The 42,572-nt window shown below is 45.2% G+C and carries 36 protein-coding genes and 1 pseudogene; 4 read left to right on the forward strand and 33 right to left on the reverse strand.

The window, feature by feature from the left end; genetic code table 11:
* Nucleotides 1-83: 83 nt before the first annotated feature.
* The 6 genes from AB5Z12_RS04965 to rfbD form a co-directional block, all read right to left on the reverse strand.
* Nucleotides 84-1,364, reverse strand: a complete 1,281-nt coding sequence (locus AB5Z12_RS04965; RefSeq protein ID WP_243271290.1) for a DUF362 domain-containing protein — start codon at nt 1,362-1,364, stop codon at nt 84-86.
* 7 nt (nt 1,365-1,371) lie between these two features.
* On the reverse strand, nt 1,372-2,040 hold the full coding sequence (locus AB5Z12_RS04970; protein WP_173735171.1) for an ABC-2 transporter permease: 669 nt from the start codon (nt 2,038-2,040) through the stop codon (nt 1,372-1,374).
* Entirely contained in the window at nt 2,037-2,885 is an 849-nt protein-coding gene (locus AB5Z12_RS04975; RefSeq protein ID WP_368356967.1) for an ATP-binding cassette domain-containing protein, read from the reverse strand. The genes AB5Z12_RS04970 and AB5Z12_RS04975 overlap by 4 nt, the downstream gene beginning before the upstream one ends.
* 5 nt (nt 2,886-2,890) lie before the next feature.
* On the reverse strand, nt 2,891-3,262 hold the full coding sequence (locus AB5Z12_RS04980) for a GntR family transcriptional regulator (RefSeq protein ID WP_117853413.1): 372 nt from the start codon (nt 3,260-3,262) through the stop codon (nt 2,891-2,893).
* A 352-nt stretch (nt 3,263-3,614) separates the two neighbouring features.
* Nucleotides 3,615-4,910: a dicarboxylate/amino acid:cation symporter gene (locus AB5Z12_RS04985; protein ID WP_173735172.1), complete on the reverse strand. Its 1,296-nt coding sequence runs from the start codon at nt 4,908-4,910 to the stop codon at nt 3,615-3,617.
* A 1-nt stretch (nt 4,911) separates the two neighbouring features.
* Nucleotides 4,912-5,760 (reverse strand): dTDP-4-dehydrorhamnose reductase, encoded by an 849-nt coding sequence (gene rfbD, locus AB5Z12_RS04990; protein ID WP_173735173.1) that lies wholly within the window; start codon nt 5,758-5,760, stop codon nt 4,912-4,914.
* A gap of 185 nt (nt 5,761-5,945) precedes the next feature.
* Between rfbD and AB5Z12_RS04995 the strand changes: the two genes are divergently transcribed.
* Nucleotides 5,946-7,715 carry a PQQ-binding-like beta-propeller repeat protein gene (locus AB5Z12_RS04995; RefSeq protein ID WP_195588810.1) on the forward strand — a complete coding sequence of 590 codons (1,770 nt, stop codon included), beginning with the start codon at nt 5,946-5,948 and terminating at the stop codon, nt 7,713-7,715.
* A 160-nt stretch (nt 7,716-7,875) separates the two neighbouring features.
* Here AB5Z12_RS04995 and rsmH read toward each other — a convergent pair whose 3' ends face one another.
* The 10 genes from rsmH to AB5Z12_RS05045 all read right to left on the reverse strand — a co-directional run bounded on the left by rsmH (nt 7,876) and on the right by AB5Z12_RS05045 (nt 16,279).
* Nucleotides 7,876-8,973 (reverse strand): 16S rRNA (cytosine(1402)-N(4))-methyltransferase RsmH, encoded by a 1,098-nt coding sequence (rsmH, locus tag AB5Z12_RS05000; RefSeq protein ID WP_195379381.1) that lies wholly within the window; start codon nt 8,971-8,973, stop codon nt 7,876-7,878.
* Nucleotides 8,974-9,134: 161 nt separating this feature from the next.
* Nucleotides 9,135-9,758, reverse strand: a complete 624-nt coding sequence (udk, locus tag AB5Z12_RS05005; protein ID WP_173716872.1) for a uridine kinase — start codon at nt 9,756-9,758, stop codon at nt 9,135-9,137.
* 9 nt (nt 9,759-9,767) lie between these two features.
* Complete coding sequence (locus tag AB5Z12_RS05010) at nt 9,768-10,688, reverse strand: carbohydrate kinase family protein (RefSeq protein ID WP_173719029.1); 921 nt, start codon at nt 10,686-10,688, stop codon at nt 9,768-9,770.
* A 76-nt stretch (nt 10,689-10,764) separates the two neighbouring features.
* The gene (locus AB5Z12_RS05015; protein WP_173770319.1) at nt 10,765-11,586 is read right to left on the reverse strand and encodes a purine-nucleoside phosphorylase; all 822 of its coding nucleotides are present in this window, start codon (nt 11,584-11,586) and stop codon (nt 10,765-10,767) included.
* A gap of 119 nt (nt 11,587-11,705) precedes the next feature.
* On the reverse strand, nt 11,706-12,434 hold the full coding sequence (locus AB5Z12_RS05020) for a Crp/Fnr family transcriptional regulator (RefSeq protein WP_173719031.1): 729 nt from the start codon (nt 12,432-12,434) through the stop codon (nt 11,706-11,708).
* Between the two features lie 116 nt (nt 12,435-12,550).
* Nucleotides 12,551-13,741, reverse strand: coding sequence for a phosphopentomutase (locus AB5Z12_RS05025; protein ID WP_173735178.1), 1,191 nt, complete (start codon nt 13,739-13,741; stop codon nt 12,551-12,553).
* Nucleotides 13,742-13,766: 25 nt separating this feature from the next.
* Nucleotides 13,767-14,747, reverse strand: a complete 981-nt coding sequence (gene add, locus AB5Z12_RS05030; protein WP_173716877.1) for an adenosine deaminase — start codon at nt 14,745-14,747, stop codon at nt 13,767-13,769.
* A gap of 117 nt (nt 14,748-14,864) precedes the next feature.
* On the reverse strand, nt 14,865-15,284 hold the full coding sequence (locus AB5Z12_RS05035; RefSeq protein ID WP_173716878.1) for a cytidine deaminase: 420 nt from the start codon (nt 15,282-15,284) through the stop codon (nt 14,865-14,867).
* A gap of 133 nt (nt 15,285-15,417) precedes the next feature.
* Nucleotides 15,418-16,083, reverse strand: a complete 666-nt coding sequence (gene deoC, locus AB5Z12_RS05040; protein WP_173719034.1) for a deoxyribose-phosphate aldolase — start codon at nt 16,081-16,083, stop codon at nt 15,418-15,420.
* Nucleotides 16,084-16,192: 109 nt separating this feature from the next.
* Nucleotides 16,193-16,279 (reverse strand): DUF6783 domain-containing protein, encoded by an 87-nt coding sequence (locus AB5Z12_RS05045; RefSeq protein ID WP_306797096.1) that lies wholly within the window; start codon nt 16,277-16,279, stop codon nt 16,193-16,195.
* On the opposite strand from AB5Z12_RS05045, the gene AB5Z12_RS05050 reads away from it, so the two are divergent.
* Complete coding sequence (locus AB5Z12_RS05050; protein WP_334284868.1) at nt 16,256-16,330, forward strand: DUF6783 domain-containing protein; 75 nt, start codon at nt 16,256-16,258, stop codon at nt 16,328-16,330. The two genes, AB5Z12_RS05045 and AB5Z12_RS05050, sit on opposite strands and share 24 nt — an antisense overlap.
* Here the strand turns inward: AB5Z12_RS05050 and udp are convergent.
* The 10 genes from udp to AB5Z12_RS05100 all read right to left on the reverse strand — a co-directional run bounded on the left by udp (nt 16,327) and on the right by AB5Z12_RS05100 (nt 29,677).
* A complete protein-coding gene (gene udp / locus AB5Z12_RS05055) occupies nt 16,327-17,106 on the reverse strand; it encodes a uridine phosphorylase (protein WP_118578624.1) in 780 nt (259 codons plus the stop codon). The two genes, AB5Z12_RS05050 and udp, sit on opposite strands and share 4 nt — an antisense overlap.
* Nucleotides 17,107-17,110: 4 nt before the next feature.
* Nucleotides 17,111-18,052: an ABC transporter permease gene (locus AB5Z12_RS05060; RefSeq protein ID WP_173719035.1), complete on the reverse strand. Its 942-nt coding sequence runs from the start codon at nt 18,050-18,052 to the stop codon at nt 17,111-17,113.
* Nucleotides 18,052-19,182, reverse strand: coding sequence for an ABC transporter permease (locus AB5Z12_RS05065; protein WP_173735179.1), 1,131 nt, complete (start codon nt 19,180-19,182; stop codon nt 18,052-18,054). The genes AB5Z12_RS05060 and AB5Z12_RS05065 overlap by 1 nt, the downstream gene beginning before the upstream one ends.
* Entirely contained in the window at nt 19,175-20,716 is a 1,542-nt protein-coding gene (locus tag AB5Z12_RS05070) for an ABC transporter ATP-binding protein (RefSeq protein WP_148462316.1), read from the reverse strand. Before AB5Z12_RS05070 ends, AB5Z12_RS05065 begins: the two co-directional genes overlap by 8 nt.
* Before the next feature lie 272 nt (nt 20,717-20,988).
* Nucleotides 20,989-22,155 carry a BMP family protein gene (locus AB5Z12_RS05075; RefSeq protein WP_173735180.1) on the reverse strand — a complete coding sequence of 389 codons (1,167 nt, stop codon included), beginning with the start codon at nt 22,153-22,155 and terminating at the stop codon, nt 20,989-20,991.
* Between the two features lie 217 nt (nt 22,156-22,372).
* On the reverse strand, nt 22,373-23,713 hold the full coding sequence (locus AB5Z12_RS05080) for an MATE family efflux transporter (protein WP_173716882.1): 1,341 nt from the start codon (nt 23,711-23,713) through the stop codon (nt 22,373-22,375).
* 253 nt (nt 23,714-23,966) lie between these two features.
* Complete coding sequence (locus AB5Z12_RS05085) at nt 23,967-24,509, reverse strand: GNAT family N-acetyltransferase (protein WP_148462320.1); 543 nt, start codon at nt 24,507-24,509, stop codon at nt 23,967-23,969.
* A 141-nt stretch (nt 24,510-24,650) separates the two neighbouring features.
* Entirely contained in the window at nt 24,651-25,160 is a 510-nt protein-coding gene (locus tag AB5Z12_RS05090) for a Uma2 family endonuclease (RefSeq protein ID WP_148462322.1), read from the reverse strand.
* Nucleotides 25,161-25,623: 463 nt separating this feature from the next.
* Entirely contained in the window at nt 25,624-28,254 is a 2,631-nt protein-coding gene (gene ppdK / locus AB5Z12_RS05095; RefSeq protein ID WP_173771075.1) for a pyruvate, phosphate dikinase, read from the reverse strand.
* 166 nt (nt 28,255-28,420) lie between these two features.
* Nucleotides 28,421-29,677: a 6-phosphofructokinase gene (locus AB5Z12_RS05100; protein WP_148462325.1), complete on the reverse strand. Its 1,257-nt coding sequence runs from the start codon at nt 29,675-29,677 to the stop codon at nt 28,421-28,423.
* 302 nt (nt 29,678-29,979) lie between these two features.
* Here AB5Z12_RS05100 and AB5Z12_RS05105 point away from each other — a divergent pair, with 302 nt between their 5' ends.
* Nucleotides 29,980-30,858: an aldose 1-epimerase family protein gene (locus tag AB5Z12_RS05105; RefSeq protein WP_173716884.1), complete on the forward strand. Its 879-nt coding sequence runs from the start codon at nt 29,980-29,982 to the stop codon at nt 30,856-30,858.
* Between the two features lie 28 nt (nt 30,859-30,886).
* Nucleotides 30,887-30,969 (forward strand): annotated as a pseudogene (locus tag AB5Z12_RS05110) (DUF6783 domain-containing protein); the annotation flags it as partial.
* Between the two features lie 112 nt (nt 30,970-31,081).
* Here AB5Z12_RS05110 and AB5Z12_RS05115 read toward each other — a convergent pair.
* From AB5Z12_RS05115 to AB5Z12_RS05145, 7 genes are all read right to left on the reverse strand, one after another.
* Entirely contained in the window at nt 31,082-31,177 is a 96-nt protein-coding gene (locus tag AB5Z12_RS05115) for a DUF6783 domain-containing protein (protein ID WP_368366372.1), read from the reverse strand.
* Complete coding sequence (locus tag AB5Z12_RS05120; RefSeq protein WP_173769365.1) at nt 31,158-32,201, reverse strand: acyltransferase; 1,044 nt, start codon at nt 32,199-32,201, stop codon at nt 31,158-31,160. The genes AB5Z12_RS05115 and AB5Z12_RS05120 overlap by 20 nt, the downstream gene beginning before the upstream one ends.
* Before the next feature lie 180 nt (nt 32,202-32,381).
* A complete protein-coding gene (locus tag AB5Z12_RS05125; RefSeq protein WP_173735377.1) occupies nt 32,382-33,776 on the reverse strand; it encodes a glycine--tRNA ligase in 1,395 nt (464 codons plus the stop codon).
* A 209-nt stretch (nt 33,777-33,985) separates the two neighbouring features.
* A complete protein-coding gene (gene recO / locus AB5Z12_RS05130) occupies nt 33,986-34,753 on the reverse strand; it encodes a DNA repair protein RecO (RefSeq protein WP_173771076.1) in 768 nt (255 codons plus the stop codon).
* A 2-nt stretch (nt 34,754-34,755) separates the two neighbouring features.
* Complete coding sequence (era, locus tag AB5Z12_RS05135; protein ID WP_118578648.1) at nt 34,756-35,664, reverse strand: GTPase Era; 909 nt, start codon at nt 35,662-35,664, stop codon at nt 34,756-34,758.
* A 31-nt stretch (nt 35,665-35,695) separates the two neighbouring features.
* Nucleotides 35,696-38,620 (reverse strand): insulinase family protein, encoded by a 2,925-nt coding sequence (locus AB5Z12_RS05140; RefSeq protein WP_173771077.1) that lies wholly within the window; start codon nt 38,618-38,620, stop codon nt 35,696-35,698.
* A 273-nt stretch (nt 38,621-38,893) separates the two neighbouring features.
* Nucleotides 38,894-42,572 (reverse strand): SpaA isopeptide-forming pilin-related protein (locus AB5Z12_RS05145; protein WP_368356965.1); only part of this gene is annotated, 3,679 nt, incomplete at its 5' end.

The following is a 42,572-nucleotide window of genomic DNA, read 5'->3' on the forward strand; positions in this document are numbered from 1 at the left end:
GCAGTTAGCAGTTAGTTCGCTGGAGCGTTGCGCCGGCGAGTGAGCAATCACCATTGTCCGAATGCGTCCGCCTTGAATAACTTTCAACCAATTAAATAATTTTTCAGAAACTCATAAATCTCATCTTCAGTTGGCGGACATCCTTCCAGGTGGTGGGTGAAGTGGCGGGTGCAGTGGCCGATTCCCAGGATGCCTTTCTGGTTTCGGTAGCCTTGACCGATGGAGATTCGGGTGGTCAGGTTTGAAAGGAGGCCTTCTTGCTTCAGGCGGTCAAGGGCAGGGATCAGGTTGCCGTAGCAGGCGCTGCAGGATTCTACTTCTTCTACAGCGTCGGCAAGCTCTACCACTTTCCGTGACTTGGGAATGGGAGCGCCGGGGTTACCATCGAGGGCACGGATTTCTGCCTGGCGGATGTCGGCGCAGCCAACACCAAGGGTGGCAGCCTTTGTGATGTAGGGAACCTCTTCTACCTGGTAGTACATCATGTCGCAGACATAGGCATCCATAAGAACCGGATCCACAGCTGCCAGAACGCGGTTCATCTCTACGGGGTTGCCGCCATCCTCGAAATCCAGGTCTCCGCAAATATTGTCTACCACGATGAAATCCTGGTGGATAGCAAGTCCCAGGTGGGCAATGGGGTCATGAAGACCTAATGCGTGGAAACGGCGCTTCTCAGAATTAGGGAGAAGACCTTTCATGTTCTTCAATGCACAGGTGATTTTGGTCTGACAGTGACCTTTTAGTACCGGAACATTAATAAGGAAGTCCAGGTCAAGGGCACTTTTGCAGATGTTTAAGGTCATATCGCCACATTGTACAGGCACACCCTTTTCTTTTTGCATGTCAAGGAACGGAACGTTATATTTTTCACAGAGGGACTTGAAACCACAGACTTCGTAGGATTCGGAGGTCTTATCTCCTACCCAGGAACCTTCCATGATCACCAGATTGGAAAAACCTTTTTCCTGAAGATATTCTACGATTCCGGCGACTACCTCCGGGTGAGTGGTGCCGCCCCAGTAGGCTTCCATGGGGGCGACCAGGTTTGGCTTGATGCCGATCCGCATATTGTACAAACCAAATTCTGAATTCTGTTTTTCCACAGAATCCGAAGAATAAAAACAGTCCACTTCTGCTTCAGAGTTGTCAATAAGACTGCTCTTTGTTTCAAACTTTGCTTCTGTTATAATCTTCTCACTATTCTGCTGTAAACCTGCCCCGGAATTTTCTGAAAGCACCTTCAATCCGCATTTCTCAAACTTCTTCTCTATCTCCCCTGCCAGATCACACGCCTCCAGCAGTTCTTTCGTCATCTCCTTATATTCAGTTCCGCATTTTATAAAAATCTGATTCTTCTTCATTTCCGGATCAGTACTCCTTTTTCTCCATAATCTTTATGGATATTGTACAGGAAATCAGAAGCATTAGCAACATAAGAACAAACAGCATCGCCAGACAGACTGGGATTCCAAGGTTCCAAATGCGTAGGCCCAGATTTTTCAGACCGGAAAAATCCACATTCATTTTCTGGCATAGTTCTACGCCAATCCATCCTACAGCCATGATGCCAAATACAAGAACAAGCAGCACCAGCCTTCCTGTAGAGCTTCCATATTTCAACTGTACCGGAAACACAACCGCATTTGCGAAAACAGCAAGAAAAAGACCGGCAGCTGCAGAAGCGATCAGTTCTTCCCAGGACACCTTACGATATCCGGAAGCATTTACGCCAATTGCAATTGCAACAGCAACAGCCCACAATACCGTGACCATCCCTGCACCCAGCAGATACTTCTCCTTCACGTATTCTTTCCTGCTGATAGGAAAAGTAAAAATATAAGGCATACCATTATCCATATCATCAGTTGCTATGGTATTCAGTGCCATAACAGCAGCCAGAACAGACACATAACTGATTAGAAAAGAAGGACCTGCGGAAGTACTAAGGAAACAGAAAATGGCTATAATATATACGCCAATGAACGTTTTCATGTTTCCCCTCATAATTTCCATGTCTTTTACAAACATACCTTTCATAATACTTCCTCCTTGATCATCATGGTAATAACCTTGTCCACAGACCCACGTTCTATTGCAAGCTGCGGGTAGTTCTCCACATAAAATGCACGCTCATCTGTGAGACAGCTGTAGCCGTATTGCTCCTTCTTCACCTTGAGAATATGCTGCTTATCAAGCAATTCATATTGCTTCTCGTCAGCCTTGATAAGACCATATTCATCCAGCAGCACATCTGTATTCTCATGAAGCACGATCAGTCCCTTATCAATCATATAGATATCATCACACAGGCTCTCCAGATCTGAGGAAATGTGGGAGCTGATCAGAATACTTCTGCCTTCTGTCTCCATATATTCCCGAAGGAGTTCCAGAATGCTGTCCCTGGCAATCACGTCCAGACCGGCTGTAGGCTCATCCAGAACAAGAAGCCTGGCATCAAAGCTGGTGGCTGTCAGCACTTTTAACTTTGTTTTCATTCCTGTGGAAAACTCTTTCAGTTTCTTATCCATGGGGATGGAAAACTGGCTGCACCGCTTCTCAAACATCTCCCGGTCAAATTTCTCATAAGTCTCTGTCAGAATATGCACAATCTGTTTCACGGTCAGACAATTGGAAAAACCGCTGTCAGAAAGTGTCGCGCCTATATCCGCTTTCTCTTTTTGGGAAATCTGCTCCATATCCTTATTAAACAGACGAATCTCTCCTGCATCAGGATGAACCAGCCCCAGAATAACCTTAAAGGTAGTAGACTTCCCTGCTCCATTGGCTCCGATCAGACCGGTGATCTGTCCTTCTTCTATTTCCATACTTACATCCAGGGAAAATCCAGGATAATTCTTCTGCAAATTCTTCAAACTCAGCAGCATATCTACTCCTCCATAATAAGCTCAAACAGTTCCCGGATCTCTTCCTCAGACAATCCGCTGATCCGCGCTTTCCGGATCACTTCCTCCAGTTCTGTCTCAATTTCCCGCTTCCGCTCTTCCATAAGAAGTCCCTGGTTATTCTTAGCGATAAAGCTTCCTTTCCCATGCACCGTAACCACGAACCCCTCTTCCTCCAGAAAGTCATACGCCTTCTTCACCGTAAGAGCACTAATCTTCAGCTCCTTCGCCAAAGTTCTCACAGAGGGAAGCATTTCCTCTTCCTTTAACGTCCCGTCAATGATCATCGCCTTGATCTGATCTGTGATCTGCTCATAAATTGGCTGCATCGACGAGTGATTAATTATGATCTTCATGTGACTCCTCCTTATGCAAACAGTATATAACAGTATTATACTGTTGTCAAGTGTTATACGCTGTTTATTTCCACTTAATTCATAGTTACTTTGAACAATCAGCCTGGGAGGGGCAGTGTGTTGCGGACAGTTAGTCAAAAAACGGGATTTTATGAGTATAGCGCAGGTTCCATAAACACTGTCTGAGCCCAGCATGGGCGAGTTTGTTTATGGAACCTGCAATCGACGACGGAGTAAAATCCCGTTTTTTGACGTTGTCCGCAACACACTGCCCCTCCCAGGCGTCCGCCTTCGCCACACAAAAAAAGACGTGCATACCTGAGTCTAAACTCACATACACACGCCAATATTTTTATTCAGCTTTATTAAACACTTCTTTATCCACAGCCCCATTCTGGCAAGCCACAATGGTCGTACAAACAGCATCACCGGTAATATTAACCGCTGTTCTTGCCATATCCAGAATACGGTCAATACCCATGATAATACCGATTGCCTCAACTGGAAGACCAACAGAATTAAATACCATAGTCAAAGTAACAAGTCCAACACTTGGAATACCTGCGGTACCAATGGAAGCCAGTGTGGCTGTTCCGATTACTGTAATATAATCCATAGGAGTCAGCTGGATTCCAAAAGCCTGGGCAGCGAACATAACCGCAACTCCCTGCATAATGGAAGTACCATCCATGTTGATAGTCGCACCAAGAGGTATGGTAAAAGAAGAAATCTTCTTGGAAACACCCATCTTCTTGTGCAGCGTATCAATAGAAAGCGGAATAGTCGCATTGGAGGTTGCAGTGGAAAAGGCAAAGGCCATAACCGGGAAAAACTTTCGGATAAACTTCACCGGATTCAGGCCCGTGAACAGCTTCAGCAAAATCTGGTATATACCAAAACACTGGATTGCCAGAGCGATCAGAACTGCGATCATATATTTTGCCAGAGGCACAAATGCGCTGAAACCAATGGTTGCAAAGGTTCTTGCGATCAGACTGAATACACCAATAGGAGCCAGACTCATAACCATCATGGTCATTTCCATCATAATATCATTAAACTGGCTGATAAAGTTGGAAACGGTCTCCGCACGCTCCCCAAGCTTTGCCAGGATCACACCAATGATCAAAGCAAACACTATGATCTGAAGCATTTCCCCACTTGCCAGGGACTTGATGGGGTTATCCGGAATGATATTGAGAATAGTCTGAACCAGAGAGGTAGACTCCATAGTCTCAATATCGGAAGCATTTATCTGGATCTTACTCATATCAAGACCAATTCCCGGTCTCAAAAGAGTTCCGATTCCAAGGGCAACTGCAACTGCCACCGCTGTTGTGACCAGATAAAATGCAAGTGTTTTTCCACCTACATTTCCCAGCTTCTTAGTATCACCGATAGCCATACTTCCACATACCAGTGAGCAGAAAACAAGAGGTACTACCAGCATTTTCATAAGACGGATAAAGCCCTGTCCCAAAACGTACAGCACTCCTTCAACAATCACATCATTCTTCACACTGCTATCCGGCACCAGGTAATGGAGAACCATTCCTGTGATTGCTCCGGCGATCAGCGCAATAAAGATCATACTGGTTAAGCTGATCTTCTTTTTCTCTTTTACATTCTTTTCTTTCTTCGCGCTCATCTTAGCCCTCCCGTTTTTCTTTCATAAATTCTTCCAGAGAATCCTTCCAGCCAGGCATCTCATATACATCGATAATGCGAAGGATAAAATTGTCCAGAACTGCATATGCAGGTCTGGCAGAAGAAAGATCAGACTGCGAGGTAGGTACCGGATTCAGCTGCTCCTCTTTGCCTGCAAGGCGAAGTATCTCCTTTGCAAATTCATAACGATTGCAAACACCCTGACAGGTTGCATGATAGGTTCCGTACTCATTGGTGCGGATCAGATGCAGGATAATTCTTGCCAGATCTTTGGCACTTGTGGGGGAACCATACTGATCCTCAGCTACAGCAAGAGCTCTGCCCTGATCTGCGGCCTCCAGAACACGGTTTACAAAGTTATTTCCCTTTCCGAAGACCCAGTTGCTTCGGATGATAAAGTGCTTGTGGGTAAACTCCTTCACATAATTCTCCCCGGCGCACTTGGATTTTCCGTAAACAGTCTTAGGGTTTGTATTGTCAAACTCCGTGTACGGCTTCTGTGCCAGCCCATCAAAAACGTCGTCTGTGGAAAGCTGCACCATCTTTGCCCCTGTTTTTCTTGCTACAAGGCTTAAGTTGCGGGCGCCTAAAGCGTTTACACGAAATGCTTCCTCCGGCTGCTTCTCGCAAAGCTCTACATCTGTGATCGCAGCACAGTTGATGATCACATCCGGACGGTTGATCTCTCCAAAATGGAGAACTTCGTCTGTTTCTGTAATATCAAGCGCATTTTTGTCTGTATTCAAAACTTCAATTTCCAACGGATCCAGCACTTCATTAATTGCCTCGCCAATCTGGCCTTCAGATCCTACGATCCATACTTTCAGCATGTTTTCTCCTCCTTTTCATACGATAAATAATATTTTAACAAGCCAGGCCATACACTGTCAAGAAAAAAGATTGCGCCCTTTTTCCCAATCTGAAAATTGAATTTCCAAAACAGCTCTTGACATCTTGAATTTCCCAGTCATACCTTGTATAATTTTTGCCAAATGAACAGGGAAGGATTCAGAATATGAAAAGAAAAGTAGGGAAACGAAAAAAGCAGCTGCAGCAAAAATATTTCTTCCGAAAACTTCTTCTTACAGAAGGGATCCTGATCATTGCAGCAGTTATTATACTGGGAGGAGTTTTCCTCGTAAAAAAGATCCAGGAAAATGTAAATACAGTTTCCATGGTTGAGGAAGCCAGCGGTCTGGACATGGATGACTCCAATTCTCTTGCCGCTGTAAAAGCCGCAATGGCAAGACCGGCAGAATTTTCTCCTAAATGCGTAGATTCCACCAGCCCATCTTTATACATAGAAACCACAGACATTGAGGTGGACGGACAGATACTTGCCAATACTTCGGATTATACCTCCACAGATACCCACTCCTTCGATGCCGGGATCAGCTACACAGATGTGGATGGAATCGTCACCTTCCGCGGAAACAATTTCCGTGACACTGCAGCCTATGGCAATACACAGATTAAAAATGGAAAAATCCAGGATCTCTGGACAGCAAAAACCGGCTCTATTACTTACGGAGATGCCACCTGGTCCGGAAGCGGCTGGACCGGACAGCCTCTTATGGAAAAATGGTCCAGAGAAGTAAAGAAGTCCATGAATATGTACGACTGGGCAAAGGAAAAAGACGATCTTGTAGAAGTGATCTATGCCTGCATGGACGGCTATGTGTATTTCCTAGATCTGGAAACCGGCGAGGCTACCAGAGATCCCCTTTACCTTGGTTTCACCTTCAAAGGGGCAGGTGCACTTGATCCCAGAGGTTATCCAATTATGTATGTCGGCGCAGGTTATGACAGCAATGAAGGCACTGCCAGGGTCTTTGTTGTGAATCTTCTGGACTGCAGTGTGATGTATACCTTTGGAAATAATGATGAATTTTCCCTTCGCGGAAATTTAAGCTACTTTGATTCCTCCGCCCTTGTGGATGCTGCCACAGATACCCTGATCTATCCAGGAGAGAACGGAATTCTTTATCTGATCAAACTGAATACCAGTTATGACCCGGAAGCAGGCACCTTGTCCATAAATCCGGATCACATTGTAAAATGGCGCTACTACGGAACACGTACCAGCGTAGGCTCCTACTGGCTTGGCATGGAGGACAGCGCAGCCATCTATGACGGTTATCTTTTTATTGCTGATAATGGCGGCAATCTAATGTGCCTGGATCTGAATACCCTGCAGCTTGTATGGGTGCAGGATATTCTGGATGACTCCAACTCTACTCCCGTTTTGTCTGTGGAGGACGGACACCTTTACCTGTATGTCAGCACCTCTTTCCGCCTGGGCTGGCGAAGCAGCACCACTGCAGAGGTTCCTGTCTGGAAAATTGATGCGGAGACAGGAGAGATCATCTGGCAGACCTCTTACGACTGTTCCTCCGAGGACAGTGTTTCAGGCGGTGTACAGTCTACCATCGCTGTTGGGAAAGAAGAATTGTCGGATAACATTTATGTGACAGTTGCCAGAACCAGTGGACAGGCACAAGGTGTACTTGCATGCATTGATAAAAATACCGGGAAAGTAAACTGGGAGCATGAATCTGCCTATGCCTGGTCTTCACCTGTATGTGTATACAATCCGGATAGCAGCGGAAAGGTTCTCTACTGCAACAGCACAGGACATATCTATCTTCTGGATGGAAAAACAGGAGATGTTCTTGACTGCCACCAGATCAGTGAGGGAGTCATCGAAGCATCTCCTGCTGTATATCAAAGTTATATGGTTGTGGGAACCAGAGATTGTAAGATATGGGGGATGGAACTGCAGTGATGCGGTTCCTCCCCATTTTATTTATGCGATAGGCGAGCCAAAGTTCGTGCCTGCACGAAAAACCTTGGTGACTGACGCGATAACGAATAAAACTTGCAGAGCGTGCTTTGTCTCATTTACTTGATAGGCGAGCCAAACTCGCGCAGCGTATTTATCGCGTTTACTCCGATTTAATCGCCCAGCGCATTTTCGTAGACCGTGCGCGTCCATTCTGGGCACATTCCTGGGCTGACGGACGGATCACGTCTCTGGAATAATCGGAATAAATTCCCTCCTTGTATCCAGCCTTCAGTGCTTTCTTCACCAGCTTATCCTCTCCTGAATGGAACGTAAGGATTGCCGCTCTTCCTCCGGGCTTCAGTGCTCCCGGCAGCTTCTCCATAAACTCATACAGAACCTCAAACTCCCGGTTCACATCAATCCGAAGGGCCTGGAAGGTACGCTGGCAGGTCTTTTTGATGGTCTCCTTCTTCTCTTTTTCCGGAAGGAAATCCAGAGTTTTCTCAATGACCTGACGAAGCTTTGTGGTGGTATCCATGTGGTTTCCTTTGCGGATTTCATCTGTGATCGCCTTGGCAAGCTCTTCACAGTATGGCTCGTCTGAATTCTCATAAAGCATTCCAGCAAGCTCATCCCGGGTAATATGTTCCAGGCGCTCTGCCGCACTGATCCCGGCTTCCTGATTCAAGCGCAGATCCAGAGGTCCGTCTGCTTTGAAGGAAAAACCTCTCTTGGGATTATCGATCTGCATGGAGGACACGCCGAGATCAGCAAGAAGGAAATCAAAACCTCCTACTTCTTTGGCAATCTCATCAATGGTACAGAAATTCTGAAGTTTAATGGTCAGAATATCCTCCCCAAAGCCAAGATCTTCCAGTCTTTTCTTTGTCTTGGCTGCTTCCTCATGGTCTACGTCAGTGGCATACATATGCCCCTGTCCCTGCAGGCACTGAAGCATGGCCTTTGTATGGCCACCGTAGCCCAGTGTGGCATCAAAGCCAATCTGTCCTGGTTTGATCTCCAGAAAATCAATAATCTCTTTTACCATAATAGAAATATGCATGCCTGCCGGGGTATTCCCTTTTTGCATTACATGCTGAATGGTATCCTGGTATTTCTCCGGCTGAAGTTCTTTATATTTCTCCTCATATTTCTTCGGGTATCTGCCTTTGTAGCGCACTCTGCGCTTATGAGGCTGCTGCCCCTCCTGCACACTCTGCGCATTCTCATACTGTCTGTTCTCTTTTTCCTGTGACATTCTGATCTCCTGTATCTTTTTATCTGTTGCCATCTACCAATTTCGCAGAAAAATTCTTTATGCCGGAATTCTCACCCATTTCGTAAACAGCAACTTTCATTTGCTAATTCTGCCGCATCATCACAGCAATGTTTCCAAACTACAGCTAACATCTTCTGTAATTACCCCTGCTTCCGTTTCTCCAATTCCATACTGATTTTCGAAACAAACAGATCAAACGCCACGTCATTCTTTCCGCTGTTGATCACAATATCAGCCTTGGAACGAGTGGGCTCTACATAAAGGTAATGCATGGGTTTCACTGTGTTTAAGTACTGTTTAATGATTCCATTCAAATCTCTTCCCCTCTCTTCCACATCACGGGAAATCCGGCGAAGAATACGCTCATCAGCATCAGCTTCCACATAGACCTTAATATCAAGGAGCTCACGCACTCTGGGATCTGCCAGAAGAAGGATTCCCTCCACAAGGATCACCGGACTTGGGGTGATATGAAGGATCTTGTCTGAACGGTTATGTTGGGAATAATCGTAAACCGGACAGTCAATAGCTTTCCCCTGCCTCAGAAGCTTCAGATGCTCCACCAGAAGCTCTGTCTCCAGAGAATCCGGATGATCATAATTCACAGTCACACGCTGCTCAAAAGGGATTCCATCCTGTCTGCGGTAATAATTGTCGTGATAAAGGACTACTACGTCATCTCCAAAACGCTTTTTAATTCTGTTTGTAAAAGTAGATTTACCGGAGCCGGAGCCGCCGGCAATTCCTATAATAAGACTTTCCATATTCTTCTCCTACCTGTCAAGATCAAATTCTTCCGGCATAAATCTCGGACAAATGTTCTCTGAGGTACAAATTACAGTTGAGGAAAGACGGGTACCAATGGCACATGCCTCTCTCATTGTTTTTCCATAGGTAAGGCCTACGCACACACCTGCAAAAAAGGCATCTCCCGCGCCTGTGGTGTCAACCACATCTACCTTCATAGCTGGATAAACGCCCCAGTTTCCTTCCTGATCTGCATAAGCTGCACCATCACTTCCCATGGTAACCACCATCTTTGGAATATGGGCGGACTGGATTCTTTTTGCCAGACACCGGGCCATCTCTTCAGGCTTCAGGCCACCGTAATCCTCCGAAAACAGGATGCCCGCTTCCTGCTGGTTGCATACAAAGCAGGCTGTCCGCCTTAAGAAGTCACGTCTTTCGATTGCAATGGTCATATTCGATACAAGAGCGTATACTTTTTTGCCGTATTTCTCTGCATAGTGAAAGGTCTTCTTCACAATTTCCTTGTCAATATCAATCTCGATCACAACGCTGTCCGCATCCTGGAAAATTTCATCTCCGTGTTCATCCAGGATCTGCTCTATCGGACGATGGTCCGGACGTTTGGAAATAGATGCCACCACATCTCCGTCCTGGTCAAAGACAGCCAGCCAGGTTCCCATGCCGTTTTTTACCTTACGCATATATCTGGTATCTACTTTATGACGCTCCAGTTTGCGGATCACATCATCCCCCATAGCGTCGTCATCTACCAGACTGACAAAGGTTGGTTTCAACTCTATATTGGCAATATCTTCCACTACATTTCTTCCTACACCGCCATGGATCTGCTGGATCACACCGGCATTTCTTCCTCCAGGAATAAATGGTGCTGTGGAATAACCTTTCACATCGATAAAAACATCACCGATTACAACAATTCCCATATTATAACTTTTCTCCTTTGTTACGTTATATCTTTTGGTTTGCGCTGCCTCTTATGAAACCCGCACTTCCTTGCGGCTACATACCGGCTATGATTTCCGTCACCAGCTTTTTAAAAGATTTCGCCACTCTGTCTGCAGTCTCCTGAACCTCCTTGTGGTTCAGCTCCTGCTTCGAAATGCCAGCTGCCATGTTGGTGATACAGGAAATTCCGCACACTTCAATTCCCATATGACGGGCTGCCATTGCTTCACATGCAGTGCTCATTCCAACTGCGTCACCGCCCCATATAGCTGCCATTCTCACTTCAGCCGGAGTTTCATAGGCAGGACCTGTAAACTGCACATATACGCCCTCCTGGAGATCTATACCGCATTTTTCTGCACTGGCACGGATCACCTCTCGCAATCGTCTGCTGTATACCTCACTCATATCCGGAAATCTGCTTCCCAGTTCCTCAATGTTCGGTCCGATCAGCGGACTCGGGATTCCTGTGGTAATGTGATCGGTGATCATCATAAAATCACCTGGTTTAAAATTCGGATTCACTCCACCGGCTGCATTTGTAAGAAACAGCTTCTTCGCCCCCATCATGCCCATCAATCTGGTGGGAAGAACTACATCCGTCATTGGATAGCCTTCATAGTAATGCACTCTTCCCTGCATGATCACAACCGGCACATTTTTCACATATCCAAATACAAATCTGCCTTTGTGACCTGCAACTGTGGAGGTTGGAAAGCCCTCAATCTCTGTATAGTCAATGGTGGTTTCGATCTGGATCTCATCTGCATAATCTCCAAGGCCGGATCCCAGGATCAGCGCCACTTCCGGTTTAAAATCTGTCTTTTTTCTAACACTTGCAAGGCAAGTCTCTAATTTCTGATATAAATCGCTCATGTACACCTTCTCCTTTATCTGCAGCTATCCGGCTTATCGCCAGGACAGCTTATAACATTATTTTCATATAAACAGAAAGCCTTCAATACCATGCGTTTTGCTATAGTCTTGTGTTCCGTTTATACGTTGCCGATTTTCTCATCCACAGTCCGCTTCAGCCTTTCGTACTGCTTCCTGTCGATACAGATCTGATTTCCTTTTTTCACGATCAGCTGTTCTGCCTGAAACTTCTTGATGGCGCGGCTGATGCTTTTCAGGCAAAGGCCTGTCTCATCTGCCAGATTCTGCCGGCTTTCGCCGATGCATAAAATGTCATTTTTGTTATATTTTTCAAACCATTCCGAAAAAAGTACAGCTAATCTGTCAGCCCCTTCCAAAAACAGGTACAGACGGTTCCGCCGCTCTTCCTCCAACAGGGAAGCACAGGTAAGCTTTGCCTCCATGCGAAAAGCTTCCGTATCTGAATAAATCCATTTCTCATACTGCGCTCTTGGAAGCTTGGTAACAATACACTCTGTCTCTGTCTGCAGGGTGGTCTGGTAGGTATCCTGTCCCAGGATCACTTCCATACCACCAAGCGCAATGAGATTCATGGGCTTCATAAAATCATAGGCAATGCCGGAAATCCGGTAATCTGTAGCTTTTACTCTTCCTCTGGCAACAAAGAAAATCGTATCTGCCGGTTCATTTTCCCTGATAAAAGTAGTTCCGGCTTCCATTATCTCACTCTGAAACAGGTCCATAAGCCATAATGGCGCAGTACGGAAATAAGCCTCAAATTGTTTCTGTTTCTCACGTTCCAGTTCACGAAGGAATGGAAGTACATCGTGTAAATAAGTGTGTTTCATATGATTTCCTCATCTTCTGCCATGTGCTGCAAATCATTTGTTTCTATCCGGGTTCTGTCGCAAAAGCAAGCAATCCACCGGATATACAACCGCTATCCAACAGCTGCTTTTCTATTTTAGCATAATTTCTCAAGAATGGAATGTCCGATAGTTCCTTCCGGCATTTTCACGTCAAAATTATCTGCCACTGATGCGCCAATAACGGAAAAAGTATCCTCGTTTTCAAGGGGGCCACCCTCTTTCATAGTCTTGGAATAAGCCAGGAAGGGAACATACTCTCTGGTATGGTCAGTGCCGCTATAGGTGGGATCATTCCCGTGGTCTGCGGTAAGAATAAGAAGGTCATCCTCCCGAAGCTCTTCCAAAAGAACGCCCAGATTCCTGTCAAACTTCTCGATTTCTTTGCCGTAGCCTTCCACATTTCGTCTGTGTCCCCACAGGGCATCGAAGTCAACCAGATTCACAAAGCAAAGTCCCCTGAAGTCCTCTTTGCAGATCTGGATGGTCTGCTCCATACCGTGTACGGAGCTGTCAGAATGATAGGTCTTTGTGATTCCTTCGCCGCAGAAAATATCGTTGATCTTCCCTACACCGATCACATCCAGCCCATTATCCTTTAACGCATTTAATGCAGTCAGACCTGTTGGCTTCAAAGCATAGTCATGACGATTACTTGTTCGCCTGAACTCACCTTTCTTTTTGCCAACGTATGGTCTGGCGATGACACGGCCTACACGCCATTCATCCTTCCGTGTAATTTCTCTTGCGATCTCGCAGCAGCGATACAAATTCTGAAGATCAAAGGTTTCCTCATTTCCGCAGATCTGAAGAACAGAGTCGGCTGAAGTATACACGATCATGGCACCTGTATGGATTTCTTCCTCCCCAAGCTCTTCAATGATCTCCGTTCCGCTGGCGCTCTTGTTTCCAATCACGCGCTTGCCGCAGCGCTTCTCCAGCTCCGCGATCAGCTCCGGCGGAAAGCCGGTGTCTGTGAAAGTCTTAAACGGCTTCTCTGTCTTAATTCCCATCATTTCCCAATGGCCGGTCATGGTATCCTTGCCATTGCTGGCTTCGCTTACGCGCATGTAACGGCCAATCGGCTTCTCCACACCTTGCATATTTCCTGCCGGATGAAGATTTAACATTCCAAGCTTCTTAAGATTTGGTATTTCCAGGGAGCCCATTTTATCCAGAATATGTCCGAATGTATCCACTCCCACATCCCCGAATTTCTCTGAATCCGGCATGGCACCGATTCCCAGAGAATCCAGAACGATCACGAAAATCCTTTCATATTTTTTCAAAATAAAATCCCTCGTTTCCAATATTTTATCCTTTTATTCCCAGTTCAGAATACAATCTCGCTTTCACCTCATCAGTGGCAAATGCCGTATCCACTGCATTCTTCATCATCAGCCGTATCTCTTCCTCCTGAATGCCATACGTGTTCTGGATGAACTGAAGCTCTTTGGTAAGGCTTGTGTTGCTCACTGTACGGTTGTCCGTGTTTATGGAAACCTTCAATCCTGTGTTCAGAAATTCCCGGATGGGATATTCTGACGGACTGTTTACCGCTTTTGTCTGAAGATTGCTGATAGGACACATTTCAATTCCAATGCCTCTGTCAGCCAGCTCTTTTTGAATATTATAATGGCCTCGCATGGCGATTCCATGTCCGATCCTGCCGGCTCCCGCTTTTACAGCATCCACAATGTTCTGTACGCTTCCACACTCTCCTGCATGAAGGGTAAAGGGCATTTCCAGCTTACGGGTGTTCTGAAAAAGCTCCATAAACTGTGCCATGGGATATGCTGCTTCCGCACCTGCCAGATCCGCTGCACACACACCATAGCCCAGATATTCACGGGCTGTTTTTATCATCCGGCTGTTGTCCTCCTGGCTGTGATGACGCATGGCACAGGTAATCACACCAAACTCCGTTCCAAAATCTGCTCTGCCCCGCTCAAGGCCTTTTAATACTGCCTCGATCACAGCACGGCAGTTCATTCCGGAGGTCTCTGAAAGAAGAGGTGCAAAACGGATTTCTGCGTAGCGTACATTTTCCTGGCTCATGGTGCGAAGTACGTCGTAGCCAGCTGCCTCAAGCCCTTTTTCATCCATAATACACTGACCCGGAAGCGAAAATTTCTCAAGGTATTCTGCAAGGCTTGTGCAGTCATCAGACACGCTAAGCTCTTCCGGCTGTACCCTTCTTCCCAGCTGGCTCTCCATGAACTCCCGGCTTAAAGACCCGTCCAGATGACAGTGAAGCTCTGCCTTGGGTAGTGCTTTTAATTGTTCGATTGTCATAATTTTTTCTCCTGCAATTCTTTATGCTGCTTTATAACTGCCGGATTCAATGCCAGATCACTCTGTTTTCGGCATTTTCCGACATACTTCATAATACTATTCTCCAGTCAGCAGCTTTCATGCCAGATTAGAAGGTCCGAAGCCTAACGGCAGGAGTTCTTTTAGTGTATACACATCATAATGCTCTTTGTCCACCGCCAGAATGACCTGGAAGGTTTCCGGGTTGCAAAACTCCATCATGACCTGTCGGCACACGCCGCAGGGAGCTGCATATTCTGTGAGCACGCCAGCCTTACCGCCGACAACACAGATAGCCTGAAAATCCTTCACCCCTTCGCTTACTGCCTTAAAAAAGGCGGTACGCTCCGCACAGTTTGTGGCTGTGTACCCGGCATTTTCAATGTTGCAGCCTGTGTAAACCTGCCCATTTTTTGCAAGGAGGGCTGCGCCTACTTTAAAATTGGAATATGGTGTATAGGAATATTTCAGCTGGTGGATTGCTGTATCAATCAGCTGGTTGATCATCTCTTTTTCCATTTTCACACCTCTTTCTTATTCATTAACATTTTCTGATTGTCTCCGACAACATCACTCTCTTCTCAATGAGCGTCGTTATAATCTGACCAATTCCAGGGACAGCATCTGTTCACCTTTACAGTCAATAAACAAATCAATATCCTGTAGCTTTCTCATTCTTTACAATCTTTATAATCCGGCTGGTTCCCAGTCGGTCTGCACCAAGTGCAAGGAACTTCTCTGCATCCTCCAGGGAAGAAATTCCGCCTGCTGCTTTCATTTTTACATTTGGTCCGATATGTCGGGAGAAAAGCTCAATGTCTGCAAAGGTTGCACCTGCACCGCCAAAACCGGTAGAGGTCTTAATATAATCTGCGCCTGCTTCTGTTACAATCTGGCACATTTTAATTTTTTCCTCATCTGTGAGGAAGCAGGTTTCAATGATAACTTTCAGGATTTTGTCACCGCATGCAGCTTTTAAGGTGCGGATCTCGTTCTCAATCAGGTCATATTTCTGATCTTTCAGCCAGCCGATATTGATTACCATATCGATTTCGGAAGCACCATTTGCAAGAGCATCTTTTGTTTCAAATTCCTTGGCTGCTGTTGTCATGTAGCCATTTGGGAAACCGATAACCGTGCACACTGCCATTTTTCCATTCATGTATTCTGCTGCCTGTTTTACATAGCTTGGCGGAATGCATACGGATGCAGTTCCGTATTCCATCGCATCGTCACAAATCTGTTTGATTTCTTCCCAGGTAGATGGCTGGAGAAGAAGGGTATGATCCACATGTTTTAAAATCTCTTTTACGTCCATTTATTTTCCTCATTTCTGTTGTCTCTTTATATTGCCCGAAATTACTGTATCGCAATTTACTGGCAGGATTCATATCTGTTCTTTATTTGATTGTCTAGTACATCGAATATTAAGTAACTGCAAGATGTTCGTCACAATTTGTGGGAGATTTCGCCCGAATGAGGGCGCCGTAATGGGCTACGGCAACCGAATTCAGGCAAAATGTAACGCAAAGTGGGGCGTGCAGATTGCGATGTCACGGTCTTAATTCGACGAATCCTCCCGGATCAGCTTTCTCACAGCTTCAACAGCCACCTGGATTGCCATATCTGTATCATGCACAACCGGATTATCCAGTCCCAGCTTCTCTCTTTCCTGATTTGCAAGCACCAGGAAACAGGAGCCAGCTCTGGCACGAAGCTTGCCAGCTGCAATAAAAAGCGCTGCAGATTCCATCTCGGAAGCAAGACAGCCCATTTTCTTCCAGGCCTCCCATTTGTTGAGCAGCTCATAACCAACTGGCATTGCTTCAGGCTCATGCTGTCCGTAAAAAGCGTCTTTGCACTGGACAACACCTGTATGACAGGAAAGTCCTTTTTCTTTCGCAGCTGCCACAAGGGCGTTTGTCACGTCCAGATTAGCTACTGCCGGATACTCTATGGGGGCATATTCCCGGCTGGTTCCCTCCATACGGATGGCACCTGTGGCAATTACGATATCTCCGCTTTTTACCTCAGGCTGCATACCGCCGCAGGTTCCAATGCGGACAAAAGTATCTGCGCCGCACCGGGAAAGCTCTTCCATGGCAATGGAGGCAGACGGTCCGCCGATTCCGGTGGATGTCACGCTGACTTTCACGCCGTCCAGGGTTCCTGTATATGTGATATATTCTCTGTTGTCTGCAATGAGAACCGGGTTGTCAAAATACTGGGCAATTTTCACACACCTTTTCGGGTCTCCCGGCATGATCACATAGCGGCCAACTTCCCCCTTTGCAACCTGGATATGATACTGCCTGCTGGCATCTTCAGAATAGTTTTTCATAGTGTCACCTCTGTCCTTTATCGTACGGAATGCCTTCCGCCTTCGGTGCCCTGGAGTTCTTGGATACAAACACCAGAACGATCAGGGAAATAATATATGGGAACATGTTGTATAATGTGCTGGGAAGCTTCAAGGCTACCAGCGCATCAAATCCTGTGTATACGTTTGACAGCGCACGGAAAAGGCCGAACAGAAGAGCTGCCAGTCCGATGTTTACCGGCTTCCACTGTCCGAAGATCATAACAGCAAGGGCAAGGAAACCAAAGCCGGCAACTCCGTTCTCAAATTTCCACTCACTTACACCGGCAGTAATATAAACCAGTCCCCCAAGACCGCCAAGTGCACCGGAGATCAAAACGCCAGCGTAACGCATTTTAAAAACATTGATACCTACTGAATCGGCTGCCTGTGGATGCTCACCACATGCCATCAGACGAAGTCCGAATCTGGTCTTATAAAGTACCACATAAGAAGCAATGAGGATCAGCAGTGCAAAAAGCATGAACCAGCTGAATTCAAATTTTCCAATTCTTATCAGGAACGCTTTCTTGGCCACCTTGTAAGCAACTGTGGAAGAAACGTTGTCTGGATTTTCTGCCATGTTGATGGCTCTTACGATAACAACAGCTGCTGCCGGTCCAAGAAGATTCAGGGCCGTACCAACCAGTGTCTGGTCTGCATTGAAATGAATGGCAGCCACACCAAGGAGCAGGGAAAATATCATTCCCACAAGCACACTGGCCAGAACCACCAGAAGGATCACAACTGGTGCCGGAGCGGAATCCGGAAGATATTTCATCATCAGGGCACCGCCAAGTGCACCCATAACCATAATTCCCTCAAGACCAATGTTGATAACACCGCTGTGCTCGGAAAAACAGCCGCCAAGTGCTACGAGAATCAATACAGAAGCAAATATTAATGTATACTGAATCAATAATAACATTATTTTTCTCCTCCTTTTGCAGCTTTTTTCTCATCTCTCCTGTCGAGATAACGGTTTAACCAGAGTTTGAAGAAGAATACAAATCCACACAGATAAATGATAAACGCGGAGATCAGATCAGAGATCTGTGCACAATACATGGTCTTATCCACATAACTTCCACCACTTGTAATGTGCTGGATAAAATAAGAGGAAAAAATTGCTCCGATGGGATGAAGGCCGCCAAGGAAGGCTGCTGCGATTCCATTAAAGCCCATGCCCGGAACGGTTGTCTGCTGAACCATCCAGGTCTCAATTCCGCTGAGATAGAAAACAGCTGCGCCAAGTCCTGCAAGGCCGCCAGCGATCATCATGGTTACAATGGTATTTCTCTTCTCTTTCATGCCGCAGTATTTTGCAGCATTTTTGTTCATACCTGTTGCGCGAAGCTCAAAACCGAATTTTGTTTTTTCCAGAAGTACCCACACTACGATCGCCATTACCACAGAAATAATAAGACCGATGGATACGAATTTGTTTCCGGAAAAGATCTCGTCCAGTCCACAGTTAGGAAGAAGAGCTCTCTTATTGCCGCTGGAAAGATCTACGGTGTATGGAGTAGACTCGGATTTCACCTGGGTAAGAAGCATATTCACCACATACAGGGAAATCCAGTTCAGCATGATACAGGAAATAACCTCGTTTACATTGAAGTAAGCCTTCAGTGCACCGGAGATGCCGCCTACCAGGGATGCGATCACGATTGCTGCGATCATGCATACATACCAGGGCATGCCAAGTTTTAATGCAAAATACAGGGAAGCTCCGGCTCCAACTACATACTGTCCTGCTGCTCCAATGTTAAAAAGTCCAACCTTGTAAGCAAACAGAACGGACAGGGAACACATCAGAAGTGCGGAAGCCTTTACCAGTGTGGTTCCCATATATTTCATCATAGCCTTCTGGCTTGGATAGTAAAAATAATTCTTGATAATTGCGGTAATCGCACCTGCAGCTCCTGCAGGATTGATAATAAGAAGTACCAGATAACCGATGAGAAGACCAATCACAATGCATAAAAGAGAGGCAATGATGGTCTGAACCGCATTGTTTCTCAGAATGCTTTCTTTCTTTTTGGATTCATTATTCATTGCTCTTCGTCTCCTTTCTCTTTGATCCTGCCATGTAAAGGCCAAGTTCCTCTACGGTTACTTTCTTCGGATCAAATTCTCCTACGATTTCACCTTCGTACATTACCAGAATCCTGTCTGATACATTCATAACCTCATCCAGCTCCAGACTGATCAGAAGAACGCCTTTCCCTGCATCCCTTGCCTGTACCAGCTGTTTGTGAACATGCTCGATTGCTCCAACATCCAGTCCTCGGGTAGGCTGAACTGCGATCAAAAGCTCCGGATTCTTATCAATCTCACGGGCAATGATTGCTTTCTGCTGGTTTCCACCAGACATGGATCTCGCCTTGGTGATGGCACCCTGACCGGAGCGGATATCGTACTGCTCAATCAGGCGGTTGGCATATTTGCGGATCTCTTTGCGTTTCAAAAAGCCCAGTTTATTGGTGAACTGTGGTTCGAAATATCTCTGAAGGACAATGTTGTCTTCCAGGGAATAATCAAGTACCAGGCCGTGTTTGTGACGGTCTTCCGGGATATGGCTCATGCCGGAGGTAAGACGCTCACGGATTGGCATGTGAGTAATGTCTTTTCCATTCATAGTGATAGCGCCGCTCTTCAGTGGCTCCAGGCCGGAAAGTCCATAAACAAATTCGGTCTGGCCATTTCCGTCGATTCCGGCGATACAGACGATCTCACCTCTGTGAACCTGAAGGGAAACGCCGTTGACTGCGTTATTCTTATGATGCTTGGAAGCAACCACCATATCCTTGATATCCAGAACAACTTCACCGGGCTTTGCTTCTTCTTTCTCTACAACGAAGTTTACGTCTCGTCCAACCATCATGGCAGAAAGCTTCTCCGGGTTGGTATCTCTGATGTCTACAGTTCCGATGCATTTTCCCTTACGAAGAACGGTACAGCGGTCTGCAACCTGCATGATCTCACCAAGCTTGTGGGTAATGAACAGAATGCTTTTGCCCTCTGCTGCCAGGTTCTTCATGATCTGCATCAATTCCTGAATCTCCTGCGGGGTAAGTACTGCAGTAGGCTCATCAAAGATCAGGATCTCGTTGTCACGGTAAAGCATTTTCAGGATCTCGGTTCTCTGCTGCATACCTACTGTGGTATCCTCGATAATGGCATCCGGGTCTACAGAAAGACCATATTTTTCAGAAAGGGCCATAACCTTTTTACGCGCGCCCTCTTTCTGAAGGAAACCGTTTTTTGTGGTCTCAACGCCAAGGATAATATTATCCAGAACACTGAAGCATTCTATCAATTTGAAATGCTGATGTACCATTCCAATGCCCAGGTCATTTGCATCGTTTGGATCTTTGATTTCAACTTTCTTTCCATCTTTGTGGATCTCGCCCTCTTCCGGCTGATACAGACCAAACAGAACGCTCATCAAAGTGGATTTACCTGCTCCATTTTCGCCAAGCAGAGCGTGGATCTCACCTTTTTTTAACTGAAGTGTGATATTGTCATTTGCGATGATTCCGGGAAAACGCTTGGTTATTCCCAGCATTTCAATTGCATATTCACTCATCTTCGCTTTCTCCTTTTTTCATGGCAAAGTCGCAGACAGAAAGCACAAGTAATAAAACGGTTACTGATCACTTCATTCACCAAAAACCTCTCGAGTGAACAGTACTATAAGTCTTATTATGACGGCACTTACGTAAAAAAGGGGAGTGGCCACTGCTCACTCCCCTTTTTCTCACTGCATGGCCATTCTTCATGTTAAGACCAGTCTGCTTTCCTGTCAGAACCCTACCCGTGATTTATAATTGCATTTACTATGCGGAGTAGTTGGTTGTCTTATTTGATGCTGCCGTAATCATTTACTGTGATCTCAGTCTCTGGCATTGCTGTGATGTCGCTGCTTACTTCAATCTCGCCATTGTATAATTTCTTTACAAGATCTTTGTAATCATCTACAGTGAAATTGTCATCCCACTGGGTTGTCTCCATTGGGAGCTGTACGTAGTTGTCTTCCGGGTTCTCAGATATAAGACCAAGGTTGTCGATCTTTCCAGCGTAATCAGATTCCCAATTGCCATCCTTGATCGCATCAAGTGCAGTCTTTACAGTCGGTGCAAGACCCTTCATAGCGGATGTAACAGTGATGTCCTCGCCGATGATTCCGGACTGGTCAGAGTCAACACCGATTACCTTGCCGTCAACCTTCGCTGCTGCTTCTGCTGCAGATGTGTAGATTCCACCGCCGCATGCGAATACAACTTCTACACCCTTGCTTCCGTACCAGGTATCCATGTAAGCTGTGATGTCTGCGTCGCCGTAGAACTGTCCGCCGCATACATACTCAAGTTCAACGTCACTTGTGATTCCAAGCTCTTTGGCTGCTTCGTCTACGCCCTGAACATATCCATATCCAAAACGGGTAACAGCCGGTACAGACATACCGCCGAGGAATCCAAGATGCTTGTATCCAAGCTTCACAGCTGCATATCCAGCCATGTATCCGGAAATCTCTTCCTGATAGGTACAGCAGTAAACATTGTCTGCATTGTAGTAATCGGTCACTTCATAATCATCCGGATTGTAGGTGTATCCTTCGCCAACACCTTTCTCACAGATATCGCCTGCACTTACGTCTGGTGCAATAAACTTCACGTCCGGATACATCTCAGACTGCTCTACGATAGTAGCTGCGAACATATATCCCGGAAGTACGATCACGTTAGCTCCATCTGCTACAGCCTGGTCAACACTTGCGTTACGTGCCTCATCAGAGTCGCTCTCTGGTTTATAATAGTTGAACTCAGAACCATTCTCTTCGGACCACGCCTTACATGCCTCGTAAGTGGTCTGGTTAAAGCTCTGGTCTGTAATATCACCGGAGTCAGTTACCATGGCAATCTTCATATCTCCAGCCTCAGCCTTCACCTCTGTCACTCCGTAAGCTGGTACAAGGGAAAGTGCCATTGCACCTGCAAGAACCATAGCTGCAATTCTTTTCTTCATATTATTTTTCCTCCTTTTTTTAAATTGGCTTTGTTATCTCTACAATGACATATGTCTCACTTTTAAAACAGGACACATGTCCCTTTTTCTATATTTATTTTCATTTTCGTACAAAAAGGATATTTTTTCAAGTGTTTTTTAGTATATTTTTTTATATTTGGTTTTTTATCAAAAGACATATGTCTCTTTTTTTATTTTCCGTATCATATATTTTGCATTAATGATATTTATGCATCCGCACATAATAGCTGATACATAAAATCACAGTAGCTCCGCTCCATGCTGCAATCTCCGCAAAGAAAATACCGTCCTGCCCGATAAAATGGGGAAGAATCAGCGCAGCACTGATACGCATGACAAATTCGGCCATACCACTTACCATAGGCATTAACGTATCTCCCAGTCCCTGCAGTGCAGATCTGTACACATACAGGAAGTACAACACCCAGAGCATGGCAGCCATAATAGAAAGGTATTTAAAAGCAATTGCAAGTACCTCCTTTGTCTGCTGCGGTTCACCTGAGATGAAAAGTGAGAGGATATTTTTTCCAAATAAAAACATGGCAATAGAAATGATCAGTGAGGTTAGCAGGGAAAGCAGCATACTGCTGCGGACACCTTTCCTGATCCTGTCAATCTTTCCGGCTCCCAGATTCTGGCCCACATAAGTAACGATGGCATATCCATAGGAAATCGCTGCCATTTCCAACAGACCATAAAGCTTGTTTGTAGCTGTAAATCCTGCCACAAAAAGAAAGCCATAGCCATTGATCACGTACTGGACTACCAGACCGCCTACACCGATAATGATATTCTGAAATACAACAGGAATACCAAGCTTCATCAGACGGGCATTCATTCCTGCGGCAGACATAAAATCTGCTCTGGACAGATGAACAATATCAATTCTGCGTAAAATCAGGAAACAGTACACGGCAGAAAAACTCTGCGCAATCACAGTTGCGATTGCTGCCCCTGCCACACCCCATCCGAAGCCTGCCACAAAAAGGATATCCAATGAAATATTCAGTACAGATGCGATGATCATTGCCGTTAATGGTGTTTTACTGTTTCCCATAGCCCTTAAAGCAGCGGCAAACATATTATAAGCTGCAGTAGCCGGGATTCCGCAGAAAATAATACGCAGATATAATAATGACATTCCAATAATATTGGAAGGTGTATGCAGCCCTGTTAATACCAGTGCAGCAAAGGACTGGCTGAGAATGAATACTCCCACTGCGATGAATGCAGTCAGCCGGTAACTGTGTGCCAGAGATTTACGCAGATTTTCAAAATCCTTTGCACCATAATACTGGGAGAGCTGAATAGAAAATCCCTGAGTGAGACCAGTGGATATTCCTGTGACAACCCACATCAGAAAGTCAACCGCACCCAGTGCTGCAAGAGCCTCCACACCTGCAATCTGGCCAACGACCATAGTATCCACCATTGTATAAAGCTGCTGACAGATATTCCCCAACATCAAGGGAATTGCAAAAAGAATGATCAATCTCCCCGGCGAACCAGAGGTCATATCCTGAATCTTGGTTTTCATTAGTATAAACTTTCCTTTCCGAAGCATATTTGAGCTTCAATGGGGAATCAATACTCAAAATTAACGTCCATAATAATTCCCCCTTTGAGGCATATCATATGTTTATTTCAATTACATTAATTATAGTTTTTACTTATTTCTACGTCAAGCATATTACAGATCCGAATAAAAAGGAAACGGTAATCGTTTTAAACACGCTCTAGAAGAAAAAATGCACCAACCCGCTTGAGCCAGTGCGCATTTCGAGAAAATGTTATTTATATAATTTCTCCCAATGATCTTTTGTCATTACATTGGTATGTCCAACACGTACTTCATTAAAAAGTGGCACAGGAACTTCATTACAGGTATGATGGAAAACAAAGCCTAATTTTTCTTGTACGCGCTTTGATTTCCGGTTTCCATCGTAATAACCACACCAGATGGTTGTCATGCCAAGATCTTCAAACCCATGTCGTATTAGTGCACTGGCAGCTTCCGGCATATAGCCTCGTCCCCAGAATGGCTGCCCAAGCCAATATCCAAGTTCACATTCGTCATCCCGTTCGGTCATATCTGTATGGCTATTCAGAATTAATTCTATGCTACCAATCGCAATGTTATTTTCTTTTCTACAGATTGCGTAACACTCTGCTCCATTAAGCACATTTCTGATTACGTTTTTACTTTCTTCTACATTTTTGTGAGGAGGCCAGCCTGTAATAGGGCCAACTTCCGGATCCTTTGCATATTCAAATAAGCTTTCTGCATCTTCCTCAGTCCATTTTCTTAATATTAATCTTTGAGTTTCCAGCATTATCTTTTACCTCAACTTTTGTATTTCATTTCTTATCATACCAAGTATCAAATGAATCGTTCATCACAATTGGCGAAATCCAATAAAACTGCAATTTTATTTAGTAGCTGGCATATTTACTGCTGTCTTTGTTATAAACCACTAATCAATTTCCTCAAATAGTTCATCAAAGGTGATCTTTATTTGAGGGAAATGAATTAAGTGTAACTCGTCTTTATTTTCTTCAGTAATCGTCTTCAAAAGGTAGTATTTCGGAATCTCTCCTTCATAGTCTAGTTCATAGATTTCAACTGTTCTTTTACGCCAGTCAACAATCCAATACTCTTCAATCTCCTGTTCACAATATAACTGCATTTTCTCTGTCCGGTCATAATTTTCTGTTGATGGTGACAGAACTTCCATAACAAAACGCGGCGCATCTGTAAAAGTGTTTCCACGTCTTGATTTTGTACGGCAGTTTATGGAAGCATCAGGAATTACAATCTTGTTGTTTCCCTGATTATCTTTGAAACGATATTGAACATTATCCGAATATACATAGCATGTACTATTCTTTAACTGATATCTGATTGCTGCAACAAAATTTACAATTACCGCAGAATGTTCCGGCGTAGCTCCTGCCATATCTGTTATTTTCAAATCCCAATCCATGTTTTACACTCCTTTGTTTTATAATGTGGGTCAAGTTTATTATTAACCATTCCATTCACCTTTTTTATATTGAATGTATACAATTATTTTTGTTTACTTCATTATAACATCATCCCGGTTAATTAGAAAAGTAATTTTTATGTTACTGTTCACTGGTAACATTCCGCGAGGTGTTTTTTGTGAACAAAGTTCACAGAAAACCCGAGAATTGCGGCGCGAAATCATGCGAATGCATGATTTCTGTGCATCGCGGAGCGGTTACTGGTCACGGAGTGAACAGTAACATTTTTATCCGCCTCCTGTATTGGCATAATTTGCTATCGATTTTGCCCGGTTAGTTGTATTACATTTCATAGAAACAAAAAAACCTTGAAGAACCGTATTTCTACAATTCTCCAAGGTTATTCTTACGCTTGGACACATGTCACACCGAAGTATGACTTAAATATATATTCAGAATGAATTATTTATTTTTCTGAGCGATAGCTGCCTGAGCTGCTGCCAGACGAGCAACCGGTACACGGAATGGTGAGCAAGATACATAGTCAAGACCGATCTTGTTGCAGAACTCTACAGAAGATGGATCTCCACCGTGCTCTCCACAGATTCCGATGTGAAGGTTCGGGTTAACTGGCTTACCAAGTTTGATAGCCATATCCATAAGCTTACCAACACCAACCTGATCCAGTTTTGCAAATGGATCGTTCTCGAAGATCTTAGCATCATAGTAAGCGTTAAGGAATTTACCAGCGTCATCACGGGAGAAGCCGTATGTCATCTGAGTTAAGTCGTTGGTACCGAAGCAGAAGAAGTCAGCCTCAGAAGCGATCTGGTCAGCTGTAAGAGCTGCACGTGGGATCTCGATCATTGTACCTACTTCATATTTCAGATCTACGCCTGCTGCTGCGATCTCAGCGTCAGCTGTCTCAACAACAAACTTCTTAACATATTTAAGCTCTTTGATATCGCCTACTAACGGGATCATGATCTCTGGGCAGATATTCCAGTCAGCGTGAGCTTTCTTTACATTGATAGCTGCACGGATAACTGCTGTTGTCTGCATCTTAGCGATCTCTGGGTAAGTAACTGCCAGACGGCATCCACGATGTCCCATCATTGGGTTGAACTCATGAAGAGAAGCGATAATTGTCTTGATCTCTTCTACAGTCTTGCCCTGAGCATCAGCAAGCTTCTTGATGTCTTCCTCTTCTGTAGGAACGAACTCATGAAGCGGCGGATCCAGGAAACGGATTGTTACAGGGTTGCCCTCGAGAGCCTCGAACAGACCTTCGAAGTCTTCCTGCTGATATGGAAGAACCTTAGCAAGTGCTGCTTCTCTCTCCTCAGCTGTTGTGGAGCAGATCATCTCACGGAATGCATCGATACGTCCCTCACCGAAGAACATATGCTCTGTACGGCAAAGACCGATACCTTCAGCACCAAGCTCAACTGCTTTCTTAGCGTCAGCAGGAGTATCAGCGTTTGTACGAACCTTCATTGTTCTGTACTTGTCAGCCCATGCCATGATACGTCCGAACTCACCAGCGATTGTAGCGTCTACTGTCGGGATGATTCCGTCGTAGATGTTACCTGTTGTACCATCGATGGAAAGGAAATCTCCCTCGTGGAACTCTTTGCCAGCAAGTGTAAATTTCTTATTAGCTTCGTCCATAGCGATATCACCGCATCCGGATACACAGCACTCACCCATACCACGGGCAACTACTGCTGCATGAGATGTCATACCACCACGAACTGTCAGGATACCTTCAGCAGATTTCATACCTGTGATATCCTCTGGGGATGTCTCAAGACGAACAAGGATAACCTTCTCGCCTCTCTCAGCCCACTCTACAGCGTCATCAGCTGTGAATACGATCTTACCACAAGCAGCTCCTGGAGAAGCTCCAAGACCTTTGCCCATTGGTGTAGCAGCTTTCAGAGCCTTAGCGTCGAACTGCGGATGAAGAAGAGTATCAAGGTTACGAGGATCGATCATAGCTACTGCTTCTTCCTCTGTTCTCATTCCCTCATCAACAAGGTCACAAGCGATTTTCAGAGCAGCCTGAGCGGTTCTCTTACCATTACGTGTCTGCAGCATGTATAACTGGCCATGCTCAACAGTGAACTCCATATCCTGCATATCTCTGTAGTGTGTCTCCAGAGTATGGCAAACTTCTGTAAATTTCTTGAATGCTTCCGGGAACTTCTGCTCCATCTCAGCGATGTGCATAGGTGTACGAACACCAGCAACAACGTCCTCACCCTGTGCATTGGTAAGGAACTCACCGAACAGACCTTTGTTTCCTGTAGCTGGGTCTCTTGTAAATGCAACACCAGTACCACAGTCATCACCCATGTTACCGAATGCCATCATCTGTACGTTAACAGCTGTACCCCAGGAATATGGGATATCGTTGTCACGACGATATACGTTGGCACGTGGGTTGTCCCAGGAACGGAATACGGCTTTGATTGCACCAACTAACTGCTCTTTCGGGTCAGCCGGGAAATCGGAACCGATTTTTTCTTTATATTCAGCCTTGAACTGCATAGCAAGTTCTTTAAGGTCGTCAGCTGTAAGCTCAACGTCAAGTTTAACGCCTCTTTCAGCTTTCATTTTGTCGATAAGCTCTTCGAAATATTTCTTACCAACTTCCATAACTACGTCAGAGTACATCTGGATAAATCTTCTGTAGCAGTCCCAAGCCCAACGTGGGTTGCCGGATTTCTCAGATAATACAGCTACAACGTCTTCATTTAAACCAAGGTTCAGGATAGTATCCATCATACCTGGCATAGAAGCTCTTGCGCCTGAACGAACGGAAACAAGCAGAGGATTCTCGATGTCACCGAATTTCTTTCCGGTAACTCCTTCCATCTTGGTGATTGCTTCCATGATCTGACCCATGATCTCGTCGTTGATCTGTCTTCCATCCTCATAGTACTGAGTACAAGCTTCAGTAGTGATTGTAAATCCCTGAGGTACAGGAAGTCCAAGGTTTGTCATCTCAGCAAGGTTAGCACCTTTACCACCCAGAAGGTTTCTCATATCAGCGTTACCTTCTGTAAACATGTAAACCCATTTTGCCATTTTACATTTTCCTCCTAAAAATTTGTTCATTGGTAACTGTTCAGTATCTTCACAGTTACTTTCATAAACATAAACTATGTTTTATACGCACATAGTTATTTTATAGGCTTATTCGTCATTCGTCAAGGTAATTCTGGCAAAAAACAGTCAATTTTTTATCATTTTCTCAATTTTTCTTTTTTCTTCCAGTATTCAGCACCAGATGACGGGGAACACCATTTACCATGATCGGCTGATAATCGCCCTGGATCAGTGGTTTAATATAGTCGATAAAGTCCTTGGTCACATTATTTGCATCCTTGTTCATCCAGTTTCTCGGAACCAGCTTCTCTTCATTGGCGATTCGGTGTACATCGTAAATTCCAGTAGCTGCCATATATGGATCGTCGGATACACGGTCGATGACTACCATCTTGCCGGTGTCACCTTCATCTGCTGCCTTTACGGCTGCACCGCCAACCATCATAGCCTCATCAATATCCACCCGGGATGCCATATGGGAAGCGCTTCTCTGAAGGGTGGAAAGCTCTACGGCACGGGTCTTGCAGCCGCACTCTGCTGCCAGGAAATTCGCCAGATAGGTGGCAGTTCCCTGCAGCTGCTTGTGTCCAAATGCGTCCACATAATCTCCTACGCTTCCAAGCTCGCAGACATAACGTCCGTCAGCCAGCTTGATTCCTTCGGATACAGCAATGACAACGGAGGATTTCTTTTTCAGAAGGTCTTTCACTTTTGCGAGGAATTTCTCAATATCAAAGGGAACCTCCGGAAGGTAAATGAGATCTGGTCCTTCGCAGTCTTCTGACTTGGAAAGTGCAGTGGCGCCTGTAAGCCAGCCCGCATTTCTTCCCATGATTTCCATAATGGTAATCATATTTTTCTTATAGGTGAGACCTTCTGCGTCACGGATCACTTCCTTGGTGGAAGCTGCTATATACTTGGCTGCACTTCCGAAGCCTGGGGTATGATCGGTAAGTGCAAGGTCATTGTCAATGGTCTTCGGAACACCAAGGAATTTCTGGGTCTGTCCGGTAATGATGGCATAATCAGACAGCTTCTTGATGGTATCCATGGAATCATTTCCGCCGATGTAGATAAATGCATAGATTTCCAGTTTATTCAGAATATCGAAGATTTTCTCATAGATAGCTCTGTCTTCGTGGATTTCCGGAAGCTTATAACGGCAGGAACCAAGAAATGCGGACGGAGTCCTTTTCAGAAGCTCAATGTCAAGCTCGGAATGAATCTGGGTAGAAAGGTCGATATACTGCTCGTCAAGCAGCCCCTGGATTCCGTGAAGCATTCCATATACCTTGTCAAAGCCACGCTCTACTGCATTCTTGTATACGCCCGCAAGACTGGAATTAATTACAGATGTTGGTCCGCCGGACTGTCCTACAATAATATTTCTTTTCTTTGCCATGGTGGTATTCCTCCTCTATTTCGAATGGATGTGGGTGTCGAAAATTTCTATGCCATTCACCCTATAATTGTATAGTTTACCAAAGGCATATAACAAAGTCAATGTGATATTGTACGTTTTGCATATTTAATTATGTTTTTATGTCATTTTTATATGAATTATTTATATTTTGGACAAATAATGCAATTTTTTGATGGTGAAATTTACAGATATAGTGATATAATGGAGAAAACGCGCTCTGTGGAGTGCAGCAGACAGAATTCGCGCTCCACATATAACATCACACATGGAGGTTTTACATCATGAAAAGAGTTTTGGAAAATGACTTTCTGAAAGTGACCATTGACGACCATGGGGCTGAGCTGGTCAGCATTTATGACAAAGAGAAAGACCGTGAGGTGATCTGGCAGGGAGATCCCAGGTTCTGGGGACGTCATGCGCCGGTTCTTTTTCCAAATGTAGGAAAGCATTATGGAAATCATTACCGGATCGGTGATAAGGAATATGCTTCCAAGCAGCATGGCTTTGCCCGTGACACAGATTTCACATGTATTGATTCCACACTGGATTCCGTAACCCACCAGATTCGTTCTACAGAAGAGACCAAAGAGGTTTATCCTTTTGATTTCGTGCTCCGCATCCGTCATATTCTGAAGGGGCGCACCCTTACAGTCAGCTGGAAGGTAGCAAATAACAGTGACACGGATATGTATTTCGCCATCGGCGGACATCCGGCATTTCGTGTACCGGTTCTGCCGGATACCAGAAGAAGTGATTACCGTCTTACCTTCGACGGACAGGAAAGCCTTACATACCTTCTTCTTGATCCGGAGAGCGGCACGGCCAAGGCTGAGGAAAAGGCCACTCTGAAGCTGGAAAATGGCACCTGCCAGATTGAGGATCACATGTTTGACCACGATGCACTGGTATTTGACAATCAGATCACAAGGGCTGGCATCCAGCTGCCAGACGGCACTCCTTATCTGGAGCTGCGCTGTGTGGGATTCCCCAATTTCGGGATCTGGTCAGCTTCCCAGGATGCCCCATTTGTCTGCCTGGAGCCATGGATGGGACGCTGCGATGATTGCGGATTCACAGGAGATCTGTCGGAGAAACCATTTATCAATCATCTGAAAATGGATGAGATGTTTGAAACGGCATATACTATTGAAATATTCTAAATCGTGTTTGAAAAGGGCTTTCTGCAAGATGTTCGTCACAATTTGTGGGAGATCATGCCCGGATGAGGGCGCCGCAGCGGGCTACGCAACCGAATTTGGGCAAAATATACCGCAAAGCGAGGCGTGCAGATTGTGGGAATGATTTTTCAGACACATTCTAAGCAGAGCAAAAAAATATCGGTACACTTCCGCGCTTCTGGAAGTGTACCGATATTTTATTCACTCACTTTTCAGTTTCATAAGGCATCCTCAGTTTTTTCCCAGATTGTGTCTGAAAAAGGCTTTCTGCAAGATGTTCGTCACAATTTGCGAGAATGATTTTTCAAACAGGCTCTAGCATTAGCGTAAACTGCCACCATCACCACAGTAACCGCAAACACAAACATCATCCCATACTGATGGTATCCCTTTGCGAGCAGGCTCCTTCTGCCTTTAAAGCATCTGGACAAGGCCTGCAGAACCGCATAGTGAAGAACATAGATAAGCATGGAATAGTCTTTTCCCACTTTTGCCAATGCTCTGGTAAGAGAATTCTCCACATAAAAATTCTGCCAGCCAATAAAAAGAAGAAAGATGCAGATTGCCAGAAAAATGGTTCCAGCATACTCTTCCTGGGTTCCCAGGACATTTCGCTTTTCCAGCCACTTCTGCTCCATAACAGCCATATTCCAGAAAACAGGAAGTCCACACAGCAAAAATCCCATTTTCTTCCTGTCCAGAAAGCTAAGAAGAGCCTCCTTTCTGGATCCAAACCAGCAGCCCAGCCAGAAAAAGGGAAGTCCGCAGTACAGAAAGTTCCTTGCATAATAAATATGACAGTCTTCTTTTCCCACAAAAAACAGGGAATAGCTTCCCTTTATGAGACTTCCCGCCAACAGCACCGGAATCGCCAGATAAGCCAGCTTTCTCAGTCCCAGATGTTCTACAATAAAAGCAATTACAAGCACATAGAGAAGTGCCTGCAGATACCACAGGTGCGGTGAAAGCGGGGAAAAATTCCACAAAATAAAATCCTCCGGAACTCTTTTCTCAAACCTTGCAAGCAGTGCTTCTTTTATATTTTCTCTTTTCTCAACTGCCAGAAGGATTTCCCATAGCAGGTAAAACAGATTTGCGCCAATGGTAATGGTGAAAATTTTGCCAAACTGCTTCAGTTCCCGTTTCTTCGCCACTGTTTCCGGGTAAAAGAATCCGGTGATCATAAAAAACACAGGCACTGCAAAACGGCACAGGATCAGGAATTCATCTCCCCCCTGTATTTCCAGAGGCTTGTGGATCTCAACCACTGCAATAGCAGCCAGGCATTTCAAAATATCAATACACGTCCAACGTCTTTTTTTCATTTCCTCGTAACTCCAATAACTGCTGTTCCGGGCAAATACGGACAGCAAAAGGACCAACCATCTGATTTCAGAAAGTCAGCCCTTTTATTACTTTATATACACTCCACGCGGTTTCCACACGCTGCTGCGGCATTTTCAGATTCCTGTTATATGAGGATTCTGAACTGCCTGTCACATAAATCAGAATGTAAATTTATCTGCGAAGTAAGCATCCAGCTCATCAATCTTAATACGAACCTGCTCCATGGAATCACGGTCACGGACAGTTACCATTCCGTCAGTTTCGGAATCGAAATCGTAGGTTACGCAGAACGGAGTACCGATCTCGTCCTGTCTTCTGTAACGTTTACCGATGTTTCCACGATCATCAAATTCGCAGTTGTATTTCTTTGATAACTGAGCGTAGATTTTCTCAGCGCCCTCGTTCAGCTTCTTGGAAAGCGGAAGCACACCGATCTTAACCGGTGCAAGTGCCGGATGGAAGTGAAGGACTGTACGAACGTCGTTCTTCTCTGCATCCAGAACCTCCTCATCATATGCACTGCAAAGGAATGCAAGAACCACACGGTCAGCACCAAGTGACGGCTCGATTACATATGGGATATATTTCTGCTTCTTCTCATCATCGAAGTAAGTAAGATCCTGTCCGGATACATTCTGGTGCTGGGTAAGGTCGTAGTCTGTTCTGTCTGCGATTCCCCAAAGCTCGCCCCATCCAAATGGGAAAAGGAACTCAACGTCTGTAGTAGCCTTGCTGTAGAAGCTCAGCTCTTCCTTGTCATGGTCACGGTAACGTACTTCCTCATCCTTCAGTCCAAGAGAATGCAGCCAGTTCAGGCAGAAGCTCTTCCAGTATGCAAACCACTCAAGGTCTGTGTCCGGCTCGCAGAAGAACTCAAGCTCCATCTGCTCGAACTCACGGGTACGGAATGTGAAGTTACCAGGTGTGATCTCGTTACGGAAGGATTTACCGATCTGACCGATACCAAATGGAATCTTCTTACGGGATGTTCTCTGTAAGTTCTTGAAGTTTACAAAAATACCCTGTGCTGTCTCAGGTCTTAAATATACAGTATTCTTAGCATCCTCAGTTACGCCCTGGAAGGTCTTGAACATCAGGTTGAACTGACGGATATCTGTGAAATTGTGTTTGCCACAGGAAGGACATGGAACATTATGCTCTTCGATGAAATTCTTCATCTCTTCCTGAGACCATCCGTCTACAGAGCTCTCAAGCTCAATGCCGTGCTCCTGGCTGTAGTCCTCGATGATCTTGTCTGCGCGGAAACGCTCATGGCACTCTTTACAATCCATAAGCGGATCAGAGAAGCTTCCCAGATGTCCGGATGCGACCCAGGTCTGCGGGTTCATCAGGATGGCACAGTCAACACCTACGTTGTACGGAGACTCCTGAATGAATTTCTGCCACCATGCGCGCTTTACGTTATTCTTAAGCTCTACGCCAAGGTTGCCGTAATCCCATGTATTCGCAAGACCTCCATAGATCTCAGAACCCGGGTAAACAAATCCTCTTGCTTTTGCCAGAGCAATAATCTTGTCCATTGTTTTTTCCATGATATCTCTCCTCATTGTTTGATAGATGATTTTCTAATATTATACTCGCAACTTTTCTTTTTGTAAAGTTATACCGCGTACTCAATTCCGTACATTCTGCCGCAAAAACACAATTTCCGCACTTTTGAACAGCAAATCATGTGCTGCTATCGAAGTATAGAGCAAAGCACGTTAATCAGCTTTCCTGTTATGTGCAACATCCAATCCACTTACATCATAACTTCTAATATCTGCAAACTCTTAAATTTCTTATCCGTATTCCCTGCCACATAAGGCTGAATATGCCGTTCCAGCTCCCACAGCACCTCATCGGTCACTGTAAAGCTGTATAGCTTCGTCATGGGCGAGCTTACAATGTACTGCATGGTATAAAGTGCTGCCGGGGAAATCCGGCGGGCGGTTCTGGCTTCTCCGGGGCTTGCTTTCTTCAGGCAGTCCCCATCCAGGATTCCATGTGCCTCCTGGGAAAAGAACAGATTCTCTTTTCCGGTGATCTCCTCCCCACAGTTCACACACCGGAAAAGCTCCGGCATCAGCCCCTGCTCTGTCATAGTTCGCAGTTCAAAAATGCACCTTACCAGCCGGTCATCGATCTCCGGATTCAGGAGAGCCTTCACAGTAAGATAAAGAAGATTCATCATATTCTTCTCATCTGTGCCCTCTCTTCCGAAATAATCTGCCAGTTCCAGAAAGTAATAACCATAATAAACTCCCGGCTGTCTGGCGGCCAGCTCCACAAAATGATGGGTCACGGTCACCTGGTTCAGATTGTAGCTGCTGCGCCCTTCATACAGGGTGAAGTTCCCGAACACAAAAGGATTGGCAGCTGCCATAAACGGGCTGTTCTGCCGTCTGGCGCCCTTGGCGAAAGCGGAAATCTTCCCCCTCTCCCTGGTAAGAAGCACGATCCGCTTGTCATACTCTCCCACAGGCTGCGCAGAAAGTACAATTCCCTGTACCGTGATCAGATCACTCATATTCAGATTTCCTTCTTATCATATCCAAAGTTTTTGATCATAAAATCACTGTCACGCCAGTCTTTTTTCACCTTTACCCAAAGCTTCAGGTTTACCTTGGAGTCCAGCATACGTTCCAGCTCAAATCTGGCGTTGCTGCCGATCTTCTTCAGCATGGCACCGCCTTTTCCAATGATAATGCCCTTGTGGGAATCCCTCTCGCAAATAATGGTCGCCTCAATATCCACCATAGGATTTTTGCCCGGACGCTCCTTCATTTTGTCAATTGCCACTGCGATTCCATGTGGAATCTCCGCATCCAGTGCGTGAAGCGCCTTCTCACGGATCACCTCTGCCACGATCTGGCGCTGAGGCTGGTCCGTTACGGTATCCTCATCATAGAACATGGGTCCATAAGGCAGATATTTCAAAATACTGTCAATAATATCCTCTGTGTTCTGTCCGCGGAGTGCAGAGCAAGGGATAATCTCTGCAAAATCACAGATCTTGCGGTACGTATCGATTGCCGGAAGGATCTCCTCTTTTTTCACTGTATCGATCTTATTAATGATCAAAATGACCGGCACGCCAACGCCCTGGAGCTGCTCTGCAATGTGGCGCTCACCGGCTCCAATGAAGGTAGACGGCTCAACCAGCCACATAATTGCATCCACCTCTTTCAGGGTACGCTCTGCAACGGCTACCATATACTCTCCAAGCTTATTCTTCGCCTTATGGATACCAGGCGTATCCAGAAAAACGATCTGTCCCTTCTCACAGGTATAGACTGTCTGGATGCGGTTTCTGGTGGTCTGGGGCTTCTTGGATGTGATCGCGATCTTCTGGCCGATCAGATGGTTCATCAGGGTAGATTTCCCAACGTTCGGGCGGCCAATAATTGCAACAAATCCGGATTTAAAATCTGGTGTCATTAAAATATATCCTCATCTTTCTTAACTTTTATCAGCAGCTTACCAGCGGCTTGGTCTCCATAAATACATCCTTCGCCTTCTCGATTGCATTCTCGCTTCCAACCACACAGAGCTGGTCATCGGAGAGAACTGCCTGGATCAGAGGAGCCAGTGCATGGATATCCTCTACTGTAGCATTCAGGATCTGGTCACGCTCTTTTTGCAACATCTCCACAGTGAGACCGCGGAAATAAGCCATTCTGCCAAGGGCGCCCTGTGTCTGCGGTGTTCTTGGAACATCCTTTCCGCTGATGGTACCGATAATGTATTTGGTCATCTCACGTTCATCCGCTGCAAAGGTACGCACATATTCCGGCACACCCTCATATATTTCAAGAGTTCTGCGAAGATGGGGATCTCTGTAGGAAACGAAATAACTCTCCCCGCTTCTCTTAAAGCCGCTCATACAGCCGTATGCGCCCCCCTTTACACGAAGATTGATCCACAGATAATCATAGCTTAAGGCAACCTTCAGAATTTCCAGGGCACCGGTATAGGTAAAGCCTTTTTTTACAAAGTTACCGGTTCTTGCCACATACTGAACCTGTCCGGAGGTCTTAAAGCCCTCGTTCTTTTTCCTGCAGGTAATGGCAGTTTCCGGAACCTCACAGGTACTCTCCGGCAGACTCTTCTTCAGGGCACCGCTTAAGGCCTTCACCTGTTCCACAGACTCTCTTTCTCCGGTATAGCTTACCATGAAGGAATCCTTTCGGATGATCTCTGCCATGGCATTCTGAAGTCCGGCTACGATCTCGTCCTTTTTCTCCTGAAAATTCTTCTCAAGGTCTTCGATAAATTTGTAATAGCCAACGCCTGCCATCTCATCCTGATATTCTGCCATTGGAGAACCGTAGGCAGCGCTGCGGAGTACTGCTGTCTGATGGCCTGCGCCAATCAGGGAAGCCTGTCCTCTGGACCTGATCTCCCCGATAATCTCACCAAGACGTCTGGTATCTGAAAGCTTAGAAGTATTCAGGATTTCTTCCATCATCTGGAACAGGAAATCCATCTGGGAATACAGTGCTTTGCCACGGATGGTAAACATGGTACGGAATGCTTCCGGGTCGTTCGCCTTGTCAAAAACATCTATGCCGCACTGGATACCGCCGGTTCTGGCATTGGTCTCATTAAACAGCTGACCGTAAGTGTAATTCTTTGTATCCACATATCCGAGAACAGACTTCAAAAGTCCAAGATAATGGACCTTCTCAACAGCCATATCCTTAATCTCGAACATAATATTTACATAACCGATTCCATTGGTGCATACATCCTGATACAGGAACAGACTGTCCTCCACCTGAAGCTCTTCATTGGAAAAACCATTCACTTCTTTGCGGATATCGGAACGCTTCAGCATAGGAATGCATTCCAGGTCCTCCGGTCTCTCCTCAGACTCCTGGTAAGCCTCAAGGGCTTTTGTCTTTCTTACCATTTCTTCCAGCTGTTCATCGGAAAGGCTGCTTCTGTATGCTTCCAGCCTGTCTGCCAGCTCTTTCTCACGCTGGGCTGCAAGACCGCGCTTCGGCACAAGAGTCAGGATCGCACCATGTGTATTGTCCAGAAGCCATTTCTGGATCAGATTCTCGAAATAGCCTTCATTTACTGCAATTTTCAGCTGATCATAAATCTCCAGAAGCTTTACCTGGGAAAAAGCATTCTCATCATCATAAAGCCAGCTTCCCATAATATCCAGTCCATACATCAGACCTTTTGGAAACTGTCCAAAATCTGCTTCGCGGTAACGGAACTCCATGTAATTGATTCCGGAAAGAACCGCCTTCTTATCAATTCCATTTTTCACAATGTCCTGAAGGCAATTTCGGATAATGGAAACAAATTCCTCCTTCCGGGCAGCTCTGGCACCTTTTGCAATCACGGAGAAATACGGCTGCAAAACACCGTCGCTGTAATCGCCATAAATATCCTTACCGATTCCGGCGTCCAGAAGAGCCTGCTTCAGCGGTGCTCCCGGCGCACTTAAAAGTGCATAATCCAACACATCAAATGCCACACCCAGGGTACTGTCCATGGCATTTCCTACAACCATGTTATAGGAGAGATAGGTGTTATCCTCTTCTTCCTCGTTCTCCGCAATGGGATACTCGATCTGCAGGTCTTTCACCTGGGAAAAAGCTGCCTGCTCCTTAATACTGGAATCAACGTCCAAAGCCTCAAATGCGGACAGATATTTCTCATCAATAAATCGCAACTTCTCTTCCATGTCCATATTTCCGTAAAGGTAAATATAGCTGTTGGACGGATGATAGTAGGTGCGGTGGAAATCCAGAAACTCTTCATAGGAAAGCTCCGGAATATTCTCCGGATTGCCGCCGGATTCCACGCCGTAGGTATTGTCCGGGAAAAGATGGTTCATAATTTCTCTTTCCAGCACCTCGTCCGGGGAAGAAAATGCGCCCTTCATCTCATTGTATACAACACCATTGTATGTGAGCGGGCCTTCCTTCTTCTCCAGATGGTAATTCCATCCTTCCTGGCGGAAAATCTCCTCTTTCTTATAAATATTCGGGTAAAAAACAGCGTCCAGATACACATGCATCAGGTTCTGGAAATCCTGGTCATTGCAGCTTGCCACCGGATAACAGGTCTTGTCCGGGTAGGTCATGGCATTCAGGAAGGTATTCAGAGAGCCCTTTACCAGCTCTACAAATGGATCCTTCAGCGGAAACTCGCGGGAGCCGCACAGAACGCTGTGTTCCAGAATGTGGGGAACACCGGTGCTGTTCTTCGGCGTAGTACGAAAGGCAATGGAAAATACCTTATTCTCATCATCATTCTCGATCAGAACCAGTCTGGCTCCTGTTTTCTTATGGCGAACCAGATATCCGGCGGAATGGATATCGGTCAGATTCTCCTGTTTCAAAACCTCGTATGCAGGAATGTTCTCTTTTTTCATTTTTTCCTCCAAATAGTGCCCAATCAGTTTGTTTAAACAACCGGTATTGGGATGTATTTAATTCATTTCTTCGATTATGCTGAATTACACTGCACTTAAAAGCTTTATACAATGCAGCTGATAATTCCGGAGCATCTTCAACTTCTTGCATTAGTATAACACACAAAAAAGTATCTTACTACAACAAAATTCTTTTAAAAAGAACCGCCCCTGCGGGCGAATCTGGTAGGATTCTTCCTGCAGGGGCGGTTCTGATTATTTAATTGTGATTTGTTAATCCTGTTCTTTTTTGCGGCGTCTTCTGGTTGTTTCTTCGATTGCGAGAGCTGCAACAAAGAACAATGCCATATAGAAGCCGATTGGTGTGTCATCACCTGTCTTAACACCTGTGGAGGTGCCTGGGGTTGGTGTAGGAGTTATGGTCTCCTCAGGAGTTACAGTAGGTGTTGCTTCCGGTTGTTTCTGGTTAATGATGGTTACCTCTGCATTGAGATTATTTTCATCAAACAGTACATTTCCATTTTCAACAGTTACTGCGTATCTGAATCCGTCTGTACCATCTACCAGATTTCCTTCTGCATCTGTCTCTGCAACATAGAGCGTAAAGGCTTCATCCGGTATTACAACTGCCTGTGTACTCTCAGATACTGTGGAGCCGCCTGCAAGATCAAGTGTCAGGATGTTCTTCTCTGTTCTTGTGGAAAGAGTTGTGCACTCTTTGTCATCAAAGATACCTGCATAGAAAATCTCATCACTTTCCAGGGCATTTCCATCTGCACCAAGAAGCTTCTTGGTTACATTCAGAGTCGCGATCTTGTAGAATCCATCCGGCCATTCGCTGAACTGGTTCTCGAATGTGATGCTGCTCTTTGCGCCATCCTCAGTTACGGTGATTGCCTGTCCCTGTGGATAAACCGGTACATAAACCTTTTCATCCGGCGTCATGCCTGAATCAATTGCTTTTCCGGTTACATCTGTCTCACTTACATAGTAGGTTCTTCCAAGATCCAGATTGGTAAAGGTAACTGTGGAAGAAGATGCATTCTTAAACTCAAGTGCTTTTACATCAGAAGCAGGAATTGTGCATTCTGCATCTGCGAAAAGTGCTGCGTAGAAGGTCATATCCTTAGCGCCTGCAAGTGCATCGTTCAGCTTCAGTTCCTTGGTGATCTCAATAGCAGCGGTCTTGCTCTTTGTCATGGCATCCTTCATCTCAACTGCATTTTTGGTGTCATCTGCATCAACAGTGAAGGTGATCGGCTCTGCGATCTCATATCCTGATGGTGCTTCTGCCTCAACCAGTTTGTAGGTCTTGCCAAGAACAAGTTTCGCTGTGATCACATGTGGTGTACCATCTGAGGTCCACTCTTCCACAACCTTATCCTGGTCATCTACTACCTGAAGTTTTGCTCCTGCAAGAGCTTTCAGGGTGGTGTCGTCTACCTTGGAAATGGTAACCTTGGTAGTATCGTTGACAAATTTCATGGCTGTCTCAGTGTAATCTTCTCCATTTACCTTGGTGGTAAGCTTCAGAGTTCCGTCACGGTTGTCTTCTACATTTACAGTTACTGTATAAACAGTTTTGTCGTATACGTAGGTGTCTGCCTCTGATGGGAGCTTTTCGTTTACGGTGTAGGTAAAGGTCTTGCCAGCATCTTTCTCTGTATAGGAAAGCTTGCTGAAGCTGATCGCACCTTTCTCGTCGTTCTTAACTGTCTCAATTACCTTGCCATCTGCATCTTTCAGTTCGAATTCGAAGGTTCCAAGCTGCTCAGCTTCTACCTTCATGGACTTCTGGGCTTTCAGTTCAAGGTCAGCGGAAGCGCTGTAGGTATTCGTGAAGGTAACTGCTCCAGTGAGGTCTTCACTCTTTACAGGTTCGCCGTTCTTTGTGACAGAAGTAACTTTCGCTGTTAACTTGCCTGCATTGTCGTCTGTTACGTCTACTTTTACAACGTATTTTCTTTCATCATACTGGTATGCCGGTTTCTCATCTTTTACTTCTGTGATCTGGTAATAATGGGTTCCGGATTCCTTGTATGTGATGATTGGGAATGTGATGGTGCCGCCGTCAGCATTCTTCACAGTTTCGTTGTAACCATTTTCTACTGCCTTTCCATCTGCATCCATTTCTGTTGCCTGGAAGCTGAACTGCTCTGCTTCCAGTGTCTGGCCTTCCAGAGTCTTGGTTGCACCAAGAGCGATCTGACCAGATGTGGTGTAGGTGTTGGTAAATTCCATACCTGTTACAGTGGCATCCTCAGAGGTTGCCTTGGAGGAATGGATGACTGGGGTTACGGTTAAGGTACCGTTGCCTGCATCTGTTACGGTTGCGTTGATGGTGTAGATGGTGTCGTCGTAGGTGTAACCTGCTGCGTCACCTTTCACCTCATTTACGGTGTACTGGTATTCGCCGGTATCATCTACTTTCTTATCTGTGTTGTCTTTTACAAGGCTGTACTTGATTTCGTCAAAGGTTACGTTTCCGTCAGCATCGTTGGTCTTGGTCTGAAGAACAGTGCCATCTTTGTCGCGAAGTTCGAATGTAAACTGACCTTCTGTAAGTGGTGTCTCTGTGGTTGTCAGAGTCTTCTTAGCTGTCAGGTTCAGACTTCCGGATGCGGAGTAGGTGTTCTTCATCTCAACTTTGTTGTCGATGTCATTCTCACTTACCGTAAACTCAACAGGATCTGCCAGGGTATAACCAGCTGGAGCGGATTTCTCGACTAACTTGTAGGTTTCGCCGAGGATCAGTTTGCCAGTGATTACGCGTGGGTTGTCCTTAGTTGAAGTTGTCCAACTATCGATTACCACGCCGTCCTTGTCCTGGATTTCGAGTACTACGCCTGAAAGCTGATTGCCAAGGGCGTCTACTTTGGTGATGGTTACCTTGGTGGTGTCATCTTCTACCAGGTATACCTTGTTACCATCTGTATCTGTTGTAGTTTTTGCATTGGTTTCAATAGTTCCATCTTTTTTAACAGTAAACTCAATATCTGTTGCATACTTATAACCAGCAGGAGCTACTGTTTCTCTAAGAATATAGCTCTTTCCAGCTTCAAGTTTAGGACCAAAGTCGTGAGTTTTACCTTTTTCAGAAACCCACTCATCTACAGTCTTACCTGTTTCCTTATCAATTACTACAAGATGAGCACCTTCTACTTCTTTACCATTTCCAAGTTCTACTTTGTTGACATTGAAATGTAGTTTGGCATCTACCAGAGTCAGTTTATTGCCAACTATTGTTTTGTTGTCCACTGTAATAGTTCCATCAGCTTCTACTTTAAAGGTAATTGGATCAGCTGCAACATAGCCTGTCGGAACATTAATTTCCTCCAGTGTATAAGTGTTTCCTGCAATCAGCTTACCAATAATATCATAGCTGGTATCATCTGTTTTCCAGCTTGCTACTACATTTCCATTATCATCTTTTACAGAAATCTGAAGCTTTGCATTCTTTACTGGATTTCCTTCATCATCGACTTTGTCGACAGTTACTGTAGTTGGAGTATTGACTACATCATAATTGCCAATTCCCTGTGCAGTAATATATCCATCTACTTTATCCTCTGTTATGGTGTATTCAATTTCCTGCCCTTTTTCGTATTTCGGCTGATCTGCAAATTTCCATTTCCAGTCATCTGTCTTTGTTACAGTCTTGGAAGCAACCAATTTTTTATTTGCATAAAGATTAATAGTGATAGTTTCTGGTCTGATGTCTGCATTGCCATTGTCATTCCAGGTCTTGGTTCCTTCAATGTTCACACTTTCTGGAGTGTGGATATTGGTTATCACATAACCGTCTTTGGCGCTTCCACTTACGTTTGCTGTATAACCGTTCACATTTGTGGTTTCAACTACGGTATACTTGATTTCCTGTCCCTTCTTATATTTATCCAGATCTTGGAAGGTTCCCTTCCAGCCATTGCCTTCATTCAGCTTCAGGACTTTT

It is taken from the genome of Ruminococcus sp. RTP21358st1_G6_RTP21358_211008, assembly GCF_040908885.1.
Classification (GTDB): domain Bacteria; phylum Bacillota; class Clostridia; order Lachnospirales; family Lachnospiraceae; genus Blautia_A; species Blautia_A faecis.

Coding starts and splice junctions, on each gene's coding strand:
- AB5Z12_RS04965 (WP_243271290.1), bottom strand. CDS start 1,364: ATGAAGAAGAATCAGATTTTTATAAAATGCGGAACTGAATATAAGGAG.
- AB5Z12_RS04970 (WP_173735171.1), bottom strand. CDS start 2,040: ATGAAAGGTATGTTTGTAAAAGACATGGAAATTATGAGGGGAAACATG.
- AB5Z12_RS04980 (WP_117853413.1), bottom strand. CDS start 3,262: ATGAAGATCATAATTAATCACTCGTCGATGCAGCCAATTTATGAGCAG.
- AB5Z12_RS04985 (WP_173735172.1), bottom strand. CDS start 4,910: ATGAGCGCGAAGAAAGAAAAGAATGTAAAAGAGAAAAAGAAGATCAGC.
- rfbD (WP_173735173.1), bottom strand. CDS start 5,760: ATGCTGAAAGTATGGATCGTAGGATCTGAAGGCCAGATTGGCGAGGCA.
- AB5Z12_RS04995 (WP_195588810.1), top strand. CDS start 5,946: ATGAAAAGAAAAGTAGGGAAACGAAAAAAGCAGCTGCAGCAAAAATAT.
- rsmH (WP_195379381.1), bottom strand. CDS start 8,973: ATGTCACAGGAAAAAGAGAACAGACAGTATGAGAATGCGCAGAGTGTG.
- udk (WP_173716872.1), bottom strand. CDS start 9,758: ATGGAAAGTCTTATTATAGGAATTGCCGGCGGCTCCGGCTCCGGTAAA.
- AB5Z12_RS05010 (WP_173719029.1), bottom strand. CDS start 10,688: ATGGGAATTGTTGTAATCGGTGATGTTTTTATCGATGTGAAAGGTTAT.
- AB5Z12_RS05015 (WP_173770319.1), bottom strand. CDS start 11,586: ATGAGCGATTTATATCAGAAATTAGAGACTTGCCTTGCAAGTGTTAGA.
- AB5Z12_RS05020 (WP_173719031.1), bottom strand. CDS start 12,434: ATGAAACACACTTATTTACACGATGTACTTCCATTCCTTCGTGAACTG.
- add (WP_173716877.1), bottom strand. CDS start 14,747: ATGACAATCGAACAATTAAAAGCACTACCCAAGGCAGAGCTTCACTGT.
- AB5Z12_RS05035 (WP_173716878.1), bottom strand. CDS start 15,284: ATGGAAAAAGAGATGATCAACCAGCTGATTGATACAGCAATCCACCAG.
- deoC (WP_173719034.1), bottom strand. CDS start 16,083: ATGGACGTAAAAGAGATTTTAAAACATGTGGATCATACCCTTCTTCTC.
- udp (WP_118578624.1), bottom strand. CDS start 17,106: ATGAAAAACTATTCTGAAGATGCCAGCAGGCAGTATCATATCCAGGTT.
- AB5Z12_RS05060 (WP_173719035.1), bottom strand. CDS start 18,052: ATGTTATTATTGATTCAGTATACATTAATATTTGCTTCTGTATTGATT.
- AB5Z12_RS05065 (WP_173735179.1), bottom strand. CDS start 19,182: ATGAATAATGAATCCAAAAAGAAAGAAAGCATTCTGAGAAACAATGCG.
- AB5Z12_RS05070 (WP_148462316.1), bottom strand. CDS start 20,716: ATGAGTGAATATGCAATTGAAATGCTGGGAATAACCAAGCGTTTTCCC.
- AB5Z12_RS05075 (WP_173735180.1), bottom strand. CDS start 22,155: ATGAAGAAAAGAATTGCAGCTATGGTTCTTGCAGGTGCAATGGCACTT.
- AB5Z12_RS05080 (WP_173716882.1), bottom strand. CDS start 23,713: ATGAAAACCAAGATTCAGGATATGACCTCTGGTTCGCCGGGGAGATTG.
- AB5Z12_RS05085 (WP_148462320.1), bottom strand. CDS start 24,509: ATGCTGGAAACTCAAAGATTAATATTAAGAAAATGGACTGAGGAAGAT.
- AB5Z12_RS05090 (WP_148462322.1), bottom strand. CDS start 25,160: ATGGATTGGGATTTGAAAATAACAGATATGGCAGGAGCTACGCCGGAA.
- ppdK (WP_173771075.1), bottom strand. CDS start 28,254: ATGGCAAAATGGGTTTACATGTTTACAGAAGGTAACGCTGATATGAGA.
- AB5Z12_RS05100 (WP_148462325.1), bottom strand. CDS start 29,677: ATGGCAAAGAAAAGAAATATTATTGTAGGACAGTCCGGCGGACCAACA.
- AB5Z12_RS05105 (WP_173716884.1), top strand. CDS start 29,980: ATGAAAAGAGTTTTGGAAAATGACTTTCTGAAAGTGACCATTGACGAC.
- AB5Z12_RS05120 (WP_173769365.1), bottom strand. CDS start 32,201: ATGAAAAAAAGACGTTGGACGTGTATTGATATTTTGAAATGCCTGGCT.
- AB5Z12_RS05125 (WP_173735377.1), bottom strand. CDS start 33,776: ATGGAAAAAACAATGGACAAGATTATTGCTCTGGCAAAAGCAAGAGGA.
- recO (WP_173771076.1), bottom strand. CDS start 34,753: ATGAGTGATCTGATCACGGTACAGGGAATTGTACTTTCTGCGCAGCCT.
- era (WP_118578648.1), bottom strand. CDS start 35,664: ATGACACCAGATTTTAAATCCGGATTTGTTGCAATTATTGGCCGCCCG.
- AB5Z12_RS05140 (WP_173771077.1), bottom strand. CDS start 38,620: ATGAAAAAAGAGAACATTCCTGCATACGAGGTTTTGAAACAGGAGAAT.